The 57,671-nt window shown below is 30.4% G+C and carries 62 protein-coding genes (2 of these 62 cut by a window edge); 17 read left to right on the top strand and 45 right to left on the bottom strand.

Going from position 1 to position 57,671, the window contains the following annotated elements; translation table 11 throughout:
- The 5 genes from KGF41_RS15755 to KGF41_RS15735 all read right to left on the bottom strand — a co-directional run.
- Window positions 1-428 carry the 5' end (the start) of an ABC transporter permease gene (locus KGF41_RS15755; RefSeq protein WP_227829365.1) on the bottom strand. It extends 625 nt beyond the left edge of the window, so only the first 428 of its 1,053 coding nucleotides appear in the window; the start codon lies at window positions 426-428; its stop codon lies off the left edge, out of view.
- Window positions 428-1,168 carry an ABC transporter permease gene (locus tag KGF41_RS15750; protein ID WP_227856975.1) on the bottom strand — a complete coding sequence of 247 codons (741 nt, stop codon included), beginning with the start codon at window positions 1,166-1,168 and terminating at the stop codon, window positions 428-430. The genes KGF41_RS15755 and KGF41_RS15750 overlap by 1 nt, the downstream gene beginning before the upstream one ends.
- Before the next feature lie 3 nt (window positions 1,169-1,171).
- Complete coding sequence (locus KGF41_RS15745; RefSeq protein ID WP_227829363.1) at window positions 1,172-1,930, bottom strand: ABC transporter ATP-binding protein; 759 nt, start codon at window positions 1,928-1,930, stop codon at window positions 1,172-1,174.
- Between the two features lie 101 nt (window positions 1,931-2,031).
- On the bottom strand, window positions 2,032-2,742 hold the full coding sequence (locus tag KGF41_RS15740; protein ID WP_227829377.1) for a PadR family transcriptional regulator: 711 nt from the start codon (window positions 2,740-2,742) through the stop codon (window positions 2,032-2,034).
- A gap of 118 nt (window positions 2,743-2,860) precedes the next feature.
- Window positions 2,861-3,469, bottom strand: a complete 609-nt coding sequence (locus KGF41_RS15735; protein WP_227854810.1) for an MBL fold metallo-hydrolase — start codon at window positions 3,467-3,469, stop codon at window positions 2,861-2,863.
- Window positions 3,470-3,637: 168 nt separating this feature from the next.
- Here KGF41_RS15735 and KGF41_RS15730 point away from each other — a divergent pair, with 168 nt between their 5' ends.
- From KGF41_RS15730 to KGF41_RS15720, 3 genes are all read left to right on the top strand, one after another.
- Entirely contained in the window at window positions 3,638-4,276 is a 639-nt protein-coding gene (locus KGF41_RS15730) for a TetR/AcrR family transcriptional regulator (protein ID WP_227854811.1), read from the top strand.
- A 74-nt stretch (window positions 4,277-4,350) separates the two neighbouring features.
- Window positions 4,351-5,013, top strand: a complete 663-nt coding sequence (locus KGF41_RS15725) for a response regulator transcription factor (protein ID WP_227856974.1) — start codon at window positions 4,351-4,353, stop codon at window positions 5,011-5,013.
- Window positions 5,013-6,194, top strand: coding sequence for a sensor histidine kinase (locus KGF41_RS15720; protein WP_227829359.1), 1,182 nt, complete (start codon window positions 5,013-5,015; stop codon window positions 6,192-6,194). The genes KGF41_RS15725 and KGF41_RS15720 overlap by 1 nt, the downstream gene beginning before the upstream one ends.
- Before the next feature lie 132 nt (window positions 6,195-6,326).
- Here KGF41_RS15720 and KGF41_RS15715 read toward each other — a convergent pair whose 3' ends face one another.
- The 3 genes from KGF41_RS15715 to KGF41_RS15705 form a co-directional block, all read right to left on the bottom strand.
- The gene (locus tag KGF41_RS15715) at window positions 6,327-8,987 is read right to left on the bottom strand and encodes an ABC transporter permease (protein ID WP_227842916.1); all 2,661 of its coding nucleotides are present in this window, start codon (window positions 8,985-8,987) and stop codon (window positions 6,327-6,329) included.
- Window positions 8,984-9,667: an ABC transporter ATP-binding protein gene (locus tag KGF41_RS15710; RefSeq protein ID WP_227435330.1), complete on the bottom strand. Its 684-nt coding sequence runs from the start codon at window positions 9,665-9,667 to the stop codon at window positions 8,984-8,986. Before KGF41_RS15710 ends, KGF41_RS15715 begins: the two co-directional genes overlap by 4 nt.
- A 292-nt stretch (window positions 9,668-9,959) precedes the next feature.
- The gene (locus KGF41_RS15705) at window positions 9,960-10,895 is read right to left on the bottom strand and encodes a penicillin-binding transpeptidase domain-containing protein (protein ID WP_227856973.1); all 936 of its coding nucleotides are present in this window, start codon (window positions 10,893-10,895) and stop codon (window positions 9,960-9,962) included.
- A gap of 416 nt (window positions 10,896-11,311) precedes the next feature.
- Here KGF41_RS15705 and KGF41_RS21185 point away from each other — a divergent pair, with 416 nt between their 5' ends.
- Genes KGF41_RS21185 through KGF41_RS21175 form a run of 3 tightly spaced genes read left to right on the top strand, consistent with a single transcriptional unit; the run spans window position 11,312 to window position 12,945 of the window.
- The gene (locus tag KGF41_RS21185) at window positions 11,312-11,644 is read left to right on the top strand and encodes a hypothetical protein (protein WP_413841167.1); all 333 of its coding nucleotides are present in this window, start codon (window positions 11,312-11,314) and stop codon (window positions 11,642-11,644) included.
- Window positions 11,641-12,447, top strand: a complete 807-nt coding sequence (locus KGF41_RS21180) for a hypothetical protein (RefSeq protein WP_413841165.1) — start codon at window positions 11,641-11,643, stop codon at window positions 12,445-12,447. The genes KGF41_RS21185 and KGF41_RS21180 overlap by 4 nt, the downstream gene beginning before the upstream one ends.
- 27 nt (window positions 12,448-12,474) lie before the next feature.
- Window positions 12,475-12,945 (top strand): hypothetical protein, encoded by a 471-nt coding sequence (locus KGF41_RS21175; protein WP_413841164.1) that lies wholly within the window; start codon window positions 12,475-12,477, stop codon window positions 12,943-12,945.
- A 319-nt stretch (window positions 12,946-13,264) separates the two neighbouring features.
- Here KGF41_RS21175 and KGF41_RS15695 read toward each other — a convergent pair whose 3' ends face one another.
- The 3 genes from KGF41_RS15695 to KGF41_RS15685 all read right to left on the bottom strand — a co-directional run bounded on the left by KGF41_RS15695 (window position 13,265) and on the right by KGF41_RS15685 (window position 17,137).
- Window positions 13,265-15,382 carry a UvrD-helicase domain-containing protein gene (locus tag KGF41_RS15695; protein WP_227856972.1) on the bottom strand — a complete coding sequence of 706 codons (2,118 nt, stop codon included), beginning with the start codon at window positions 15,380-15,382 and terminating at the stop codon, window positions 13,265-13,267.
- Between the two features lie 110 nt (window positions 15,383-15,492).
- Window positions 15,493-16,347, bottom strand: a complete 855-nt coding sequence (locus KGF41_RS15690; RefSeq protein ID WP_227856971.1) for a helix-turn-helix domain-containing protein — start codon at window positions 16,345-16,347, stop codon at window positions 15,493-15,495.
- Window positions 16,348-16,684: 337 nt separating this feature from the next.
- Window positions 16,685-17,137 (bottom strand): hypothetical protein, encoded by a 453-nt coding sequence (locus KGF41_RS15685; RefSeq protein WP_227829353.1) that lies wholly within the window; start codon window positions 17,135-17,137, stop codon window positions 16,685-16,687.
- A 184-nt stretch (window positions 17,138-17,321) separates the two neighbouring features.
- Here KGF41_RS15685 and tnpA point away from each other — a divergent pair, with 184 nt between their 5' ends.
- From tnpA to KGF41_RS21170, 3 genes are all read left to right on the top strand, one after another.
- On the top strand, window positions 17,322-17,723 hold the full coding sequence (gene tnpA, locus KGF41_RS15680) for an IS200/IS605 family transposase (protein ID WP_227829352.1): 402 nt from the start codon (window positions 17,322-17,324) through the stop codon (window positions 17,721-17,723).
- Between the two features lie 17 nt (window positions 17,724-17,740).
- Complete coding sequence (locus KGF41_RS15675) at window positions 17,741-19,180, top strand: transposase (protein WP_227842913.1); 1,440 nt, start codon at window positions 17,741-17,743, stop codon at window positions 19,178-19,180.
- Window positions 19,181-19,296: 116 nt separating this feature from the next.
- Window positions 19,297-20,334 carry an MATE family efflux transporter gene (locus tag KGF41_RS21170; protein ID WP_413841172.1) on the top strand — a complete coding sequence of 346 codons (1,038 nt, stop codon included), beginning with the start codon at window positions 19,297-19,299 and terminating at the stop codon, window positions 20,332-20,334.
- A gap of 29 nt (window positions 20,335-20,363) precedes the next feature.
- Here KGF41_RS21170 and KGF41_RS15665 read toward each other — a convergent pair whose 3' ends face one another.
- The 5 genes from KGF41_RS15665 to KGF41_RS15645 all read right to left on the bottom strand — a co-directional run bounded on the left by KGF41_RS15665 (window position 20,364) and on the right by KGF41_RS15645 (window position 26,511).
- Window positions 20,364-21,071, bottom strand: coding sequence for an acyltransferase family protein (locus tag KGF41_RS15665; protein WP_413841160.1), 708 nt, complete (start codon window positions 21,069-21,071; stop codon window positions 20,364-20,366).
- 304 nt (window positions 21,072-21,375) lie between these two features.
- Window positions 21,376-21,855, bottom strand: a complete 480-nt coding sequence (locus KGF41_RS15660; protein WP_227856970.1) for a GyrI-like domain-containing protein — start codon at window positions 21,853-21,855, stop codon at window positions 21,376-21,378.
- 419 nt (window positions 21,856-22,274) lie between these two features.
- Window positions 22,275-23,123, bottom strand: coding sequence for a PRD domain-containing protein (locus KGF41_RS15655; protein WP_227856969.1), 849 nt, complete (start codon window positions 23,121-23,123; stop codon window positions 22,275-22,277).
- A 24-nt stretch (window positions 23,124-23,147) separates the two neighbouring features.
- Window positions 23,148-24,554 carry a glycoside hydrolase family 1 protein gene (locus tag KGF41_RS15650; RefSeq protein WP_227829348.1) on the bottom strand — a complete coding sequence of 469 codons (1,407 nt, stop codon included), beginning with the start codon at window positions 24,552-24,554 and terminating at the stop codon, window positions 23,148-23,150.
- A gap of 85 nt (window positions 24,555-24,639) precedes the next feature.
- Window positions 24,640-26,511, bottom strand: coding sequence for a beta-glucoside-specific PTS transporter subunit IIABC (locus tag KGF41_RS15645; protein WP_227842908.1), 1,872 nt, complete (start codon window positions 26,509-26,511; stop codon window positions 24,640-24,642).
- Window positions 26,512-26,852: 341 nt separating this feature from the next.
- Here KGF41_RS15645 and KGF41_RS15640 point away from each other — a divergent pair, with 341 nt between their 5' ends.
- Both KGF41_RS15640 and KGF41_RS15635 read left to right on the top strand, forming a co-directional pair.
- Window positions 26,853-28,040, top strand: a complete 1,188-nt coding sequence (locus tag KGF41_RS15640) for an MFS transporter (protein ID WP_227856968.1) — start codon at window positions 26,853-26,855, stop codon at window positions 28,038-28,040.
- 25 nt (window positions 28,041-28,065) lie between these two features.
- The gene (locus KGF41_RS15635) at window positions 28,066-28,758 is read left to right on the top strand and encodes an FCD domain-containing protein (protein WP_227856967.1); all 693 of its coding nucleotides are present in this window, start codon (window positions 28,066-28,068) and stop codon (window positions 28,756-28,758) included.
- Window positions 28,759-29,174: 416 nt separating this feature from the next.
- Here the strand turns inward: KGF41_RS15635 and KGF41_RS15630 are convergent, their stop codons facing one another.
- The 4 genes from KGF41_RS15630 to KGF41_RS15615 form a co-directional block, all read right to left on the bottom strand.
- Complete coding sequence (locus KGF41_RS15630) at window positions 29,175-29,639, bottom strand: VOC family protein (RefSeq protein ID WP_227829344.1); 465 nt, start codon at window positions 29,637-29,639, stop codon at window positions 29,175-29,177.
- A 163-nt stretch (window positions 29,640-29,802) separates the two neighbouring features.
- Window positions 29,803-30,066 carry a hypothetical protein gene (locus KGF41_RS15625; protein WP_227829343.1) on the bottom strand — a complete coding sequence of 88 codons (264 nt, stop codon included), beginning with the start codon at window positions 30,064-30,066 and terminating at the stop codon, window positions 29,803-29,805.
- An 18-nt stretch (window positions 30,067-30,084) separates the two neighbouring features.
- Complete coding sequence (locus KGF41_RS15620; protein ID WP_227829374.1) at window positions 30,085-30,537, bottom strand: SHOCT-like domain-containing protein; 453 nt, start codon at window positions 30,535-30,537, stop codon at window positions 30,085-30,087.
- Between the two features lie 70 nt (window positions 30,538-30,607).
- Window positions 30,608-31,021, bottom strand: coding sequence for a DUF2089 domain-containing protein (locus tag KGF41_RS15615; protein ID WP_413841157.1), 414 nt, complete (start codon window positions 31,019-31,021; stop codon window positions 30,608-30,610).
- Window positions 31,022-31,444: 423 nt separating this feature from the next.
- Here KGF41_RS15615 and KGF41_RS15610 point away from each other — a divergent pair, with 423 nt between their 5' ends.
- Both KGF41_RS15610 and KGF41_RS15605 read left to right on the top strand, forming a co-directional pair.
- On the top strand, window positions 31,445-31,795 hold the full coding sequence (locus KGF41_RS15610; RefSeq protein WP_227856966.1) for a DUF3796 domain-containing protein: 351 nt from the start codon (window positions 31,445-31,447) through the stop codon (window positions 31,793-31,795).
- Window position 31,796: 1 nt separating this feature from the next.
- Entirely contained in the window at window positions 31,797-31,997 is a 201-nt protein-coding gene (locus KGF41_RS15605; protein ID WP_227856965.1) for a helix-turn-helix transcriptional regulator, read from the top strand.
- Window positions 31,998-32,251: 254 nt separating this feature from the next.
- Here the strand turns inward: KGF41_RS15605 and KGF41_RS15600 are convergent, their stop codons facing one another.
- The 11 genes from KGF41_RS15600 to KGF41_RS15550 form a co-directional block, all read right to left on the bottom strand.
- Window positions 32,252-33,115 carry an alpha/beta fold hydrolase gene (locus tag KGF41_RS15600; protein WP_227856964.1) on the bottom strand — a complete coding sequence of 288 codons (864 nt, stop codon included), beginning with the start codon at window positions 33,113-33,115 and terminating at the stop codon, window positions 32,252-32,254.
- A gap of 2 nt (window positions 33,116-33,117) precedes the next feature.
- Window positions 33,118-33,657: a TetR/AcrR family transcriptional regulator gene (locus KGF41_RS15595; RefSeq protein ID WP_227856963.1), complete on the bottom strand. Its 540-nt coding sequence runs from the start codon at window positions 33,655-33,657 to the stop codon at window positions 33,118-33,120.
- Window positions 33,658-34,073: 416 nt separating this feature from the next.
- Window positions 34,074-35,735 carry a hypothetical protein gene (locus tag KGF41_RS15590; RefSeq protein ID WP_227856962.1) on the bottom strand — a complete coding sequence of 554 codons (1,662 nt, stop codon included), beginning with the start codon at window positions 35,733-35,735 and terminating at the stop codon, window positions 34,074-34,076.
- A gap of 33 nt (window positions 35,736-35,768) precedes the next feature.
- Window positions 35,769-36,200 carry a hypothetical protein gene (locus KGF41_RS15585; RefSeq protein WP_227856961.1) on the bottom strand — a complete coding sequence of 144 codons (432 nt, stop codon included), beginning with the start codon at window positions 36,198-36,200 and terminating at the stop codon, window positions 35,769-35,771.
- A gap of 28 nt (window positions 36,201-36,228) precedes the next feature.
- Window positions 36,229-36,441 (bottom strand): hypothetical protein, encoded by a 213-nt coding sequence (locus KGF41_RS15580; RefSeq protein WP_227856960.1) that lies wholly within the window; start codon window positions 36,439-36,441, stop codon window positions 36,229-36,231.
- Complete coding sequence (locus tag KGF41_RS15575; RefSeq protein ID WP_227856959.1) at window positions 36,408-37,241, bottom strand: hypothetical protein; 834 nt, start codon at window positions 37,239-37,241, stop codon at window positions 36,408-36,410. The genes KGF41_RS15580 and KGF41_RS15575 overlap by 34 nt, the downstream gene beginning before the upstream one ends.
- Before the next feature lie 168 nt (window positions 37,242-37,409).
- The gene (locus KGF41_RS15570) at window positions 37,410-38,342 is read right to left on the bottom strand and encodes a teneurin-3 (RefSeq protein WP_227856958.1); all 933 of its coding nucleotides are present in this window, start codon (window positions 38,340-38,342) and stop codon (window positions 37,410-37,412) included.
- A 4-nt stretch (window positions 38,343-38,346) separates the two neighbouring features.
- Window positions 38,347-38,772, bottom strand: a complete 426-nt coding sequence (locus KGF41_RS15565; RefSeq protein ID WP_227856957.1) for an SMI1/KNR4 family protein — start codon at window positions 38,770-38,772, stop codon at window positions 38,347-38,349.
- An 85-nt stretch (window positions 38,773-38,857) separates the two neighbouring features.
- A complete protein-coding gene (locus KGF41_RS15560) occupies window positions 38,858-38,974 on the bottom strand; it encodes an NUDIX domain-containing protein (protein WP_413906977.1) in 117 nt (38 codons plus the stop codon).
- Window positions 38,975-38,995: 21 nt separating this feature from the next.
- Window positions 38,996-39,754 (bottom strand): HNH endonuclease, encoded by a 759-nt coding sequence (locus KGF41_RS15555; protein ID WP_227856956.1) that lies wholly within the window; start codon window positions 39,752-39,754, stop codon window positions 38,996-38,998.
- Window positions 39,755-40,096: 342 nt separating this feature from the next.
- Window positions 40,097-40,606, bottom strand: coding sequence for a hypothetical protein (locus KGF41_RS15550; RefSeq protein ID WP_227856955.1), 510 nt, complete (start codon window positions 40,604-40,606; stop codon window positions 40,097-40,099).
- Window positions 40,607-40,751: 145 nt separating this feature from the next.
- Between KGF41_RS15550 and KGF41_RS15545 the strand changes: the two genes are divergently transcribed.
- On the top strand, window positions 40,752-40,979 hold the full coding sequence (locus tag KGF41_RS15545) for a hypothetical protein (protein ID WP_413906975.1): 228 nt from the start codon (window positions 40,752-40,754) through the stop codon (window positions 40,977-40,979).
- A gap of 201 nt (window positions 40,980-41,180) precedes the next feature.
- On the opposite strand, the gene KGF41_RS15540 is transcribed toward KGF41_RS15545, so the two are convergent.
- The 10 genes from KGF41_RS15540 to KGF41_RS15495 all read right to left on the bottom strand — a co-directional run bounded on the left by KGF41_RS15540 (window position 41,181) and on the right by KGF41_RS15495 (window position 51,906).
- A complete protein-coding gene (locus KGF41_RS15540; RefSeq protein WP_227856954.1) occupies window positions 41,181-44,288 on the bottom strand; it encodes a type I restriction endonuclease subunit R in 3,108 nt (1,035 codons plus the stop codon).
- Window positions 44,288-45,505, bottom strand: a complete 1,218-nt coding sequence (locus tag KGF41_RS15535; RefSeq protein WP_227856953.1) for an AAA family ATPase — start codon at window positions 45,503-45,505, stop codon at window positions 44,288-44,290. Before KGF41_RS15535 ends, KGF41_RS15540 begins: the two co-directional genes overlap by 1 nt.
- Window positions 45,506-45,507: 2 nt before the next feature.
- Window positions 45,508-46,716 carry a restriction endonuclease subunit S gene (locus KGF41_RS15530; RefSeq protein ID WP_227856952.1) on the bottom strand — a complete coding sequence of 403 codons (1,209 nt, stop codon included), beginning with the start codon at window positions 46,714-46,716 and terminating at the stop codon, window positions 45,508-45,510.
- Window positions 46,717-48,267: a type I restriction-modification system subunit M gene (locus tag KGF41_RS15525; protein WP_227856951.1), complete on the bottom strand. Its 1,551-nt coding sequence runs from the start codon at window positions 48,265-48,267 to the stop codon at window positions 46,717-46,719.
- 100 nt (window positions 48,268-48,367) lie between these two features.
- Complete coding sequence (locus KGF41_RS15520; RefSeq protein ID WP_227856950.1) at window positions 48,368-48,604, bottom strand: helix-turn-helix domain-containing protein; 237 nt, start codon at window positions 48,602-48,604, stop codon at window positions 48,368-48,370.
- Between the two features lie 33 nt (window positions 48,605-48,637).
- Window positions 48,638-48,868 carry a hypothetical protein gene (locus tag KGF41_RS15515; RefSeq protein WP_227856949.1) on the bottom strand — a complete coding sequence of 77 codons (231 nt, stop codon included), beginning with the start codon at window positions 48,866-48,868 and terminating at the stop codon, window positions 48,638-48,640.
- Complete coding sequence (locus KGF41_RS15510) at window positions 48,865-50,475, bottom strand: AAA family ATPase (RefSeq protein ID WP_227856948.1); 1,611 nt, start codon at window positions 50,473-50,475, stop codon at window positions 48,865-48,867. Before KGF41_RS15510 ends, KGF41_RS15515 begins: the two co-directional genes overlap by 4 nt.
- Entirely contained in the window at window positions 50,468-50,929 is a 462-nt protein-coding gene (locus KGF41_RS15505; protein ID WP_227856947.1) for an ABC-three component system middle component 2, read from the bottom strand. Before KGF41_RS15505 ends, KGF41_RS15510 begins: the two co-directional genes overlap by 8 nt.
- A 19-nt stretch (window positions 50,930-50,948) precedes the next feature.
- Window positions 50,949-51,548 (bottom strand): ABC-three component system protein, encoded by a 600-nt coding sequence (locus KGF41_RS15500; RefSeq protein ID WP_413906976.1) that lies wholly within the window; start codon window positions 51,546-51,548, stop codon window positions 50,949-50,951.
- Between the two features lie 154 nt (window positions 51,549-51,702).
- On the bottom strand, window positions 51,703-51,906 hold the full coding sequence (locus KGF41_RS15495) for a hypothetical protein (protein WP_227856945.1): 204 nt from the start codon (window positions 51,904-51,906) through the stop codon (window positions 51,703-51,705).
- A gap of 222 nt (window positions 51,907-52,128) precedes the next feature.
- Here KGF41_RS15495 and KGF41_RS15490 point away from each other — a divergent pair, with 222 nt between their 5' ends.
- Both KGF41_RS15490 and KGF41_RS15485 read left to right on the top strand, forming a co-directional pair.
- Window positions 52,129-52,320 carry a hypothetical protein gene (locus KGF41_RS15490; protein ID WP_227856944.1) on the top strand — a complete coding sequence of 64 codons (192 nt, stop codon included), beginning with the start codon at window positions 52,129-52,131 and terminating at the stop codon, window positions 52,318-52,320.
- A 292-nt stretch (window positions 52,321-52,612) separates the two neighbouring features.
- Entirely contained in the window at window positions 52,613-53,203 is a 591-nt protein-coding gene (locus KGF41_RS15485) for a hypothetical protein (RefSeq protein ID WP_227856943.1), read from the top strand.
- 58 nt (window positions 53,204-53,261) lie between these two features.
- On the opposite strand, the gene KGF41_RS15480 is transcribed toward KGF41_RS15485, so the two are convergent.
- The 4 genes from KGF41_RS15480 to KGF41_RS15465 form a co-directional block, all read right to left on the bottom strand.
- Window positions 53,262-53,927: a GIY-YIG nuclease family protein gene (locus KGF41_RS15480; RefSeq protein ID WP_227856942.1), complete on the bottom strand. Its 666-nt coding sequence runs from the start codon at window positions 53,925-53,927 to the stop codon at window positions 53,262-53,264.
- A gap of 192 nt (window positions 53,928-54,119) precedes the next feature.
- On the bottom strand, window positions 54,120-55,475 hold the full coding sequence (gene rlmD / locus KGF41_RS15475) for a 23S rRNA (uracil(1939)-C(5))-methyltransferase RlmD (RefSeq protein WP_227856941.1): 1,356 nt from the start codon (window positions 55,473-55,475) through the stop codon (window positions 54,120-54,122).
- A 32-nt stretch (window positions 55,476-55,507) separates the two neighbouring features.
- Entirely contained in the window at window positions 55,508-56,230 is a 723-nt protein-coding gene (locus KGF41_RS15470; RefSeq protein ID WP_227829330.1) for a pseudouridine synthase, read from the bottom strand.
- Entirely contained in the window at window positions 56,230-56,559 is a 330-nt protein-coding gene (locus tag KGF41_RS15465) for a DUF1904 domain-containing protein (RefSeq protein ID WP_227829329.1), read from the bottom strand. Before KGF41_RS15465 ends, KGF41_RS15470 begins: the two co-directional genes overlap by 1 nt.
- Before the next feature lie 207 nt (window positions 56,560-56,766).
- Here KGF41_RS15465 and fba point away from each other — a divergent pair, with 207 nt between their 5' ends.
- Window positions 56,767-57,671: the 5' portion of a class II fructose-1,6-bisphosphate aldolase gene (gene fba, locus KGF41_RS15460; protein WP_227829328.1), read on the top strand. Its footprint extends 22 nt past the window's final position; only the first 905 of its 927 coding nucleotides appear in the window; the start codon lies at window positions 56,767-56,769; its stop codon lies beyond the right edge, outside the window.

Below are 57,671 nucleotides of genomic sequence, written 5' to 3'. Positions count from 1 at the left end.
TTATTTATATTTATAGGTGTTGAATCTTCTTTATATGATTCTATTAAATACTCTAATATATTATTTGTATTTTTATCTTTTATCGAATACAGTTTGAAATTACCCTTATTGAAATATATAACAGCAGAATATTTTCCAGTTATAATATCAGTTTTGACTGTTTTAAAGTCTGCAATTTCAACATCAATTCCTTGAGTGCTTTTTAATGCCTTAACCATATCTGTATAAATCTTCTTTTCAGATTTATTTAAAACTTGTTCATTTTTATACTCACTCAAAATACCAATATTAAAAGATGGTTTACTTATGTAATTTGCTAGTACTCCAAGTATTACTATAATTATTGGAAATAAGAGTATAACTAAAAAACCCGATTTTTTATTTATATTTCTTTTAAAATTATTATTAAAAATACCTATTAAGTTCACTATATAAATGCCTCCCTTTTAAATAATTTGACTGTAAGTACTGTCATTAAAATACTTATCATTACAAATATAGATGATATATTAAAAAGGGGTTGTAAGCTATCATCATAAATACAAGTAACTATACTCCTATTGACCCAAGTTAATGGTGATATATTAATTGCTAATGAAACAACTGGATTTAATGAACTAACTGGAAAAAATACGCCTCCTAAGAAACCAAAAATCACTATTGGTATATTAATGATATTACGTAGTATATCTAAGTTTTTGCATGCAAGACCTAAAAACAAACCTATAGTTGATACTACAGTTGACTCACACACTAAAAGAAAAATAATAGCTAAAAAATTTCCACCAAAACTTATCTGAAAAACGCCTTTTATTATAACTAAAGTTATTAAATTACACAGTGAAAGTATAATTGTGCAAGAGAAAAGTTTTGAAAGTACTAACTCTTTTATGGAAATCGGAGAGATCATATAACGATAGGATGTATTAGAAATTTTCTCATCTTGTGCAGCATATGAAACACTAATGATTCCCATAAGAACACAAAATGGTATTGTGACAATAGTATAATAGTTATATGATGTAAATTCTGTTCCATAAGACTTTGATGTTAAATATCCTAATAACATTATGATTATTAATGGAAAAACAATATTATAAAATAAAATAAAAAAATCTTTACTTCTTCGCTTGATTCCTAATCTAAACAATGGCAAAAAATATCTCATATATTATTCCTCCAAATCTCTCAAATTTGTACCTGTAAGATATAAAAAAATATCCTCCAGTGTCTTGCAACCAAGTTTTAAATACTTATCTTTATATAAGTTCTTATCTAAATCTTCTAAAATTACTCCTTTATCAATTAAAACAATCCTATTACATAAAGCTTCTATTTCCTCCATATAGTGACTAGTATAAATAACTGTTGTACCATTCTTATTAATCGTTTTAATTGCTTCCATAATCTTATTTCTCGATTGAGGGTCAATTCCAACTGTTGGCTCATCCATAATGAGAATTTTAGGGCTATGTGCGATTGCACAAGCTATATTTAACCTACGTTTCATTCCTCCAGAAAATTTTGATGGTAGTTCTTTATGTCTACCCCAAAGTTCAACAAACTCCAAAGCCTCTTTAGTTCGAGATTTAAGTTCATTTCCTCTAAAACCATACAATGAACAAAAGAATTTAACATTATCATATGCACTTAGGTCTTCATATATTGCCAGCTCTTGTGGTACAACACCAAGAGCACTTTTAAAGATATTTTGCTGAGTTCTGATACTTTTACCCCTATAATATATATCTCCACTATCTGGAGATACAATTGTAGTAAACATATTAATAGATGTGCTTTTTCCTGCTCCATTTGGTCCAATAAAACCTAAAATATCTCCTTCTAGTATTTTAAAACTCTCTCCTGATACAACTTCCTTATTGTTATATCTTTTAGATAACTTTTCAATCTCTAATAGTACATTTTCCATTTATAAAACCTCCTAATATTTTAACCAATATTATATATCCAATGTTGTATATATTATTTTTTTAAAACACGAGTCTTTGACTCGTGCTATTATAAATAAACTTATTTTTTATTTTGTAATTTTAGTATTATTTTATCTATATTCTCGATAGCTTTGTCTGGATTATTAATTATTTCATCTCTAAGTTTTTGAACCTCTAATAGTTCACTTGTTGCCTCATTTTCAAATAAAAAATCGTCTTCTATATTTGAAAAATCTATAGATTTAATTACGTTCTGTGTTTCATAACCAACAGATATGTACTTATCAATATTATTGAGTATTTCCTCATGCCATAGTATTTGATAATTCAAATTATCTATTGTCATATCAAAGGCAATTCTTTCTGTTGGAAGACTTTTTTTATCAATATTTTTAATTTCTTTCCAGTTTTCCCAATACTTTTTCTGCTCTATCAGATGCTTTATATGCTTTTCAAGATTGATTTGTATAGTATCTCTTGGTAATACATCTAAAATATTATACAATAGGAATTTATTTGAACCTACTGGAACTATAGGCATCTGTAATTCTTTTTGTAGCTCTTCTTTTAACTCCACTTTACCACTTTGTGTAATCTCATAAATCTTACGAATTCTAGCACCAGTTTTTTCTTCTCTCAAAACTCTGACTGCCCCATCTTTTTCTAGCTTTGTCAATGCATAGTAAATCGAACCTGATTGTATTTTTGTCCATCTATCTGCACCAGAAACCTGTAAAAATTTTTGAATCTCATATCCATGTGTTGGCTTAATATTTAAATAATATAAAATTAAAGTACGTATCAGAAAAATTCACCACCTTATACTCTATCTTGGATATTATATTATCACCAACGTTGTATATAGTCAATAGTTGTTATTTAAATAAATATATCATGACTTACTATTTTTATTGTTTAGCACAAGGAATCCCATGAGACATACATATCCAATTGTATTTTAAATTTTCTATCTCACTTACAGATTTCATCATTTTTTCAGAATCCCAGTTCCACAGATTAGGATATGGGATTATATTTCCTTTCTTATTCTTAACTAAATCTCCTGCAAACAATACATCTTCAAAAAGCATACATACATGTCCTGGTGTATGTCCAGGAGTATGAATAATTTTTATATTCCCGACTTGCATATTATTTCCATAAGGCTCTACATCTTTAATAATTCTTTTTGAAATTGTCTTTCCAATAAATTTTTTAAATCCAGGTCTATCCTTCTTCCCTATAATAAAAGGTATATCTTCCATATGAGCCCACACTTTTGCTCCTGTATGTTCTTTCAATAACTTAATATTAGATATATGGTCAACATCATGATGAGTCAGTAAAATATGCTTAATATCAGTTAGTTGAATCCCAAGTGTTTTTAATTCTTTAATTATACTATTCCCCATAAAAGGAAGTCCTGTATCTATCAATGTAATCTCTTCATCAAACACAATAAAACAATTTGCACCACGAGTACTATCTAACAACAATACATTTTCTTTTATTTTCATAAATAAATCCCCCTTATTTTATATTTTACCTATATAATTAATTAGTAAAGTTATAATAAATTATAGTGCTTTACATTAACTTTATTTTTAAAAAGTATACTATCGTTATACAAGTATACCATCAGTATATATTCTTATCAATATAATCAGTAGAAAGGAGTATTTTATATGTCGGAATTATCAAGAAGAGATAAAGAAAAAATCCAAAGAGAAAATGAAATTATTGTTAAAGCAGAAAAATTATTTTGTCTTAATGGATTTGATAACACTTCTATGAATGAACTAGCAAAAGAAGTAGAATATACAAAACGTACTATATATAAGTATTTTTCATGCAAAGAAGATTTATTTTTTGCTGTTGTACTAAGAGGGTATAAAAGACTTTGGGATAGTGTTAAAATAGAAAGTTCAAAAGGTAAAACTGGATTTGAAAAATTAAAATTTTCATATTCTGCATTTCATAAATTTTATTGTAAGGAGCCTTCTTTACTAGCTTTAATGGGAATGATTGGACTTTTACAATCTAAAAATTCAGACTTAGAGATACCTTTTAAAGAAAAGTTTTTTTCTTTCAATAAGTTTATGTTTGAAGAAATACAAGAACTATTTGAAATGGGAAAAGTTGATGGAAGTATTAGGTCAGATATTGAGATACCTACTCTTATGTATTCATCAATATTTACACTTACAGGATTTTTTAATTTATTATCTATAACAGGAAAATCGTATATCAACAATTTTAATATAGAAGAGAAAAAATTTATTGAAACCACACTTGGTCTTTTAATAGATTCACTTAAAGCGTAGTTTTAATTTATAAGTTTTTGACAGGGATTTTATTTTACACTATAAATTTTTTTAAATGAAAGGACTGAAAATAAATGGCAAAAATACTTCTTTTAGAAGATGATGATACAATTGCATTTGGAATAAAAACTTCCCTAGAAAAGAAAAAACATGTAGTTTGTTGTTATAGTACAATTACTGAAGCTAAGAAAAAATTTGACAAAGATATCGATTTAATTCTACTTGATTTAAATTTACCTGATGGGATTGGATATGAATTTTGTAAATATGTTAAAAATATAAGAGATACTCCAGTGATATTTTTGACAGTGCATGATGATGAAAAAGATATTGTACAAGGTCTGGATATGGGCGCAGACGACTATGTGGTTAAGCCATTCTTGCTTTCAGTACTTCAATCTAGAATTAATGCTGTACTTAGGCGTACTCATTCTAACACTACTAGCACTCTTACATGTGAAAATATAAAATTGAATAAAGATGAAGTTAAAGTATATTTGGATAATATTGAAATCCCTTTGACAGCAGGAGAATACAAACTACTCCTAAGCTTAATGGAAAATAAAAATAAAGCACTTACTCGTGCAAAACTATTAGAAATGCTCTGGGATATAGATGGCAACTTTGTAAATGATAATACTCTTACTGTTACAATAAAGCGACTTAGAGAAAAACTAAAAAATCCATCCTGCATAAAAACCTTGAGAGGTATAGGATATAGAATGGAGGACAGCTAGTGAAAACTCCAAGAAATATCAATAATACTGTTGTTTTTATAGTATTCTGCTTAGCTATCACTATTTTGTTAAGTATAATTCTAACAACTATAACTTCTTCTGAAGAATATAATATGATATCTAAAACCATTGGTACATCATATCAACTTAACCCTAAATCTACAGAACATATTTTAGAATCACTAAAAAATTCAAGTTCTCATGACTTTAATGTAGGAAATGAGATTTTATTAAAACATGGTTATACTAAAAATACATTTTGGTATAAAAACTTTTTTTATTTCATTATAGTATCCTTTGTTATAGTGTCAACAATGGCTATAGTTGTGTTCATAATTCAGTATAGAAAAAAAAGACATAATATGATTAGAATCAATACTCTTACTCACTATTTGGAAGAAGTCAATTTAGGGAAAGAATCCATACTTTTACGATGTGAAGATGAGTTTTCACATCTTGAAGACGAGATATATAAAACTGTGGGAGAACTTCGTTGCTCAAAAGAATTTGCTTTAAAAGAAAGACAAACTCTTTCAGATAATCTTGCAGATATTGCACATCAACTTAAAACTCCAATTACTTCTATGTCGCTTATGGCACAATTACTTGCAGAAAGTTGTCCAGATGAAGAAATAGATTACCTTAATAGACTTACAAACCAAATATTAAGATTAGAAAGATTGGTGTCATCTTTACTTACTTTGTCAAAATTAGATGCAAGTACTTTAATATTTGAAAATAAACTTATAGATGTCCATTCTCTTCTTACTAATGCTGTTGAACCTATAGAAGGAATTTTAAAAGAAAAAAATCAGACATTTATTATTAAAGACTCTTCGTTCGTAGAATTTGAGATTGATATTAACTGGACTTTGGAAGCTCTTTTAAATATTCTTAAAAACTGTAGTGAACATGTAGAAGATGGTGGACAGATTGTTGCTTATTATAGTAAAAACCCTCTATACATTGAAATTATTATAGAGGATAATGGGAAAGGTTTTGCTCAAGAAGACCTACCATATATTTTTAATCGATTTTATCGTGGTAAAAATGCTAGTAAAGACAGCATTGGTATAGGTCTTGCTCTATCAAAGTCTATTATAGAAGGTCAAAATGGTACTATACATGCAGAAAATTGTCATCATGGTGGTGCACGATTCATAATTAAGTTTTATACATAAAAGACTGGATTATAGGAGAACACCTATAATCCAGTTACATTATATCCTATTTATCTATCATTTACACATTATCTATCACTTACACACAATATTCTTTAAAGTTGCTTTTAAAAAATATTCAATAAATCTTGTTTATATTGTCTCATTTTTTATAGATTCTACTATGTTTTCACTCTTTAATTGTTTACATCCCATAGTATACGACGCTATTACTACAATAAGTATCAATATGGTAAAGCTCGTCACTATGGATATTGGTGCAAATAATAAGTACTCCATAAAACTTATTTCATTTATATGGATGAAAGCATACAGTATAGCTATTTGCACAGGAATACTGAGTAATAATGGTGTAAGACCAAAAAATAATCCTTCTAGGATAAGCATCTTTTTCATACCCTTTGGAGACAATCCTGCAGAACGTAACATAGCAAATTCTTGTCGTCTACTTCTAAGATTCCCTGAAACAGTCGCCCATACATTTGATAAACCAATTGCAGCTAATAATGCTGTAATAAATCCTACTATCAAATTCATAGTTATTTGTCCACTCTCACTTAATTCTTCATTTTCTACAACATCATTAATACTATAATCACCTGACCCATAATATTTATTGCAAATAGATTCAAACTCTTTTCTTACTTTAGAAATATTATCATGATTATCTATTTTAAATAACCCTGTTATTCTATTTGATTTTAATCTACGGTTTTCATGATAGTTTTTGGACACATCCTGTACTATAGACATTGGTACTATTTGAATTAAGGTGTATCTACCAAGATTTTCTGCTATTTGTGGAAGTGTATCTGTAATAGTTCCTACTTTCATATTAAAAGTATAATTTCCCTCATCTTCATCATATACCTTTTCATTTAATGTAATGTTATCTCCTACAGAAAGATTTAAATAATCTATATATACTTTATCCCTACGTGTACTACGCTCAACATCTTCCTCACGATTATATACAATCGAAATCGGATTTTTTGTATCATAATATGGTTTTGGGTCTATAGAAAGTTGTTTACAATATTTTGCAAAACTCTCATCATCAAGTCCAATCATAGTTGAAGTAATACGAAACTTACCATCACGTTCTATAGGAGCATATTTTTTAGCTGAGACTATCTTTTTAAATCCTCCACTCTTTGCAAGCTCTTTTGAAGCGTCTTTTTCAGTTAACCAAGTGATTGCAGACATTTTTAGATAATATAATGAACTCTCTACACCTTGTGTACTGTTTAATTGTTCTAAAAACTGTTTTTCTGCAGGTTCACTATTTTCCAGATGCAATGATATATCCCTTTGATTAGCATAAATATCACTACCATAAACACGCTCTGCACCTCTTTGACATGCAATTATATTTAGAAAGCTCGTCAACAATAAAAAAGAAAGTGTTAAAGATATTGTTGCGGTACGATAAGATTTTTTACGGGAACGAAGCGCATTTACTGCAAGCTCTCCTTCTATACCAAATAAGTTTGTTAGTGAATATTTATGTGACTTTTTGATTTTAATACTATCACCTTGTCTAATTGCTTCTATAGGTGATATTTTTGATACTTTACGTGCTGGGATAAGTGCAGAAATCCATACTGTTATTATTGTAAGTAAAACAGCTGGCAAGAAAGCAATAACACCATAAGTAAAGATTACCTGTTGATTATTATTAACAGTATCGACTGAATTAATATAACTTACAAGACCCTTACACAATGCCCATCCTAAAAATAAGCCTATAGGCAAAGGAATAATTGTCAATAAAAACCCTTCAAAAACCACAGACTTTTTAATCTGCTTTGGTGATGCTCCAATACTAGCTAGTATACCCAATTGAGTAAGTCTAGCATTTGCTGATAGTGCAAAAGCATTATAAATCACCAGTACAAATACGGCTACTGTAAAGATTGCTATTGTTAGATACATAATAGGTGTTGAAAATTTTTCTATACTGTTCATAGATGCTTTCTGCTCTGGAGAAAAAACTAACATTTTTAAAAGATAATTACTATTATACTTAAGATTGTATTTTCCATATTCATTCATTTTCCATCCTAATGATTTAGCAAGCTTTGGAAGCTCTTTATATGTATCTCTAATATTTTTAAATCGTAAATATACAGTAATATTATCACTAGGCTTTATACTTGCTCTATCAAGATAACCAAGAGCTGTATATGCAGGTACAACTGATGAAGTAGTAACATCTATTTTCCCTACTATTGTCAACGTAGTCTCTGAAATCTTCTTAAAACTTTCACCTTTAGATTTTGGAGCTACGGGTTCAAGAAGATTTCCATTTAAAACCCTATCTCCTATTGGTATAGTAATCTTATCACCAATTTTTACATTTGGATTACTCTCAAAATATTGTTTTGATAGTGCAATTTCATTAGCATTATTTGGTCGATGACCCTCTAGTATAGTGTCTTTCTCTGGCATAGAATTCCAATATTCTGAGGTAGCATTTCTATAAATTATGTAATCCCTTTTATCATCGTCAATTTTACCTACATACCACTGTCCTTTAATCATCACATCATCAACTGAAGAGAAATTTTCAATTAATGATAAGTCACTTCCATGAGTTTCATCAAATAACTCTCCATGCCAATTACCTTCTTTCTCAATTGAAAGCCTTATAAAATCACTCCACATTGTATATAATAGTCCACACAAAGAAGACATCATAGTTGTAGTAAGTAATATAGCTAACATTATAGCCATACTACTGCGCTTATTACGACGTACAAAATCTAAGGTGTATTCTTGAAGAATATTCATTTCTTCACCACCTTTTCAGAAACTATCATACCATCTTCCATAGTTATAATACGATTTGCTTCTAATGCTATTTTTTCATCATGAGTAATAAGAAGTATTGTTTGATTAAATCGTTTATTTGATAAGTTTAGTAAATCTACAATTTCTTCAGAATTTTTTCTATCAAGATTACCTGTTGGTTCATCTGCTAATAAAATAGCTGGTCTATATATTAAACTTCTAGCTATAGCTACTCTTTGCTGTTGTCCACCTGAAAGTTGACCTGGAAGATGTTTAAGCCTATCAGTTAATCCAAGTGTAGATACAATTTCAGAAAACCTATCTTCATCCACTTTCCTTTTATCAAGTAACATTGGTAATAATATATTTTTTCTAACATCAAGAGTAGGTATAAGATTATAAAATTGATATATAAGCCCTACTTTTCTACGTCGAAAAATTGCCAATGCTTCCTCTTTTAAGCTTGCTATTTCAGTATCTTCAATATAAATTTTTCCAGATGTAGGTCTATCTACTCCTCCAAGCATATGAAGTAATGTAGATTTTCCAGAACCAGAGGCTCCTACTATAGATACAAAATCACCTTTTTGAACTGATAAATTCAAATTATTAAGAGCTGTCACCATGGTTTGATTTGAGCCATATGTCTTTGTTAAATTTTCACATTTTAGTATTTCCATATACAATCATCTCCTTTATAGTTAAAGTTTAGCAATCCAAAATGACATTATAGTGACACACCAAACTAAATGTTGACACTCTTTTAAAATACTCTTTTCAATTAAATATGATACTTTACATAAACACCTTATAATTTTTAACCAATATAAGATTATTTTTTATTAAATTTTGTTCATATCTTTTTACATCTACTTAAGATAATATAAATAAAATAAAAACTATGCAATATATTTATCAATTCATTGCATAGTTCCTTAAATTTACCTATATTTTAGTATAAAGTTATGTCTATTATATAGCACTATAATATTTCTTAATTATATCAATTGCAATCTCTTTTACTTTTGGTCCTCCAATTTCTTTATTAGAATCATCTGATTTAATAGCAAAGTAATATGTATCATCTTCATTTTCTACCATACCAACAAACCATGCATCAACACATTGCTTCTTTTCATCAAATCCTGTTCCAGTTTTACCATATACATTCATTTTCTTATCATTTATATCTATTTTCATAATGTCCTTCAAGAGATTAATATTCTCTTTTTTAAAGCTTGTATCACCCTCAAAAATTTTAGCTAATACTTGTGTTTGCTCTTTAGGAGATATTTTTAATGAAGATTCTAACCAGAACCCATTTAAATCTTTACTTCCATTTTTTGAATTTCCTTCCCACTCACTAATGTCACAATTTCCATATTTTAGATTATCTAGTGTGTTTTGAACAAATTTAGCATCAACTTGATTCATCAGTTTTCTATGATACCAAACACAAGATGCTTTAAATGCTTCTTCTAGATTAAGATTTCTATTCCAATCTTCAATCTCATAAATTGTGCCATTATACCCCATAACTGATTCTTTTGAGTTTACTATTCCCTTTTCTAGACCAATTAATGTTGAAATTATTTTGAAAGTAGAACAAGGTGAAGCCCTTGTTTCAATTAATTCTTTATTGTATATGTTATATTCTTTATTTTTACTACTGTAAAAAATAGCTCCTCCACTAATATCTTTAAAACAATCACTATAATCAACTACATTAACTTTATCTTTTTTCTCCTGTGTACTATCTTTAGCCTCCAATTCATTTGATTTAAAATTTGTATTGTTACTCTTAATATTTTGTTCTTTATTATTTTGATTACTTCCCATTAGATATTTTGCTATAAGCACAATGACTAATAGAATAATTATTAAAATAAAACTTGTTTTTCTTTTCATACCTTACTACTTCCTAATATGTATATCTATAATCCTCCTCTAATATTATAAAAACCACTATTATAACTATCAGTAACATTATTCTCTCCTTTCAATCAGTAAAATTATATCTGAATACACACCTAAAACTTACTATTGTAGTATTTAAAATATTACAATAGTAAGTTTTAAAAGTCAAGTTATTTAAATCTTTTAAACTCGCTCATTTTTACTAAATTTTAAATAAGTTCTATGATAGGATTTTTGTTTTTTATATGTAACATCACTAATTAATACTGTTTACAATGTAAACAAATTTAAAAATAATATCTGTAATATAGCAGAATATATCAGGAAAATAGGTTTTAATCTTATTATAATATAACTACATAATATAATTACGCTACTCAAATATATAAAGAAAGGACTTAGTATTTATGTCATATATCATAATAAAAGGACTTACACATAATAATTTAAAAAACATATCACTTAAACTTCCCAAAAACAAAATCATTGTCTTTACTGGAGTTTCTGGCTCTGGAAAATCAAGTATTGTATTTGACACAATTGCAGCAGAATCACAAAGACAAATGAATGAAACATATTCAGCATTTATTAGAGGTCGACTTCCAAAATACAAAAAACCTCATGTAGAACTGATTGATAATTTAACTGCTTCTGTAATCGTGGACCAGTCTCCTCTTGGTGGCAATGCACGTTCTACAGTAGGAACTATAAGCGATTTGTATTCTTCACTAACAATATGAGCAAACACACCAAAGAAAAGTCGGAAAGACTTATAACTGATGAGGAATGTCCTCAATGTCATGGAAAAAGATTAAATAAAGATGCACTTAACTGCACTATTTTAGGGTATTCTATAGCAGATATGGGTAATATGGAATTTACTGAACTTTATAATTTACTCTCTCAAATAAATGATAAAAAAGTTGAAACAGTTGTCAACGCTCTTACTGATGGCTTAAAAAGAATGATTGATATTGGACTTCCTTATTTACATCTAAATAGGGAATCAACTTCTCTATCTGGAGGAGAAGCCCAGAGATTAAAACTTGTACGCTATATGGGAAGTAGTCTCACAGGTCTAACTTATATTTTTGATGAACCCAGCACTGGAATGCACCCAAGAGATGTATATTGTATGAATCAATTATTAAAAAAACTTAGAGACAGAGGAAATACAGTTTTGGTAGTAGAGCATGATAAAGATGTCATATCTATAGCCGATGAGATTATAGATATTGGCCCAAATGCTGGTAAACATGGGGGAAATATTATATTTCAAGGTACCTATAATGAATTACTTCTAGCAAATACACTTACTTCAAAAGCTATGAATTTATCATTATCTCTAAAATCTAATACTCGTAAAGCAAAAAGCTTTCTTCCCATTAGAGGAGCTTGTTTGCATAATCTAAAAAATGTTGATATAGATATAGCAGTTGGAATCATGACAGTTGTTACTGGAGTTGCTGGTTCTGGTAAAAGTACTTTGATTTCTCGTATTTTTGCAAAAAAATATGAAAAAGATGTTATTAAAATTGACTAAAACCCTATCACAACTACAAATCGCTCTATGCCAGCTACATTTCTTGGTTTTTTTGATGAAATAAGAAAACTTTTTGCTAAGGAAAATACTGTTGGCGAAAGTTTATTCAGCTTTAATTCTAAAGGGGCTTGTCCTATTTGTAATGGAAAAGGAGTACTTGTTACAGAACTGGTATTTATGGACCCTGTTGTTAACACATGTGAAGCTTGTAAAGGTACTCGATATAATGAAGAAGTCCTGTCTAAATTGTACAAGGGTAAAAATATAGTTGAAGTTCTTTCTATGACAGTGGATGAATCTCTTGAATTCTTTACAGAAAAGAAACTTTGCAAAATACTACAAACTATGAAAGATGTAGGATTATCTTATATGACTTTAGGGCAGCCACTTAGTACACTGTCTGGTGGAGAATGTCAAAGAATTAAACTAGCAAAAAATCTTAATAAAAAAGGTAATACTATAACATCAGACTTTCTTAGAAAATCAATAAAAAAATAAGAATAATGGTGTAAATAAAACTACAGAATAAATGCTTTTTCATTTTAAAAAAAATATATTAAAGTATGAAATAAGAATATGCATAATTATATATTTTATTTATGGCTTGTACAGTTCTAATTACCTCAAATAGTACTGCTGATATTTTGTTAATTCTATAGAAGATACTTTAATCTATAGAATTAACAAAATGATTAACAAAATAATTGGTAAAATAAAAAAATTTCAACAAATACAATTATATACACAAACGTTAAACTTGTATAATTGAATAATTTATAGAGTAATCTTAGGTAAGCTTATATAAACTATATATATCTCAATTAAGTTCTATCAACTGCGTTAAATTTCCAGTGTATGTAAGCTTAAGTCTATGCATAGCCCGTGTACAAGCAATATATAATAAACTACGGTCGTAATCATTGTAATATGTTTTATTATTTACTGAAGGAATAACAACTTCATCAAACTCCAACCCTTTTGACATTTTAATAGAAGTAATTGATACGCCTTTTACAAAACTAGAACTTTCAGGAGATATTAAATTAACATCATATTCTTGCTTAATAACATCATAGATTGCTTTAGCCTCACTGTTGGTTTTTAGTATAATACCAAGGGTAGCATTGTTGCTTTCCTCAAACTGCTCAATCTCCATTTTTATCTTATCTATCTCATCTTGTTCATTGATGCATTTAATTAAAACTGGCTCCTCACCATGTCTTTCAATAACTTCCAGTGAAATTATATTTTGAATTTTCTTGGCAAAATTAATAATCTCAAAAGTAGAACGATAACTCTTATTTAACATTACTAGCTCTCCACCATCATAAATCTGCACCATATCATCTAACGTATGTAGATGATTAGGGTTGATTAGTTGTCCAAAATCTCCAAGGATAGTCTTTTTACATTTGAAAAGCAAGTTTATTACAGCATATTGAATAGGAGTATAATCTTGCATTTCATCAATAACAATGTGTCTTATCACTTTGTCTTCTTGTAATCCTTCATAGGCAGCATGAAGATATATAAATGGATACACATCTGCCCACTCCAGAGTCTTCTTTGATGGCATTACAAACATATCTTGAATATTCATCTGTTTGAAGAAGTCCTTATACAGTACCAGAGTATTTTTTATTGTTAGCATTCCATTTAGACTTTTCAGTATATTTTTTACTTTTGGTAAGTCTTCTTCCATAATATTATCTGATTCAAATCTATAATGAATATCTTCTGCTACCATCTCCAGTCTTTGCTTAACTGGATATTTGTTATATGCATCAAATCTTCTTCGTATCCAGTCACTTGTAGCTGTAAAACTTCCAAAAGTATAATCTTTAGGAATAAAGACCATATTTGGCATTTGCTTTATGTATTTGTCCATAAGCTTTAAAAAATCAAGTGTAGACTTGAAACGTACTCTTTCATCCCATTGTACATCATTTATTTCCAGAGAATCTTTTTCTCCTTCAAAATCAATAATTCGTTCTAATTGAACTTCGGCTATATCTTCAAAACTTAATTCACATAGGGGTTCTTCTCCTAGCTCAGGAAGTACATTAGAAATATAGTCACCAAAGACTTTATTAGGTGATAGAATAATTACATTATTTGCTGATATCTTATCTTTAAATCGATAAAGAAGAAAAGCAATTCGATGTAATGCTATAGATGTTTTTCCAGAACCAGCTACTCCTTGAATAATGAGAGTGTCAGCCTTGTCATTTCTAATAATTTGATTTTGCTCTTTTTGTATTGTTGAAATGATGGATTTCATCTTTTCATCTGAAGTATTACTAAGTTCCTGTTGAAGAATATCATCTTGTATATTCATAGAACTTTCAAGTACATATTCCAGTGTTCCATTTTTAATTTTAAACTGTCGTTTACGTGTTATTTCTCCATCTATCCATCCTAGTGGTGCATTATACCCTGCTGGCCCTATCTCACAATCATAAAACATACTGGCCATTGGAGAACGCCAATCGAGTATTAGAAGTTCATTTTCATAATCAAATGCAAATCGACCAATATAATACTTTGAATCTTCATCTTCATCTTTTAGTTTAAAATCTATCCTAGCAAAATATGGCGAATCTTTCATTTTAGCAATCTTATCTCGAACTTTTACCATAAAAGCCCCATAACTATCTATTTGCTTTAGTGCCAGTTCATTCTGAAACATTTCATGTGGGTCTATCTCTCCACGATTCTTTACCATATATAATTTAGCATCCATGTAATCTTTATCAAGTTTATCAACTGAATTTTCTGCTTTCTCCAAAGCATTATCCAACTTGTTATTTATATCTATAAGATATGAAATCTCATCTGGAAAAGATGTTTTTAACTCTATCTTTTGTTCAGATATATTATGTTTAGAAACAGATGTGATAGAATTACAACTTTCTAATTGCTGATTTTTAGACATTTGAACCCTCCTTGTCAACTGAGTATTATCTTAAATCATTATACTGAATTGAACTTTAAATTTTTTAATCATTCTTGCTCTTTGGTTCAAATTTAGTTAGCTCATTAGTACTATTCATTGTCTTTATCATTTTCAGAAGACAGAACAAATTTTTGAGTAGGATACCCAAATTCAGTCAGTAATTCAGCTTCTGCAAAACCTAACTTCTTTATCATATTCCGATGTCCTGTATCAGCTTTATCTCCTTCTCTAAAAGTTGTGATTGAGATAGATGTATCTATCAAAAAATTCTCAATAACCTTTTTCAGAAACACCTGTGCAATATCTGAATTACGATATTGAGGGTGTATTCCAAAAAAGTCAATACTTCCAGTTTCTTTATTAAATATCATATTTGCAATAGTAATGTTATTAAATTTTAATATCAAGGCTCTTTCTTCCAAAATATATTGTTTTAATTGAGAGATATACTCTTCCTCCTGTAAATTTGGAAAGCCATCTATAACCAATCTGACTAAATTCATCCATAATGGTATATCAGATATCTTAGCAAGTGTAATATCTTTTTCTAATTCCAATATATTTTTTGAAAATAAATTATCTTTTTTCAAAACAAATCTTAGCTGCAAAGGATAAAATTCTTGTTCTTTTCGATATTTATTTGGAGATTTTTTATACATATCTTTAAATACAGAAGTAAATGCTTGTTGACTTTCATAGCCAGCTATCAATGCAATTTCAATAATCGATTTTTTAGAAAATACTAATAGTTTTGCTGCCTCTGTGAGTTTTCTTCGTTTTATATAATCATGCATTGTCAAACCAACAGAAGTTGTGAAAGTTCTATGTAGATGATATTTTGAATAATGAACAGCATTAGCAACTATATCTAAATCCAGCTTTTCTGATAAATGTTCCTCTATATAATCAATAGCAGTTATAACATTATTTACTTTATAAAACATTGCAGCTCTCCTCCTTTTATCCATGAGACATTATATCAGTTACTTCTTAGTCATATTTAATAAATCTTGCTCTTTTTTATAATGTAAAAATTATTGTTTATACGTCTATCTCATCCTATAACCTATTTTCAAATTTTCTTACATATTCCTAACTTAATAATATCCACTTCTTCATATAATATAATCATAAAAAAGTAAAGTAGAGTATTTCATTTGAGATTCTTAATATTCTCTTGAAATACTCTTCTTTATATAGATACTTCTTTATTTTTAAATATACACTTAATTTATTTAGCTTAAAATAAAATTTCAACTTTTAAATTTACTATCTTTTCTTCTATTCTTTAATTAAAGACTCCAATCCTTTAATTTGCAATAGATTTTCGTTTAATAAAGCTAAAAATTTGTCTATTGTTTCCTGTTTATTAGATTCTTTAACTAAGTAGTAAATAAATCTATCTGGTGGTGCATCCTTTATATAATGTACTTCAATATTAGATATTTCCTTAAGATGATATGCTACTGACACTGGCACAATTGCCCATACATTTTCTTGTCTCATAAAATATTCTAAAAGAGACATCTGGTCTAAAAATACTTTAGGTTGAAGAGTTGAGCGAAACCAAAAATTATGCCACAAATCATATTCAGGATTCCATGGAAGTCTTATTTCATCCGCAACATCTAAAACAGATGGGTGCAATTCCCCATTGTATTTTGAGCCATAACTTGTTACCAGTAACATGGCTTCTTTAAATATTGGTATTGTTTCTATGTTATTAAAAAACATATCATCTGAAATAAGGGCTATATCAACTTCACCCTTGGAAACATAATCGTATGCTTCATAAGAATGATAGTTGTAAAAGTTTACAACTTAGTGCGGAAAGCCCACTCCTTTAGGCGTGGGATGGATAGCATAAATAATGTATAAAAAGCATTAACACATACACATAAAATGTTAATATAAGTATATGGAGAATAAATATAGAAAAACTCAAACAACTGTTAGTTTAATTAATTATCATTTTGTATTCTGTCCTAGATACAGAAGAAAAATATTTAATATAGAAGGCTTAGAGGATAGATTTAAAACATTGGTTAAAAATAAGTGTAAAGAGATTGATATTGAAATTATTGCAATCGAATGTGATAAAGACCATACACACATGTTTTTAAATAGCCTTCCAACTTTAAGTCCTTCTGATATAATGCAAAATATAAAAGGTTATACAAGTAAAATATTAAGAGAAGAATTTATTGAATTATCAAAAATGCCTAGTTTATGGACTAGAAGCTATTTTGTATCTACAGAAGAAAATGTATGTAGTGAAACTATTAAAAAATATGTAGAAAATCAGAAAACAAGATATTAGAAAGTGAGGTGAACACTATGTCAAATTATATATTAACATTGCAATTAAAAACAGAAAAGTTTCAAGAAGATATTATATGTAATATTTTTGATAAGTATAGAAAAGTATATAATTCATGTTTATCAGAGCTATTTAAAAGATATAACCACATGATAGAATCTAAGGAGTATCAAGCAAATTGCAAATATAAGGGCAAAGATAGAAATAGAATATTTAGTGATATTAATAAAAAATATAATTTAACAGAGTATTCACTTCATAATTTTGTTAAACCTATTTGTAAATATTATAAACTACATTCTGCCATATCTCAGAAGATAGCTACAAGATGTTTTAATGCTTTTAGTAAGTACATATATCATCAAGCTAAACGGGTTAATTATATTAGATATAATGAATTAACGTCAATAGAAGGGAAACAAAATTCAACTGGTATTAGCTACAAAGATGGTATTATTAAATTTAATAAAATGACTATTCCAGTAATAATAAAGAACAATGACAACTATGCTCAAAGGGCAATTCAAGATAAAATAAAATATTGTAGAATACTTAAAAAAGAAATTAAAGGTAGGACTAAATGGTATGTACAATTAGCTTTACAAGGAGTTCCACCTAAAAAAACAACCAATCAAGGAAAAATAAAAGGGCAAATTGGTTTAAGTAATGTAGGTATAGATATTGGAACTCAAACTATAGCTATATCTAGTAAATGCGATGTTAAGTTATTGGAGTTAGCCCCTAATGTTAATAATATATATAGGCAATTAAAATTAATTCAACGAAAAATGGATAGAAGTAAACGTGCAACTAATCCTAATAAATTCAATGATAATGGTACTATAAAACAAGGAAATAGAGATAAGTGGATATTTAGTAATCACTATATTAAATTAAAAACACTAAGAAAAGAGTTATATAGAAAGCAGGCTGAAATAAGAAAGCAAGACCATTATGTGTTAATTAACAAATTACTAAATTTAGGTGATAAGTTTTATGTTGAAACGATGAGTTATAAAAGACTTCAAACTAGAGCAAAGGATACTACTATTAATGAAAAGACTGGTAGAATCAATAAGAAGAAACGTTTTGGAAAATCATTAGCAAATAAAGCACCATCAATGTTTTTGAATATGTTAGATAACAAGTTAAAATGGAGTGGAGAAAAATTATATAAGATAGATACTGCTAAATGTAGGGCTAGTCAATATAATCACTTTTCAGATGAGTACAATAAGAAGGAATTAAAAGATAGATGGAATAATGGTATGGATATTCAAAGAGATTGCTATTCTGCATTTTTAATAATGAATGTTAATGAAGATTTAAAATCAATCAACAGAGAATTGTGTATTAACACATATGATAACTTTAAAATACTACATGACAAAGAAATAAATAGATTAAAAAAGATAAAATCAAATGGTTATAAATTAATATCTAGTATGGGGATATAAAAACTATACAGGTTGAGAAATGAACCTAATGTTAACGTTAATGGTATCAACAGATACTTTGTTAATAAAAGTTTTAGGGAATATGATTAGTGATAATATGTTGTAGGTCATGATTCATTATAACTGAGAGTATTGTAGAAATTCATATAGTACCTAAGAACCCTACACCTTTAGGTGTAGGAGTTTCAGTAAATCTAATTCATACACCACAAGAAGTTTCAAGTATTGCGATATCATACCTAAATATTATTTTTTGTGGATTTATCACAACATATTTTTATAATTTATTATCAGTAGCCTTGAGAGCTGTTGGAAATACTAAAGCTGCTCTAATTATCTTAATGTTTTCAATGATAATAAATACTATCTTAGATATAATTTTTGTTGCAGTATGTGATTTTGGAATTCAAGGAGCAGCTTTTGCAACTGTACTTTCACAGACTCTTGTATCCATTCTTTGCTTTACTTATATAAGAAAAAACATTTCATTTCTTTTGTTTGGAAGGGAAGATATGAAGTTTGAATGGAAATTACTAAAATTAACTATATCCTATAGTCTAATTTCAGCTCTTCATCAATCCAGTTTATATATTGGAAAATTACTAGTACAGGGAGCTGTAAATCTAATGGGGACAGACATGATTACAGCATATACTGCTACTACAAGAATTGAAGGCTTTGCTAATTCTTTTGGTGATAGTGGTGCTGAGGCTATTTCTATATTTGTCGCACAAAATACTGGAAATGAAAATAGAAAAAGAGCAAAACAAGGATTTTATACAGGATTGATTATCCTAGTGTGTCTAGGAATTGGATTATCTTTGATAATGTATTTCTTTGCAAAGACTACTATTGAATTTATGATGAATAATGCTAATAATAAAATTATGATAAATGGCATAGAGTACATGAAAACTATCGCTATTTTGTATGTTTTGTGTTTTATAGGGAGTTCATTTGTTGGATGGTATAGAGGAAGTGGAAAAGTAAATATTCCTGTGATTGGAACTATCTTACATATATCAATTCGCGTTATTCTTTCTTATTTGTTTATTCAACAATTTGGTTTAAAGACGATTGCATTTGCTACTGGCATAGGGTGGGTTTCTGTTGTAACATTTCAGTATATTATTTTTTATAGGTCAAAAAAATAGAAAGGTGGACTCTATCAAAAGTTCACCTTTTATGTAAATAACTTTTTATTTTTTTTAAGACATATTAATGGATGTAGAATATAAATGATTAATGATGATGTTCGCAATAACCTAGCTCGAGGACCTTTCAAAAATGTTAAAGCTGTAAATAAGAAATACATACATGGCAATAACATAATATACATACTGTCATGACGTTGTACCCCTAGTTTATGTAAAAGAATTCCTTCACAAAACATAAGTAAGAATGATATAAGAAATCCAATCAAGCTATTTTTAGGTGACATGTAATTATATTTATTAGCTACTATCCCTCCAAGTATGAAAAATACAGGGGCAAAAAACACACCATTTCGTGTATAATCTGATACTTCAAAAACATACTCATATAAATTCTTTAATAATGGTAATTTTTCTGAAAAGCCATAATAACTATCACCAAATATAGCAATTACGTAAAGAATAATAGTAATTACAAATGAGTACTTTAAACCTAATTTTTTTACAAGAAAATATGCAATACTTGCTCCAATAATTGATGCAGGAAGATACCATAAATGATATAAAGTCCCATCAAATACTATGTCCTTAATAATATTAGGCAATAAATTATTCATTGAAAAATATCCATTATAAATATTTAAAGGAATATAAATTACAATAGCTATCTCATAGATAAATAATGCATTTTTTAGAAAAGATTTCAATTTATCATAATTATAGTTTGGTAAAATCAAATGTTAGATAATCACAAATAGCTTGGTAACTAATTTTTATAGAAAATAATACTATATTTAATTATCCATCATCTATAATAATCCCCCTAACAAGTCCTTGTTATCGCATAACAGGTAGTAACTTTCAATAAAAACGTCTATCAGTCACTCATTAAATAACAATTTAACCTGTAATATCATAAACAATCCATATAAAAAACAAGTTAACGACCATTCATAGTAAAATGGTCGTTAACTTGTTTTTTATTACAGTTAAACCTATGCATCCACAGACATTCCTAAAATTTTCATGCTGTTTTATTATTTATATAACAGGTAACATCATTTTAGTGAGATACTCACTTTCAGGACGATTTAAATCATTCAAGTACTGATAATAGATATCTCCATGAAGTTCATATCCCCTATCCTTCGCCCACAAAAATAATTCTTCAAGTATAGGGTCTTGCAGTTCATATGGTCCTAAATCAATTGCAGTTATTATTTTCTGTGTTGGAACAATCTTTTGCAAAATTTCATTTTCTGTATCCATATGATTAAATACAGAATGATTAGTTACAGGAAAACCTACTTCAACATCTAATTTTTCCAAGTCCATGTTATGAAAACATACAATTGGTGCTCCTGCAGACAATATTCCCTTTTCTTCTAGATAGTTGGAAATTTTTCGAAAACTTTGCTGTGAAAACTCTGAAAATTCTACCATAAAGTCAATAGTTTTTCGTATTGCTAAAATGCAATACTCAGGCTGTTCAGCCATCGTTATATTAGATATTCTAGCCATTTCATATCCTCCATTATTTTATTTTTATTTCTTAGCCTCTGTTTTGTAGTTTTTGTTCTTAGTTGCATTTTTTATATTAATAGTATAACAAAACCAATATTATGATGCTTGTCACACAGTGCTCTTATTTTAAGTAGATATATACAAAATAATGGATAATTCAAATAAAAAATAGTTCTACTTGTTAAATAGCTAGTATTTATCATTTAAAGTCATAAAGAAAAGTAAAATTGACTTTGTAGTTCTTCTAATATATTAATAACATTAAGATTAAACATATTTGTTAAATTGCTTCTTTTATAGGTACCTTCTGCATAAAATTAAGAGATAGTTTGACAACTATCTCTTAAAATAATTCCATTATTTAAATTTAATTAATTCTTATTTTTATTATCAAGTTACTAATATACTAAAACATTCTAACAGTTTTCATCTAATTCACCTAGAATCTTATGAATATGAATCATTAAATATAATTCCTCCTGCCTAGGCAATTCTCTAGAATATTCCTTGTATATATAAGCTCCTATTTTTTTTACACATTCATATTCTTCTTTACAATTTTTGCGTACTTGATTATATATAAAATCTATCTTTTCTTTTGATGGTTCATTAGACAGAAATCTTTGAGAAAAGGCCTTTAGATGCATTACAAATCTCATATAATAAAAGGATTCTTTACTATATACAATAGAAAAGTGATAATGAATTATTTGTAAAATGGCATTTACAATTTTAGCACTTCTCTTATTTCTATCACTATAAGGATTGTCTTGTTGTGCATTTATAAAATGGCCTGCTATATTACCAATTTCCTCTTCTGGTAGTTCTAAACCAAGAACCTCCTTAAAAACAGTAATCGCATATTTTCCTATATCATATTCTTTTGGATTAAATTCTTTAATTTCAAACAAATAGTAATTCTCAATCATTATACCTTCTTTAAATCGTCTCACTGCAAAGGCGATGTGGTCAGTTAAAGCCAAGTATATATGGTTCATAAGTTTTAAGTTATACTTTTCTATTCCATATGAGATTATCATTTGAGCTATACCAAAGTATTCTGCATCTATTTCTGATGCAAGTTGTATAATACTCTTTTTTATATTTTCATCATGAAGAACGAAAGTTTTTTCTATATCTTCTTTATTTAACTCAGACCCAATCTTATAATTATGACCAATTCCTTTTCCCATCAATATTATTTCTTCGTCATTATCATCCTTTGCAAGTAGCAACGAATTATTTAATACCTTTGTAATGTACATACTAAAAACCTCAATATATTATATTTATTTTGTTATTCCATTACTCTCTATGACTTCTTTATACCAATAAAAACTATCTTTCTTTATTCTTTTTAAATCTAAAGTTTCGTGGTCTGTTCTGTTTATATAAACAAGCCCATAACGTTTATTGAAACCTTGTGAAGAACTTAAAAGGTCTGTAAATGACCATAGACAATATCCCATCATCTCTACACCATCTTCAATAGCTAATTTGCATGCATTTATGTGACTGTTTAAATAATCTATACGATAGTCATCATGAATTTTACCATCTTCAAGGACATCTTTAGCTCCAAGCCCATTCTCCGTTATTATAACAGGTAAGTGATACCTTTGCCAATATTCATTTAATGCAACTCTAAGACCTGATGAATCTATTGATGCACCATACTCTGAAGCCTTTAGATTAGGATTTAGCGACATTTTAAATAATCCATACATACTAAAGTCAACTGTTCCTTCTCTTAACCCAAATGGATGTTGTGAATCCTCAGGTAAAGCCTCTGCACAGTTTGTTCTATAATAATTTACAGCTATAAAATCCATTTTAGCTTTTTTAAGTACTTCTTTATCTTCATCTTCCATATGAGGAACTATATTTCTTTTCTCAAGATAATTCATATAATACCCAGGATATTCTCCATAATAATGCATATCAAGCATGTAGTACACTTTAAAGTTATCATTCATTCTTGCAGCATATACATCTTCTGGTTTAGATGTAAGAGGATATGTTACAGATGATGATACTGCTGCTCCAATCTTGCTTCCTTCTATCATTTCATGGCATGCATTAACAGCCAATGCATGGGCTAAACAAAGATTATAATCCATTTGAGCACGCATTTTATCTATCTTCCATGGGTCTGTTTCATTGTATATATTAATTCTCTCTTCTACTCTAACTATTAAATTCTGTTCATTATGAGGTTGCCAATATTTCACTCTATCTCCAAAGTGCTCAAAGCATACTTTGGCAAATCTTTCAAAAGCATAAACAGTCTCTCTACTTTCCCAACCATTATACTTCTCCACTAGTGTAAATGGCAGGTCAAAGTGATATAAAGTTACGAATGGTTCAATGTCACACTCTATTAATTTATCTATTACTTTATTATAAAAATCTAGCCCTTTTTGGTTTATTTCTCCTTCACCATCTGGAATTATTCTTGCCCATGAAATTGAGAAACGATAAGTTTTCATTCCTAATTCTTTCATCAATTCAATATCTTCTTCATAATTATGATAAAAATCTGATGCTACTTTAGTGTCTGCTTGCAAGTGAGACTTTTTAAAAGAATTGTAATCAGCCACTGTTTTTCCTTTATTGTCTTTATCCCAAGCTCCTTCCACTTGAAATGCTGAAGATGATGCTCCCCATAAAAAATTTTTTGGAAATCCTGTATTCATAAATGTCACTCCCTTTATATTAATTTTTTAATCGTTTTATTTATTAATTTATTACGCTGAGTTAATCTTTATAGTTCTAATCAACTTAATTATTAACTAATGAAATTATTTTATCATTTGTAGATACATGACTAGATTTACAAGAAATCACTTGCGCAAAATCAAACGTATTATTTACTATAACTGGTGTAGTTACATCATATCCAGCTTTTTTTATTTCATCTATATCAAAGGTTATCAGTTTAGCACCTTTTTTAACTAAATCGCCCTGATTAACATGTTTTACAAAGTGTTTTCCATTTAACTCTACTGTATTAATTCCAACATGTATTAACATTTCTGCTCCATTATCTAGCTTTAATCCTATTGCATGTAATGTTGGAAATAAAGAAGCTACTTCACAATCAGTAGGAGCTATTATTACTCCTTTTGTAGGTAATACAGCTATACCTTCTCCCATAGCTTTTGATGCAAATACATCATCTTTCACTTCTGATAATTCTATACAATCTCCTTCCACAGGTGAAGTTATATCAATAACGCCATCTTTTGTTTCTACTTTTATAGTAGAGCTATTTCCTTTAGAAGATTCTTCTAAGTCCTCAAACCCAACCAAATAAGTTAAAATTGCTGAACCAAAAAATGCTATAGCACAGCCTCCTAGATAACTTAAAAAACCTAACGCTCCTGCTTCAGCATATACAGGTATAGTTAAAACACCTTGGTTTGCAAATGCGTTACCATAAGAGCCACCCATTCCCATTATGCCACCTCCGATTGCACCACATATTACAGCACATACCATTGGTTTTTTTAACCTAAGATTAGCACCATATATTGCAGGCTCAGTTATACCAAATAGTGCCGTTATAGTTGCAGACATAGAGATTGTCTTTAATCCTTGATTTTTAGTTTTAAAGAATACCCCTAGAGTAGCTCCTGCTTGCGAGAAGTTTGCAGCTCCTGCAAAAGCCAATAAATTCTGTCTTCCTGTTTGAGCAACATCACTTATACCTATTGGTAGTAGTGCTCTATGTGCACCAAATATAACCAATACACACCATAATCCACCTATGAATGCTCCACACAATGCAGGACTTAGTTCATAAATATACTTGTAAACAAAGTTTATAACATTTCCTACGTATATCCCAATTGGTCCAAATAAGAATAATGTTGCAGGTAACATTATAACTAATGATAAAGTTGGAACCATTATTATTTTAATTACTTCAGGTATATACTTTTCCAGTATTTTCTCAACATATGAAAGAGCCCATATAGCAATAATTATTGGAATAACAGATGATGTATATGTGGCCTTTGTTACTGCCAAGCCTAAAAATCTAACTGTTTCTTCTCCTGCCATCAAAGCTGTAAAAGTTGGATAACAAAGTGTTGCCCCTAATACCATAGATATTATTTTATTTGCATTAAACACTTTAGCCGCAGTATACCCTAGTATGATAGGCATAAAATAGAATATAGAATCAGCCATAGCATTTAGAATAATATAACTTTGAGTCTCTTTTATATCTACACCATTTTTATTCATATAATACATAGCAAGAACTGATAAAATACCTTTAATCATACCAACCCCTGCTATAGCAGGTATTGTAGGTGTAAATATTCCAGCTACAGCAGATAATATAGAGTTCATGATACCTTGTTTTTCTTCATTTCCACTTTTCTTATCTATTTCACTTGATTGAGGTACCATTTTTACAACCTCATCATACACCTTTTTTACTTTATTACCAATTACAACTTGTATCTGACCCATACTCTCTACAACAGTTATTACTCCTTCAGTTCTGGATAACTCATCCTTATTAACCTTAGAAGTACTTTTAACTTTGAATCTAAGTCTTGTCATACAGTGAGTAACTTCATTTATATTCTCTTTTCCACCTACATTTTGTAGAATTTCTTGAGCTACTTTTTTATACTCCATATATAAATCCTCCATCTTCAATTATAGGCTCTTTGTTTTTATGGCCAATTAAACAAAAAAATCGAACCAAATAAATAGATTATACCCATAGTACTATATAGGTAACCTATAAAAATTGATTCGATCTTGCCTGCATCACCAGTAACACGTCTACTGTAATATTCAAATTTGTTAACTTTATAGTAACATAAGCTTTTTCTTAATTCAACTATAAAATATAATTTTTCAACAAATAATTCTTATTGTTATATTGAAATTTATTTTTTAAATTTTAAAATACTTGATTTAATAAACAAAATGGTATATTATTTCCATTATAAATATACCACTTGGAGGATAATATGAAAAAAATATTTAATCAAAAATTACTTTTACTTTCTATTGTTGTATTTTTCTGGTTTTCACAATACGTATACATACCTTTTCAAAATCCATATTTAAGTATATGTAACGTATCTACAAACATGATTGGTATAATAATAGGCTCATATGGAATCTCACAATGCTTACTAAGACTTCCTGTTGGAGTTTTTGCAGATTCCGTAAATAAGCATAAACTATTTATACTATCAGGAATTTTATTCGCTGGTTTAGCATCTCTGATAAGAGTTATTTCTCCTAGAGGAGAAGGATTTCTTATAGCTAATATCTTATCTGGAATAGCATCATCGACTTGGATTTCTTACATGGTTCACTACACTGATTTTTTTTCCATAGAACATCAACAAAAAGCTACAAGTACGATAATATTGGTAAACAACCTAGGAATGTTAATTGGATTTGTCATGAGTACCTTATTTTATGAAAAATTAGGAATGGTAAATTTGTGTATTATGAGCGTAATATCTTCAATCATTGGTACTCTTCTAGCCTTAAATGTAAAAAATCATCACTCAAGAAAAACAACCGAAAAAATACCATTTAAGAATTATTTATCTATATGCAAAGATAAAAGACTTGTATTTTTTTCTTTTATGGCATTGATTCAACAAGGCATCCAAATGTCTACAACAATGTCATTTACTACTCAAATTCTTAAAGAACTAGGCTCTAGCTCCACCATTATAGGCTTATCTTCTATATTTTATATGGTATGTGCTGTTGTATCTTCTGGATTTGCTTCTACTAAATTTTGTACAAAACATGGACCAAAATTTTGGATTCCCTCAGTGTTTTTTTTGATTTCAGTTTATTGCTTTCTAGTTCCAACAGTAAAAAGTATTAATATAATATTTATGCTACAATCGTTACCAGGAATATCTACGGGCATACTTCTTTCTTACCTTACTAGCGAATCTATGAAAAATGTACCAAAGTATCAAAAATCTACTGCAATGGGGTTTTTTCAAGCAGTTTATGCTATAGGAATGTCTATATTTCCAATGCTAGTGGGTAAAATATCAGATTATATTTCAATACAATATGGTTATTTTATTTTAGCTTTTATTGCTGTAATTGCTTCCATATTGTCTTATACATACTATAAAAAATTAAATTTAACTCTTAACTATGATATAATACAATCATAAAAAAATTATATGTTTAGGAGTTTTTATGATAAATTTAAATGCCACTGAACAAATTATTGATTATATTAAAGAAAATATTCTAAATGGAACTTTTAAAGTTAATAGTAAATTGCCAAGCGAGAGAAAGATTGCTGAATTATTTAATATAAGTAGAATTCCTGTAAGGAATGCTATAGACAAACTTTGTAAAGAAGGAATACTTAGGTCTATTCCCTATTCAAGTCCCATAGTTGAAGGATTTAAAAAAGTTGACCTTTTTTCTGATAACGAAGTTTATAAAAATCATAATATACAAGAATTTTATGTTGAATCTTTAAGAGCAAGACAACTTATAGAAAGTGAAGCCACTAAGTTAGCCATCTTAAATGCTACCTCTGAAGAACTTCAAAGAATAAGATATGCTTACTTGAAATCTGTAGAAGAACTAGACAAAGTTTCTCAAGGCTTAATAGAAGAATGTTATGATGCTGACCTGCAATTTCACAAAGAAATAATTTTAGCTTCTCACAATCCAATTTTTATAAAGTATTATGAACTAATACCTAAAACTGTGTCTTCTAACCAATACTTTGGTTTTAAATATAGAAACTCACTTCAAGATATGATTAGTCATCATCATGAGATAATGATGGCTTTTGATAGTAAAGATGCTAATTTAGGTTATACATCAATGTATAACCATTTAGAGGGAGTTATTCAGTTATTTCAGCGTGATTAAACTTCTATTTATAGGTCTGATAGTTAAACTCGTGAAAATTATAGGTCTGATAGTTCATACTTATGAGAACTAAATATTTTAATATGTACCACAAAGAGCTTGTTTTAACATACTACTAAACATAGTGTCCAAATAAGCTCTGTTTTACTATTCACAGATTATTTTATTAAGTATTATAATTAATATTAGATTATATATAATCGTTACTTAAAAATAAAATTGACTATAATATAAACAATTATAAAGCATTCTTTTGTAGATTTCTTTTTTCCTAGTTTAGTGTATTTTTAATGATTATCATATCATTTCTTTAATTATGCATATAAAAAACAGCAAATCATGAGAATTTACTGTTTTATATTTTGATATTCAGACTTACTTAATTTGATATTCAGATTTACTTAATCAGCCATAATTTAGCCTTGTAAAATTTGATTAACATCATCAATAGTTATATCCATTCTTGTAGCTATTTCAGTAAGATTCATACCTTGTTCTTGGAATCTATTAACTACTGATTTCATGGACTCACCTATTTCAATTAAATGGTTATCCAAGTCATAAATTCGAACTACCTTTTGCCCCCATGGTGCTTCTTCTACACCATGAAGTAAAGTAACATCATTTCTTTTATTTAGTTTTAATATAAACTCTTCAAAATGTTCTGCTTCAAAAAATATTTCACAGTTATTCTCTTTGCTCTTCATATCTTCTTTTGAAATTCCTGTCAACCAATCAAAGTCTTCTTGTAATGCTAACCCACCCTCAAATACAATGTTTTTTCCATAGTCAACAATAACTTTTAAATCAAATAATTCTTCATAGAATTTACGGGCAATTTTAATATCTTTTACTGCAAATAAACAACCTGCATATTTCATAAGTTACCTCCATTAAAATTAGTACATAGATTATAACATTGTACCAGAAAAAAATATTGTAAAAAACGGACATGCTTTTTGTATTTTTTAAGTCAACAAATGTGAGTGCTCTAAATAAATGTAAGTTCTCTAAATAATAGTAATATACAAAATAAACACTACTTTATAAGCGAATGGATACAAAAGTGCCATCCTGAGTTTCCACATGAACAATCTCAAGTCCCTTGTACTGTTTAAGAACAGACTGACACTCTCGAACGAGTTCCTGTAGAAATTTTTTGGTAATGACTTCCTGATATGGCTCTGGAAGTGATTTTTTAATCTCTGCAATAACCGATTCTGGCAACAAAAGAACTGCAGTATTTGCTAAGAACAGTGGTATGGGTAACCACAAATTTGTTTCTTTTGAGCGGACAATAATGCGCATAAATCTATTCTCCTAGTATTATTTTATAAAAACTTTAACTGTAGTACCATCAGCCGAATCAACCTCTACGATATTTCCAAGTGTTTCATTATCCAGACATTCAAGAATAGAGGTAGTAAGAGCATCTAGGTCTATACCTTGCAAATCTTCATTCTTAATTGGCAACTTACCTGTCATTTTCAATATTTGACGTATAATCTTTACAGGAAGTTGCACATTTACTTTATCACCCTCTGGAGTATCCACAATAATCTTCAACATCTTATTTTCATATGAAGTACTGCTTTGTTTGGTAAAAGCTTGACTATCAAAGTCTTCTGAATAATTCGTAAACTCCTCTTGAGGTGTAGTTTCTTCTAATGCATCAATCAAATCAATTGCCTCTTTGGCAGAGAGCTTTCCCTCCTCTACCATTGTTAAAATTCTCATTTTTTCATCCATATTATTTTCCTCATTTCTGCTCTTCTGCATCCATTCCAACAGAAATAGCCTCGTATTTTGGTGACTACTTCTGGCTATTATCAGGGATAGAGATAGAGCTTCATTTATTTTCTTTCATTTGCTCTAATGCCTCTGCTGGAGAGATTTCTCCTTTTTCCAGTGCATCTAAAATCTCTTTTTTATGTGAATCAGAAGATGATGTTACATTAGGTTTACCATCTAGCTTTTGGATAATATCATCTAACCTAGAACGAACAGTTGGATAAGAAATCTTTAATTCTTTTTCCACTTCTTTTATATTGCCACGACATTTTAAAAATGTTTCTGCAAAGAATAAATCATCTACAGATAGATAGTCAAATGCACTGAGGCAGAAATCATTTTCAATCACTGTATCACAGTTTTCACATTGTAGCTTGACAACTTTAAGTTTTCTTCCACAGACAGGACAGCGGCTGATAACTTGATACATCATATCACCTTCTTTCCATCTAATATCTATAATATAAATCAAAAAATTAATAAAGTCAATATATATATTAAAATAATTAATATTAATATTAAAATAATTAATGTATAGATAAAATATTAATCAATTTATACTTATAATATTGATTATATAAATACTAGACTTTATATTTTTATTTAAAATTCCTTTTTGTTTACAAAATAATATAGGCAAAATATATAAGAACATTAAGATATATTAAGATTAGTAGTATATATTGAACATTAAAAGGATGTAACTGTATCTAGTTATTACCTTCTACATCTAGTTACTATCTTCTATTCTATCTATCAATTAAACAAAGTCTTTAAATTCGTCATTTAAACACATTTCCAATGGTTTTTACCATTGACAAAAAATGGTATTAGAGATATATTTGTATCATAAAGTGATAAATATATCTCTTAAAAAATATTAAGGAGGAAAAAAATGATTAAGAAAAAATTTTTCATGGGATTTTGTGGTTTTCTTGGATTCTTAAGTTTTAGATATTTTTCATCTGGCAATTTTTCTGACCTTATGTATATTGGTTTTTTTGCTTTTTTCGCCAACTTTATTATAGCGAAAATAAATGGTGATCAGGCAGATGAAAGATATATAGAAGATGAAAAATCGGCCATGGCATTTACAGGACAATTTGCTATTATAGAGTTATTTATTTTATGGTGTATTACTATTATATCTAGAAATGTTGAATTAATGTGTGTTTTGTTATCCATTGCATATGCAGTTACATTAAATGTTTATGCGATAAAACTTTATATGTTAGAGGAAAAATAATATGGCGAAATTTATTTGTAATCTTAAAAAATATAGACAATTAAAAGAATTAACTCAAGAACAATTAGCAGAAAAAGTTGGGGTTAGAAGAGAAACTATTATGCGTTTAGAAACAGGAAAATATAATCCTTCTCTAAAATTGGCAATAGATATATCAAGAATAGTGGATGCACCAATTGAGGAACTATTCATTTTCGATTAATTTTTGTATTATTGATAATATGTTTTAAATATACATTTAAAGAGGTAACTTATTGAACAGAGAACTATAAATACTTGGATTTTATCACTAAAATTACTTACTTATCTACTATGATATCTGGATAAAAATACGGTGGTATTGAAACGGCTATTCTTAAACCACCGTATTACCTGTATTTCTATTTGGAACATACCATTAACTACCTATCAATCAACATTTTTTATCTGTTAGATAACTTACTTTATAACATTGAACTAATCTACATGACTTATAAAATCAGTAATACACTGAATATATTTATCCATTTTTAACAGCAAAGCAAGATGCCCACCTCGAATATCAGTAATCACTGGTGGATTTGGCATAATATTAATGAGTGTTTGTTTAACACTGTCATTAAAAATATCATCATCGTCTGAAAGTATCAACAAAACTTTTCCTTTAAAACGAGTAAAATTGTTAGCTTTCATATTACAATACTTTAGCAAATCTTTTAACAATAAAGTCATGTGGATTTCATAGTCTTTTGTGAGGGTTTTCACCATTTCGTCGCATAACTCTTCCATCAATACCTGCTCTTTAGGTGATAGCTGTTGACCAGTTTTTTTCATCACAGATTTTTTAATATTTTTCTTCATAAAATTAAATGGCATCATCTTAATTAAGATTAAAGACTTGTCTATTCTCTTCATCATGTCATAAAAGCATTTTGACCCTTCGTCATCTAAATCAACAGATAATATACCAGTGTTTGACAATATCAAACCTTCAACAACTTTTGGATATTGTTGTGCGAGCATTTGAGCAATAAAACCACCTAACGATTGACCCACTAAAAATGCCTTTATATTAAGCTTCCCTAATAATTTAGCTATGGCGTCAACCAATTCTTGATTTGTTGAGTAAGCTATAGGGTAGTCAAACGATAATACGGAATATGACTTGGTAAATTCATCAAAATGGAATAGCATCAAATCGGATAGCCCAATCCCACCAGTTAATAGAACAATGGTTTTGTCTGCATTTTCATTTTTGTAATATCTGTAAGGGAAAAGACTTCCATTAATCATCATTTCTTCTTTTGGATATTTACTTTTGATTTGGTTATATGTATTCATGATTAATTCCCCTCCTCAAAAATATAACTAGCCAATGACTTTGCTAAAAATCTAATTGTATCTTCACGGCTTCCTACATACAATGACTCTTTATCTGCTGAATAAGACCCCATAATATTCATAATATTTACTACCACTTCGTTATTTATTTCTGTATTTATACTTTCAATATGTGAAAATAATTCTGTAGCGAAATTTGTACTATCAATATTAGTTATTGATAGCTGTTCAGGCATTTTTCTGAATATGATGTTCAATTCATCAGTTGTAAAATAGTGATATATATTCTTACTAATCGCATATCGTCTGAACAAAAAATCCTCAAAACTTTCTTTGTTCAAATTGGCTTTATCAGATATAAGCTCAAAAAACTCTTGTCTATTCTTATCTCGCATTAAAAGCATTATTTCAAAAAAAAAACTTTCTTTTGATTGGAAGAAATTGTAGAAAGTACCTTTAGCAATTCCTGCTTGGCGTGCAATAGCTTCTATAGAAGCTGCTTTATACCCACCATTTTCTAATGCTTCCAAACCTAATTTCATAAGGTTTTCTTTTATAATAGTCTTATTATTTTCATCAAATATTTTAGGCGTTTGTTACACTCCCTTCGAAACTAAATGACTTTATTAGTTCGAAAAGTCATTATATCTCAATAAAAAAATTTAGTCAACATAACTAGCATCTTTTTACTCAAACAGTAGATATTTTCGAAAGTATTGTAAATAAATTTACCACCGACTTTCCACAGAAAATAATTACAGTGGCAAATCCACCTTTATAAAATCATATAAATAGCTGAAGTCCTGTTATTCTCTAATAAGTTTAACTACAGTCTCACAATGGCTCGAGAGGATAGCAAGTACATCTAGGTACGAACACTTTATCCACTAAGCCAAATTCACATTTTTTTCTAACAAGAGTACGAACAACTGGTCCAATATCTAAAGAATACTATCCACTAACTAAATAGTAAAGATTTCATTTTGTCACTTGCATCTTTATAATATTTTTTCATGAATTTTGTCATTCCAATATCAGAATACTTATCTTGAATATACGTGCTAAACGGTTTTAGTTTAGAACTATCAAAGTATTCTTTAAGTAATGAAAAAATGTCATTCCCGCACTCCATCAAATACAGCAACATCTCATATTCTTCTATATTCAAATTATAAAAGTATTTTACAGCAGCACATTTTTTATTCTCACTAATTTCATTGTGTATCGAATTGTAGTAATTTGGAACAGCATTAATATTGTCCATTGTCACCGAAACTATATATGCTGTTTCGACATCTTCAAACTCTGTTTTCTTATCTAATACTGAAGTAAGACTAGCATCTGCTTGTAGAATTGGATCAACAAATAACTTCTTATTGTTATCATCAACTCTTTCATTTTTTATCATACAATCAAGTAAAACCGAAAAGCCTTTTGCTTCTACAACTAGTAATTCATTTTCCTTTTTGATATATACATCTGAAGATTTTTTAGCATTTCCATTTTCAGTATAAGAAAATTCATCTATATATTCGTATTCACCTATCACCGCATTCTCTGTTACATCTTGTATATATTTCTCGTACAGTCTACCAAAAAACGCCATAGCTCTGCTATCCTGTTTAGGATAGCAATCTCTAATTAGCCAGAATATTTTCTCGAAAAATGCATTTCTCAAGGTTATGTCACTAATTGAAACAATGTTATTTTCTTCATCTTGAATAACCGGAAATGAAAAAAACTCACTGAAATCCCACTCCAAATCTAAACTTTGCTTTGACCAATCTTCATAATCTTTTATTGGTTTACAAAGCGTAGATATAACTTTATTTGCTAAATCAGTTAAGGGTGAATTGCCATAGCTTTCATTTATGTTTGTCCATATTGAATTATATGTTAGCCCATTTATACCAGAATAGTATTGTGCCAACTGCCAAAATAATATGGAGCTATACTCAGTTGGAGTAAACATATATTTACTAGCAAAGTCATTATAATAATACCTAAACTCATTTTGTATATCTTCTGCAAAATTATTCTTATCTTGACTAATAACTTCTAGCATATAGTACATTCTCAAAAGTTCGTTTGCAACATTTCTTTGATAGTTTAAGTGATAGGTTGAATAAAGGAAATGATCTGTATCAATTCCTTCTTCGTGCTTATCACTTACTATTTCTGCAACGATCAATTGCAATTTAATAATCATTTGATAATCTTCTTTAGAAATGCGATAGTCTATATCTTTCATAGACTCAAAGTCTCCATATGCAAAAATATATTTTAACAGTATCAGCATCATCTGCACTGAAATAATATGTACATTTTTCCTAAGCAATTTATTTGATTTCAATTCTTCTGGTGAAGTAGGAACTATATCACACATTTCATTTTTTAGTACCATTTCTAAAGGAATACTAAATTCAACGAAGTCAGTTTTTACAGGTTCTTTATATGCATCTCTCACTCTAATAAGCTCACTAATGATAGACAATGCTTTGTGCATATTTATTTTTTTGATTTCCTCAATTAAATTTGGTTTATCTCCCTCAAACACTTCAGAATAAGTCAATAGTATTTGTGCATCTGTAGCATCTATAGTATACAATTTCCAGTTCACGCCTTCTTTACCTTCATTATCCTTATTAGAAAACTATTCTTTACCTTCATAATCATCTGATGTCAAAAGAACCGCTGGAGTATACTCCGTTTCAGGGATCAATTGTTTTATCACTTTAAACAAGTCTTCGAAATAATCACCCAGTACCCAATAAATCTTTTTGAACTTCGATTTATCAAAGTATGTAATATCAAACTCGATTCCGCCAATATCCGTACTGAACTCAGTAACTTCTCGTTCAATTACTCCAGGTATTATATCTGCTATTTTACAATATATCATCTTAAATAGCGGGCTGTCCGTTTTATAACTCCATGTTCTTCTAGGATTTATTTGTGTCTCCATATAAGGGGTATATTCATATGTAATAGACATTGATGTGATTGTCACTTTATCCTTGAAAGCTTCATCGACACAGCAATATCCTGACGAACCTTTAATCACAATTCTTACTATTTCTAACATGTTACACGCCCCCCATTTATATTTATTTCTAACTCCAGCACTTATCTTTTAGAAACTCCGCAACTATCTCAACACCTGGAATTTCATCAGTTCCTAAAAGCTGTGACAAATCAAATATTCTAGTTCCCATAGATCCGCCTGGAGTTATCTTTTTAAAGTCAGTTTCATAGAACTTCTCCACAAAAAAATATCTATGTTCAATAGTTCTTAAATCGTATCCATGAGAATCACCATCAGCCATCGCCTTGCAATCAGCTGCTTACGTTCTTCTGTCAATTCACCATATTCAGGTGTGTATTTAACACCAGTTTTTGTTTCAACTGCAGTAATACGAGCGCATACTTTTCCAATAGCTCTTAGACTCTTCTGCTTGTATAATCCAAGATAATCATGAGCTCTAAACCCACGTTCAGTATTATCATAATAAACATTATTAGCAGTATTAAAATCCAGTGTTGTTCCAGCAAGCTGCATACGTAGATACTTCCAAGAATCAGACACTGGGATCAAACCATCTCTATAACAATAATTTAAATAATCATCCAGTACTTCTTGCATCTCATAATCACGATCATCGATGACTTCTCTTATGGCATTGGCCATCGTCTCAAATGTAGTATTGATATGAATTACCGGATGAACCTGAGTAGCATTATACTCTTTCAGCTGTTTCTCAAAGTCTGCAAGTTTTGCTTCTGCCATTGGCTCAGAAGCAAGTGTAATCATTACCTTGTTTTTTTCGTCACCGAATGACTTCATGTGTCTCATTAACTGATCAGAATAAAACCAGTCTGTCAGCTTTGTCTCTACAACAATTTTAAATCCTTCTTGAGTAATCGTTGCATCAGGAATACTATCCACACTCTTTTCCTGTAATGTAAATACAATTTCTGGCTCAAATGAATCAGCAAAGTACTCAGATTTCAAAAATCGAAAGAACTTGTCTGATGAATATGAATACAAACGTGATAAAAGAAGCATGGTATTGGCTGTAGCCACATTTTCTTTCTCATGGTATCTCTGGAAATAGTGTATTTTCATGTTTATGCCTCCTTCTTTTTACCGTAGCTTTTCGGAAAGTATTCTTTTCCCAACTGCCTTATGTATTTATCAATACCTTTAAGGTTATAATCGCTCAATCCATAGGACAAATGAACATCAATGTACTGATAGGTAAGTTTATTTTAAAATTATCATTGTATCAGCCATTTATTTTTTGCCCCCACGTGGGTATGCTGCCTTTTCTTTCAATACACCATTATATCTCTGGCTATGTGGACCAACCATATGCATACCTGGAGAGTTTCGTTCATGTAGTACATCTTCAACTTGTGTAATAACTCCACTCGCCTTTTCTAATGTATTACTCTTTATACTACTACCTGGCTTCTGGTTTGTCGGTACTTTTAGTTGAGTTTCCCCACTATTACTTCTTCCTCTTTTGGATGTAACATTCGCAACTACTTCAATAACTATCGTAACTCCGACATTTTTTATTATACTTGTAGCAACAGGGTGTCGTTCTGAAAACTCTAACACGGCCTCTGCTGCGCGCAGGAATTTATCTCTAAAACCTGATTTTTTCTTAAATTCTACTTTGCTTTTAGGAGTAATTGGCTTTGCACTATTTTTAGTTAATATTTGATTATCAGTTTCATCAGCCTTATCTTTACTGTCTTTGATTACACTCTCTTCAACTTTTTCTTCATCAGATACAACTTTCTTATCAGATATTGTTTCCGATGGTAGAACACTAATATTGATAATAGGATTGCTCAATTCAATAACAATACACGGCTCTAAATTACCATTTTCAAATAATCTTGTTTCCCCAGTAATATAATCAAAATATCCAAGAGTAGTGTTCTGATAATTTCCATCATGCGCTTGTAAGTGCTCCGTCCTTGATAAAAACTCAATGTTTTGAGGATTGCCTTGGTGTTCTGGAAATTTCTCTACATTCAGCATATGATGGCCTTCAAATGCTTTTCCTTTTTCATCATAAGCTTTTCCTTTTTCAAGGATATCCTTCTGCTGTTCAGGAGTCCAGTCTCTAGTACCTTTTCCTTCTTGGACTAATTGTTGCTCAGCATTCCATGCTTTGCAAATAGCTTTATTGGCTTCAGAGGTTCTTCTAGACATAGAATCAGCCTCCTATACCTAACAAATCATATAAATCCTTCAGGAACGTAAAAAAGTCAGTATATACTTCTTCATCCTCTATTCTGCCAGCCTCGTGGTTGTAGATAACTATTTTTTCGGTTCCTTTTTCAAAAAGGATAGGATCTCCAGATGCTAAGGCTCCAAGTACAATGTAATTGTCACTCGGTCTGTCGTTATCATTAATATCAATTATTGGCTTATGATCTACCCCGTATAACTGAAGTCCAGCAGGTAAGAAGAATTCTCCACCATCCGAAAAACATAACCACTTTTTATACTGAAGCGGCAGCGTAACGTTATTTTTATTTTCAAAGCCAGATATCTTATCGTCTGTAGTTTCTGGGAGGAATACCATTTTCCCTTGTTCATTGAATTTATCGACTATTTTCTTTAATTCATCTGATATCATATAATTCACCTTCCTTACACGATTTTTTCTTTCATGGTTTTATTAAACTAGTAGGGATACCATTTACGAGATATGATCCTATTAACTAATGGTTAATTTCACATATAAGGGCTTGCTGTGGAGTTTCTCCTTCCCCAATCTTACCACCAGGGAATTCCCACTGACCCTTGAACTCACCATAGCCCCTGGCCGTTGCAAATATTTTATCTTCATATCAACCTCATCAAATAAATTCTAACAGTTTCTTTTCCATGCAGAATTCATATCCCATCTTTTTTACTCCTGCATTATCAAAGGTTGCATCAATTGATGTACCACTTATTCCAGTAATAGTTCCAATTCCAAAAGCCTTATGTTTGATTTTCTTTCTGATAATATCTGGTGGAATTACTACTGCTGGCTTGAGTTCTGATTTAGGCACAACTGGAATGACAACCGATTGCACTTTTCCGCCACTCTTTTTCTTGGAAGTTACCATCTTTGCAAACTCTGCATCTACGTCCTTACCGCGTGTCTTGTAATCTTTCATATCCGTAAAAACAAACATTTGAGGCTTTCTAACATCATTGTCCGGAATTGGACGAATAGGGAACATCCATACTTTTCTATCATGACCATCTTCGCCAGGCTGGGTTTCTGTATATGGCTTACCCGCTAATTCGATTCTTCCGCAATAAATATATTCACCTGCATCTATTACCTCAAACAGATGAGCATCAACTCCATTGTGACTACAATTTGCTAATGTGGCATTTTGTGCCCAATAAAGATCCTGGTCACCTGACTTACCCATACCAGTGTAATGAAGAACACCGGTGATCCATTTGTCATGATAAATGCCCTTTATATAGTCAGATACAATCACAAGCGTATTCGTTGTTTTTGATAGTCTCATGCCCCCCATATTACCGCATTTAAATGTATCAACAATATCTGCATTTTTAAGTGTTTGTCCTATTGTTAGTCCAGGATTAAATACCATGTTGTGCCCCCATTAATAATTTTATCTATTCTTGTACCATATAAAATGATCAAATTTTCTTTTTCTGTTTTCTACTGTAATGCCAAGTTCATCAAGTTTTCTTGTTATGTAATCGTTATATTCATTGTACTTGTAACCGTCTTGCCACTTCTGGATCTGATTTTTTGTAACATCATCAAAATAACGTGGTAGATATTCTTTTAGTACTGTGTCTAGAATAGAGTAGTCATCTCTTCCATAAAGATTTCTATTATGATAACAACAATACTTCGACGCAAATGAAAACAGATTGATTTTACCGTTGCTTCTAGCTATTTCATTTACTACTTCTGGATCCCCCGCTTAAATCCTTGAATCAATATTGGAAATCGAAGCAATAACCTCTGCTAATTCGACCATGCTAATTCTGCTTTTATGCTGTGATAGGTGAGTGGAGTTTGTTATATCAATCAACCCTACTTTCATCGCAACCAAATCTGGCTCAGTATTCTCCGGAAATTTTCTAAGGCATCTTGTAATCAACTCATTTTCTGGCCCGTAGTTATCTGTGTTTTGTACTAATGCTGCTGTAGCTTCAATTGTATCATTTGTTATTAAATCACCAGAAACATCTCTATATCCCTTTTTGCTTTGAACGGGCTTACTTGGAATAACAGTTTCAACATCTGATAGATAATAATATGATGGATTACTTCCTGTGCGTATAATAATTTCTTTATTCACAAGTCCTGTTAATGACGCATAAATATTAGGACTATGATTTTTATCTCCATACATCGATTCTGCTAGAGCGCCTTGTGTCATTGCACCATTTACTTTTAGTAAATTGATTATTTCATCCTTCTGGTCCATACCAACACCTACTTCTTTTCTTTTATGTACTTTCCACTTTTTATTCTCTGATCATCAGGCTTGTCCGCTTCAGACGGAATAGCCCAATGAAGGTGTTGGGGGCACTAAGAAATGGGAACGCTTAGAAAGTTATGGGCCGAAGTTTGTGGAGAACATTGTACAAGCTGTAAGTCGCGATATACTTATGAACGCTATAAGAATACTTTCTCATTGCTTCATAGTAGGACATGTTCACGATGAACTTATTATTGAATGCAGTAAAGATATTAATCTAGAGACTATTTGCGACCAGATGGGGACAAGCCCTGAATGGTTATCAAATATTTTACTTAGGACCGATGGATATGAAACAGAATTTTATAAAAAAGACTAAGAAAAAAGTCAATAGTATGATACCACACTATTGACTTTTTTCTTATAAAGTGATTTGTGCATTCCCACGTTGTCAACATGGAATTTAGGCCTCTCATCCCTGATAACGGTCAAAAGATCAAGCATAAAAATTAATTTGCAATTTTCAATACCGATAATTTTTCACCTTGATGTCTTTTTCCATAGAATTATTCCCCTAATTTTAAATGCTTCCACCGACGCCTTTAAACTTCTCTACAAAAGCAGATATTTTTTGAAATGCTGTTTGTTTTTTTGTCAGATATTTAGGGTTAAGTGGACTCATCTTTGGTAGAACTTCATTAAGCTCTGTTCCATTTTCACTTGCATATTCTCTTTTTAAAGAAGTAAGAATATAGCGCTTTGCAGCCTCTGTATTTAGTTCCTCTTCACTAATCAGTTCTTCAGCTTCTCTTTTTTGTTCTTTTTGAGCAAATGTAAAGAATGCATCAATAATACTTGCCTTATCTTTGATTTCATCTAAATCAGTTTGATTCATGAAATCTACAACCAAACTTTCTTTTGCACGGTTTCCAGTACTAGAACGAATGATACGACGCACTTCTTCAACTAAGGTTTCTTTATCTTTTACTGCTTTATTTTTCTCAAAAATCAATTCCAGAATATAATCAAGATTAATTTCTTGAGATTTTAATAAATCAATTTCAAAGACAATATCATCCCAATCAATGCTTGAATCCTCTTTGTCTTTTCCAGCCTTTTCACGACGTAGCCAATCACGAATATCATTATATGTAGAACGATAATCTTGAATAGCTCTTTCTTCCGGAATTTGAATATCCTGCATGGCTTTGATCTCTTCATCGCTTACATAATGTGTAGCTTTAAATTCTTCCAACGCTTCTGGATCTTGTATATCAATAGACTGTAACGCTTTTAAATTAGTAAACTCATCATAGTTTTGTAGCACATTTTCAATACGTAAATACTCACCAAATAGCTTAGCAAACTCTTTTTTATCCTTTTCAGTAACTATCTTTTCAATATCAGGGAATCTTGAGTTTAACTCTTTCACTACATCTACATAACCACGACGTGCTTCTCCTGTAGATATATCAGTGAAGCCTTCCATATATTCTCTATAACTTTTTTCAAGTACAACGTTTTTAGTATTCTTGTCTCCAAAAAGCGTAATCGCATCTATTGTTGCTTGTTCCAGATTTCTGAAAGTCACAATATTACCAAAAGTCTTTGTTGAATCATAAATACGATTTGTTCTGGAGAATGCCTGCATTAAACCATGGAAACGAAGATTTTTATCGACAAATAGTGTGTTTAGGGTTGGAGCATCAAATCCTGTTAAGAACATACCAACTACAATCAATAGATCAACTTCCTGTTTTTTTACACGGTTAGCAAGATCTCGATAGTAATTTTGAAATTCTTTACTATCCACACCAAAGTTGGTTTTAAACATTTTATTATAATTATTAATAGCCAGCATTAAAAATTCTTTTGCACTGCTATCCATTGCTGTAGGCTCGAATGTTTCATCGAGAATTTCTCCAATTGCACTTTGCTCTTCATTGGCAGCAAAAGAAAATATGGTTGCTATCTTTAAAGGTTTATCACTGTCTTTTTGTAAGTTGCTTAGGCATTCATAATATAGTTTTGCTGCATCAACACTGCTAACAGCAAACATTGCATTAAATCCCTTCGCTCCAATATGTGAACGATGAGTTTTTAACCTAAAATTATTTAAAATATACTGAGATACTTCCTTTATTCTTTCAGGATGAAGCAGTGCTTCTTTTGTTTCTGCAGCCGATAATTTTTTCTCATCTTGTTCCATCTCAATAGATTTAAATTTAGGTCGAACATCATTGTAATCAACTTTGAACTTTAGAACTTTCTCATCTCTAATCGCATCAGTAATAACATAGGAATGTAGCTCACTACCAAATACTGAAGCTGTTGTTTCAGCACCTAGCGCATTTTCTGGAAATATTGGTGTACCGGTAAACCCAAATTGATAATACTTTTTAAACTTCTTATTAATGTTTTTTTGTGCTTCACCAAACTGTGAACGATGTGCTTCGTCAAAAATAAAGACCACTTGTTTATTGTAAATAGGCAAGTCTGCTTCACCTTTTATAAGATTGTTTAATTTTTGTATTGTAGTAACAATAATTTTATTATCATCTTTTTCAATATTACGCTTCAAGCCCGCTGTATTTTCTGAACCATTAACACTATCTGGGGAAAAACGTTGGTATTCTTTCATTGTTTGGTAATCTAAATCTTTTCTGTCTACTACAAAAAATACTTTATCAATGAAATCAAGATCAGTAGCTAAACGTGCAGCCTTAAAACTAGTTAAGGTTTTGCCTGATCCTGTTGTATGCCAAATATAACCACCACTTTCAGTCGTTTTCCATTTCTTTGTGTTATATGAGCTTTTTATTTTCCACAAGATTCTTTCGGCTGCTGCAATTTGATAAGGACGCATAATCAACAAATTGTCACTTGAATCAAAAACTGAATAATGCAAAAGTACCTTTAAAATTGTATTCTTTTGAAAGAATGTAGCTGTAAAATCTTTAAGATCTTTAATCAATGAATTATCAGATTTTGCCCAGTTCATCGTGAAATCAAAGCTGTTTTTATCTCTCTTGGTTGTATTTGCAAAATATCGACTATCGGTACCATTAGAAATTACACAAATTTGTAAATATTTATATAACGAATTATCGCTGTTAAAGCTCTCTTTGCTGTATCTGTTTACTTGATTGAAGGCTTCTCTAATGGCAATACCACGTTTTTTTAATTCTACTTGAACAAGCGGAAGCCCATTCACCAAAATAGTAACATCATAGCGATTGGCTTGAGAGCCTGTTATCTCAAACTGTGAAATAACCTGCATTTTATTTTTTGCTATATCTTCTTTGTTTACAAGATAAATATTTTTTATATGGCCATCGTCAAACACAAAATCATAAATATAGTCATTATGGATTTTACGAGTTTTATCTGTATGATTATCACTTGACTTATCTAAGTATTCTTCACAAAACCTTGCCCATTCTGCATCACTAAATACCACATTATTAAGTATTTGTAGCTGTACACGAACATTTTTAAGCATTGCTGCTGGCGTTGTTAACTCGGGTAAATGCTCGTAGCCTTGATTTTCTAAATCTTGTATAAATTCTTTTTCAAGAGATGCCTCTGTTTGATAAGCTGCGGCTGCTTCACGTACAAGTGAATATTTTTCATATTTATCAAGAACTATAAAGTTCTTTGTTTCTGCAATGGGATTATATTCGTACATTAACTTTCCTCCTCTACAATTGCTAATTCTTCATTCTTAAATCTATATATTCTATAAATTTCAGTAATTAACCTCTTTAAAACAATTTTATCATTATTAGTTATTATTACAATTTCTTCTGCTGAGTGCTTCGAATGACTCGAAAAATTTAGTATTCTTTTCACATAAGATTTTGAACTACCTTCAATTGGCAACAGTAAATCATACCACGTAGAATAACCTAAAAAGGTAGCTGTTTTCTCTAAAACATTTCTTAAGAAACTAAAATGATACTTGCAAATTTGATCATTATCGACAGCTCTTTTTATTTCGTCTAGTAAAAACAGATGATAAGAAAATGGTGAATCATTAGTTTTATTCAATTCATAATTATCATTTTCCTTGTTTAATACATGCTTTAAAAAATGTTTATTACTCTTATATCCAGTCTCTTTATTTGGATTATTAAAGTCATTACTTAATACATTATAGAAGATCGGATTGTGAGTGGTTATTACAAACTTAAGTTGATCCGACACACTAGATTTAATTAAACCCGCTAATTGCACAGCTAATTCAATCAAATGATTGTCATCCAAGGAACTAACAGGATCATCAATAAACACATATTCTAAATTATCAAACTGGTTTGTTTCTCTTTCTTGGTCAATGCTATCTTCATCTATATTTAAAACTTCTATGACTTGTTCAAGTAACGAATAAAAAACACCCCAAATAAAACAGCTTTCTTCACCTTTTGAAATTTTAACATTATCAGATTTCTCATCATTTCCACGTTCATAAGTAAAAGTAACCTCGGAAAAAGCAGGTACTGTTATATCTTTATCGTCTACTTTGGTAATATATTGAGCATTAAAGTGTGGCGTCAACTTCTCGTCAGTATAGTGTTGAAAAATATCAGTCACATTGCCATCTTGTCCTTGGTCTTCAAATACCCATTTTGTAAAAGCATTAGGTCGTATTATCAATTTTCTATCTGTGTCATTCTCTAAATCATTATCCCAGTAAAATAAATCTTCTGTGAACGCATTATAATAAAGAATTTTCTTGCTAGCCAAACCGGTCTCATCACCTTCATTGTCATCTTTAGGTGAAACTAAGTTTTTAAATTCTCTTGATAGACGTGTTTTTCCGGTACCATTAAAAGCATAGATTAATTGAACTTTTTTATTATTATTTTTTAGTTCCTCAGCAACCTCATTTAAACTTTTCCCCATATCTATACCTCATCGTCTATATTCTTGAACGTCAAAAGCTTATCCCTGTAGTATTCATATTGTTTTTGTCTTTCATCTATTTCAGCAGGTAAACTTTTTGAGATATCATTGCACAAAGTATCAAAGCGATCTAGCATACTTACAATACGTTTTTGTTCTGGCAATGATGGTACTGGTATTTTAATACCATTCAGGTTTTTTTGATTCAATTTTGGTTGCGCCGCACCAGTAATGTAAGGCGTTAAATCTATAGAATTCAAATACATTTCAACATATCTTCTAGTTTCATATTCTTTAAACTTTAGTACGTGTGCATGATTATTTACCCATGTTTTTCCTGATATTGAAAACGCAATAGGAGTTGTACGTGCTAAAAGATTAGCCCCGTCTTCAGATATCAAAAGATAATCGCCATCAAAAATATAGTCTTTAACATAATCTACAATTCCAGATGCACCATAGTATGGAATATCCCCACTCTCTCTATTTCCACTTGTAACAGGCTTTCTTAGTGAGTCACAATTTTCGGCGATAACATCTAAAGTCATCAATTCAATATCTTGTGCACTCCTAAATAATTGTGTTTTATAATACTCATACTGTTTTTTTCTATCTGTAAGCTCTGCTGTAAGCTCTGCTGTAAGCTCTGCTGTAAGCTCCGTGAAATTGTCCAGTATACGGACAATTTCACGCTGGATTTCAATATGTGGGAGCGGGATCGAAGTATGCAGAACGTCATTCATATTTGGATGTTGTATACCTGAACCTCGATATGTTTTATCAATATAATCACTTTTGCTTTGCATGCAATAATATAAATACTTATTTGATAATACTTCAGTGTCTGAAGATGTCGCGATTCGGTTATCAGCAGTAACAAATTTACCTTTATAATATTTCATAACTTCCTTCACAGGTCTTGATTTACCCCACGGAATTGTTACTACCTCACCTTCACATAAATTAGAACCTGCAGTTGCTTCATCTGTCCAGCCTGTTTTTTCACCAGTCGAAAGTAAAAAAACTGTTCCATTTTCAACTTCTAAATTGAATAATTCTGCTGCAAGTAAATAAGGATAACTAATAACCTTAGACTGCTTGCTTCTATCAACACTATTAAATTTTTTATCCCATGTTGTTAATTCCCATATCGCTCTATACTCCACACCATCAGGGCAAAGTTCTTCTATAAGCTGTTCTAATTTACTCATTTATTGCACCTCGATTTCTGCGACAATTTCATCTATCTCAGCACGAAGTCTGTCTATGTTTGCCACTGTTTTTTTGATTTTAGCATTTAGTTCATCTATATTGATAACTTCTCTTGTATCCTTAGCTTCAACATAAGAACTTACTGAAAGATTATAGTTTTCAGCTGCTATTTTATCGTTATCTACAGATATTGCAACATGGTCTACATCTTCTTTATTGGCAAATAACGCTAGTATAGCATCGATATGAGCTGGAGTTAAAACATTGTTGTTTGTTTCTTTTTTGAAATAATCTTCACCACTTGCATCTATGAACTGAGTTTTAGTATCAGTTTTGTGTTTTGAAAGCACCAATATATTAACGGCAATTGATGTTCCAAAAAATAGATTAGGTGCAAGAGATATAACAGTTTCAACAAAATTATTATCAATTAAATACTTTCTAATTTTTTGCTCAGCTCCACCACGATAGAAGATACCTGGGAAGCAAACAATCGCTGCGCGCCCTTTGCTTGAAAGATAGCTTAATGTATGAAGTACAAAAGCAAAATCGGCTTTTGATTTTGGTGCAAGTACTCCTGCTGGTGCGAAACGTTCATCATTAATAAGCGTTGGATCATCACTACCAATCCATGGGATTGAATATGGTGGATTTGATACAATTGCATCAAAAGGTTTGTCATCACTAAAACGTGGATCTAACAGGGTATTACCTAGCGCCATATTAAATTTATCGTAGTTTACGTTATGCAAAAACATGTTCATTCGAGCAAGGTTATAGGTCGTGTGATTAATTTCTTGCCCGAAGAAACCATCTTCAATAATATGCTCATCAAATTGCTTCTTTGCTTGTAATAACAGAGACCCTGAACCTGCTGCTGGATCGTAAATTTTATTTATTGTAGTTTGACCATGTATTGCAAGTTTTGCAATCAGTTTAGATACACTTTGTGGTGTAAAGAATTCTCCTCCTGACTTTCCTGCATTAGCAGCATAGTTAGAGATTAAAAATTCATAAGCATCACCAAACAAGTCAATTTGATTTTCTTCGAATTTACCAAAGCTAAGCCCCTCAACACCTTTGATTACAGCTGCTAATCGGCTATTTTTATCTTTAACTGTATTTCCTAGTCTATTACTTGTTGTATCAAAGTCAGCAAATAGTCCTTTAATATCGAATTCAGAAGGATAGCCATTTGCAGAACTCTCAATTGCTGAAAATATATCTGCTAAATCCGTATTTAAGCTATCGTTTATATTTGCATCTTTTGCTATATTAGAAAATAACTGGCTCGGATATATAAAATATCCTTTTGTTTTGATTGCATCTTCCTTGATCTCTTTTGTAATAATACTATCATCTAATTCTGCATAGTTAACACTATCGTCCCCACCTTCAATATAGTTAGAAAAGTTCTCACTAATAAAACGATAAAAAAGTGTTCCCAAAACATATTGTTTAAAGTCCCATCCATCAACCGATCCGCGAACTTCGTTTGCTATTTTCCAAATCTGTGATTGTAATTCTGCTCTTTGTGCTGCACTTGACATTTCAATTCCTCCATATAGTTATACTAAGCTCTTTTAACCTCCAAAGGGTTACTAGCTCTTTTATTAAATTCTATCAATTTTATTGTCCCATAATACGGACTTATTCCTTTGAATCTATTCCTACTTCATCAATTTTCACAATTTCCATAATATCTTCGATATTACAGTCTAATGCATTACATATTTTTAGCAAGACAGTGGTCGTAATATTCTCACCTTTACCCAGTTTTGCAATAGAAGCGGTACTTATACCACTAAGCTTCTTTAAATCTTGTTTATTCATATCTTTGTCTATCAAAAGCTTCCAAAGTTTATTATAACTTATTGTTGTAGCCATTATATCTCTCCTTTTTTACAGTAATAGCTATAATTAATCATTAACCTCATCTCTATATGTTTTCAAAAAACCATATCTACCATTGTTATCATCAAGAGTAAATTCAATCATATTTACACTGCTGTAATCTACAACGGATACATTAGGTATCTCATTTTCTGCAATGATGATTTGATTATTTCCACAGTTACTAATGATATGTTTAAACAAGGACTCTTTCATCCCTGAAGTTGCATGCTCACTAGCTTCTATTTTTTCCTTCAATGATATAAGATTGGAGAATCTAAAATTAGCATCGCCGGTTTATAACTGCCATTCTCCTCAAGAAATTTCATTAATGAAAACAGGATTACAGTGTTTAAAAATGCTCGATAACCTTTACCTTCATTTTTCTTATGCTTTCCATTCACTACTGCATCCATTGTGGCAGAATCTATGTATGCAGATAAAGCGTTGGGATATCCACAATCTTTTACTACCGCATCAAATATCAGATTCCACTTTTTCCATACCTCTGAATCAATTCTTGTTCTTGGATCAAACTTTTTTTGTTCTTCATCATCATTTAAGCTTCTATCAAAAGCATCCACACCCAAATCTGATGCAACTTTTTCTATTACTAATAATTCCTTTTTTGCCTCAACTGCTCTCTTAAATCTGTACAATTCGTTTTTCAATCTCGACACTTTAGGCTTTAATTCTTGATTTATAATAGATATAACTTCATCGTTTTTTGTATCTAATTGCTTCTTCTCTGTTTCTAAACTTGAAATTTTATAGTTAATATCCTGTTCAACCTCTATAATATCTTTAAGTTGAAGTTTTATTCTTGATAACTCAGCTTCAGAAGCTTCAATATATTCTCTCTGCAGGTTGTCATCATTTGGCATGTATCCATCACAAAATGGACAATGTACAGGTTTCCTATTCATTGATTTTTTAGTATCTCCGTCAATAATAAATTGAAATCTTTTTATATCTGATATGTATTGTGAGTGAAGCCCATTATAGCGGTCCTTTAAAAATGATACTTCTTCTAACTGTGAAGATACCCTATAAACTTCTTTCAAAATATCTTTACTTGTTTCACTTGCATTAATAATACTTGTTTCAATAAAAGATATTTCTTCCATAATATTACTAATCTCATTATCTATATCGATTTGGTTATATTCAATTAAGGAATCTTTTAATTCTCCACTTTGATCTTTCAATTGCTGTATTTTATTGCTTATATACAATACAACTGCATTATTTTTTTCGATTCTAAGCTTACGTTCTTCTTTACTCTCTTCTGGTACTAATTCATTCATATCGTCGCCATCAATTAAAAATTTCATCGAGCTAATACTGGCTGTAATTTTTGAATGTTTAGGCTGATCTATAGGTGTGGTTTTTCTAAAAATATTATCTTCATCAATAAAAAACATTTGCAAAAAAGATATAGTCGTCAAATCTTGTGTAGAAATAATACTGTGTCTCTCTTCTATCCCCATTAACATTAGTAACAAATCACTATATTCAAGTTTAGAAATGTTATACTCCCCACTTCTAATACCCTTTAAATTAGTCATTACTTCTACATTCCCAGCCCCAGTATCTCCATTTTTACCGTCTACAATTTTTCTTGTAACTGAAACAGACACTTCATCTGTGGATTCAAATATAATACCAATCTTATCATATCCCGTTGCACTTCTTTCAAACGGAATATCTCCACCGAACATGAAATTAATACAATTTATTACATAAGATTTTCCGGAGTTCGATGGCCCGTATAAAATGTTAACACCATCTTTAAATATTATAGTAGAAACTTCTTTATCCATTCCTGATGCTGAAATTAGTTTTATATAAAAACGTCTATTCATTTAACGTCCTCCTCTCCAGACTTTCTTTTGAAAGTTTATGTATTTCCGCGATAATATATCTTTCCGACTTTGAACCATACCGTTCAATTGTAAGTTCAACTAATTGTCGATAGTCATTTGCATATTCACTGCTTAGCTCTGATACAAATGCCTTTCCATCTCCAGTCAATGCATATATTATTCTGACTGATGAGTTACACGGCTTAACATAGCCTTCTAAAACCATATTTTTTAAAACCAAACGTATTATCTTTTTTCGAGTTGCAAATTCACTAAACATAAACGGATTTTCCCCATGAAGATTCTTATCAGAGATATTAAACGCTACACCATATTGGGCAATAAAATCTATTGCATACAACATATCTTCAGTTTGAGATCCTTTAAAAGTATCTATTAAAATAGTTAGGCGTAATACATTTTCAAAAGTTGAATTAAATATCGTTGTCATCATCCCTAACCTATCCTTCCAATCATTTTTCGTTAGTCAAAAAATGGCACACTCCTTTTTTCTGTGGATTACCAATCCAATCAGTATCTCTACTTAACCAACATTTATCAACTCTTGTGTTTGGAGCTTGTGTTAAGACCTTTCTTAATCTGACTAAACCATTTTTGTATTGTTCTTCCCAAACTTCTTTTACGCCTTCATAAGTTTCATCTTTTAAAATTTGGAATTGACTTTCTTCACAATAAATATCTCGTGTACCTCTTCTAACTGCTTCGGCTGCAAAATAATATGATCTTTGATCATTGTAATGTTTTTGATGCTTCGGATATCTGGCTAACAATTCATTTGAAAATTCAGGAATCCCCTCTGCCTGTCTATAAATTTCATACAGAGCTTTTATATATTGATGCTCATATTGCTGCTTTGTTTCTGGTATTTCAATCTCAACTAGAGGATTACGTTTATACTCTTCCAAATCAACAATAACTGCTTTAGGTCCATCAATAACATTATTTCTTTTTAAGGAAAATAAGTATGCATTCGCTAAAAATTTAGCGAATGTATTTTTTTGTGCAAGAACTGTAAGTTGTTTTTTTGTCTTCTGGGGAAATTGTGGCATCATTTTCAATTATTACTTTAAGCCTAAAAATGAGATCGTCCTCAATACCAGGGGTAAGCCTCTTAACAATATTCTTTTCAAAATACAAATCTATTGTATCTAAAACTATTTGAACTGTTGAATGGTCTTTTATGATTTTTAAAGGGTTTCCACTTTTTTATCGGTTAACGATTTTACTTGCAGTTCCCTTTGAAACAGTAATTACTTCGCCTTCTTTATTCACAAGTTTAGCAGGCGCAGCAATAGCATCATAAAGCAATTCAATCAAATCTGGAGCGGCTATGGTTGAATCTTTCCATGATGTTTTTAATTCTCTAATTACAGTTGCAAAAACTAGTTCATTCAAATTGTCCACCCCCATAGTGGAAACTTGTTTATAACTTCCTGGTAACTTCATAGGAACGTTTTTTCCACTAATAAATTCTATAATTTAAATATAAACACAAAAAACTCTATGAAATAATATATAGATTTATTTTATCAAATATTATCGCGGAAATCAATGTATTATTTGCGAACACAAATATTATTTTCACATTTTATTAGTGATGTATTTCAATCATTTAGAAAGGACAAGCACTATATGACCAAACAAGAAAAAGATATGTGGATTATCAATATTGAAAATGCAGCAGGCATTGTGTACAAAAAATACGGAAGCGATGTAGCTAAATCAATATTTCAAAGATACGGTGTAAATGGAATTTATAACTTAAGTCCTTGCTATTACTCAGAAGTCTTTGGCGACTTAGAGCTAATGGCAAATGACAACTAGTACTATTAATAATTTGTAAATCAATCACCCAGCAGTCATGTACAAGCACTTCTAACCTAGGTGATGAACTCGTCCGGAGGCCGACGTTAAAGGCGCCCTTCATTCAAGCCTAACACTCCCTGATCAAGAGTGGTCCTATTTAGTCTTGATGAAACAACTAAATAATCAAACCAGCCTAATAGGACAGCTGGCCAAGAACCAATAGGAGGAAACTCACTATGGCTATGGCCAACTATTTTCAGGCAAGTTGTCATCTGGTTTCCTCCAGGTCAATCACAGGAGGAAATAAAATATGGCAACAAAAAATGAATTTTACAAAGACTTTAGTAATCGCACTTCTTACAATGATATACCATGCAAAGATGATGAAGTGTTAGTCCCATTTGTAACAACTTATGATGAGGCACGCTATTATCGCTTCAACATGGACAACCTTGAAACATGGAAATTCTATGGAAAAAGGGTGCTTGTAGGATTTACACCAGTAAGATCCTCAGCAAAAGATTCGTCAATGAAACTATTTAATAGCGACGTACACGAGTATTTAAACAGATTCTCAAACATATCTGATGATCTTTCTTTGGACCAAATGATGGATGATATTAATGATCCAGATAAAAACGCTAAGGACCCAACCAGTACAACCGCGACTGAGGACCTAGAACTTTTCTACATGGCGTTGGACATGCTTATTGAATTCTATGACAAATGTCAGCAACCACGCAAATCAAGTTGCATCAGAATGCTAAGTGAGGGTTACAGTAAACAAGAAATAGCGGAACAAGTTACACCAGAACTTAAAAAGTCTCGGGCATATGAATTTATTCAACAAACCCAGAAAGATGGCTTAAAACTCTTTCTCGAAAACTTTCATATAAAATAACATCAAAAAGGCACCATGGTTTACCCTGGTGCCTTTTAACCTATATCATCTTATACTCTTAGAAACAACCATCGTTCTTAGCTTCCATTCTATTTCTACGCTCTGTTAGCTTCTCGCCTTCATATGTAAAGTATGCTGTTCCTTGAACTTGATACTCATATTCTAGCAAATCCTGAGCCAATGCAGAAGTTGATGTTGTAACTCCTTTATATGAAATGTGTCTATCATCAACTACAATTGCTTCTATACTTGGATCATTAACATACTTAATGATTGAGCCAATCGGAATATCATATTTGCTAAATCTAAATGGTCCTCTTTTCGCTTCTTTTGCTACTTCTGCAGCTGTTTCTTCATCAAGAATTTCATGACCTTCAGCTGACATTTTCATCAAACGCTCTTCCGTCCCACTTATCTTAGCTATACATTCGAATAGGCTGTATGCATATTCTGGTTTCATTGCATAAAACTCACGCTTGCGTTCTTTGCCATCAAAATTTTCTATAGATCGTAAATCGGGATTTAATCGATCAATCAAATCATGCAATACTAAATCGGTTAAATTTGAACCTACTTCATATACAGCGTAAGCACGGAATGCAAACGGAATAGTTTCACTTCTATTTAATTGGCTCATTCTTTTTTCTAGATCTTTTGCATACCCGATTTTCACATAATCAGGAAAAGAAGGATTCGTTAAAATATAGATTACTCCTTTACTCATTTGCCTCCCCCCCTTATCTCACTAAACTGTATACTTCTTATCAACTCAACTAACACAATGTATAACCTGTCAACACAACACTAACTATCAAGTTGACAGGTTTGATAAAAATTTTCACTTCTATTTCAAATAATAATATTATATCATATTTAATACAAACGCCATATTTAAAGGATTTTATAGCATTTTTGATTATTTCCTTGTCATCAATACTACAGTCTCGCAATGAGGTGTATTAGGGAACATATCCATACACTTAACCAACTTAATCTCATAACCATAACTCTTAAAATCAACCAAATCAACAACCAAAGACTTAGGATTACAAGAAATATAAACAATCTCCTCCGCACCAAATCCACAAATATCTCTAATAGCATCCTTGTGAATCCCTGGTCTAGGAGGATCAACAATGATTAAATCAGGCTTATCCTTTAAATCCTTAACAACCTTAGCTACATCGCCAGCAATAAACTCACAATTAGTAAGTCCATTTAACTTTGCATTCTCATTAGCCGCAACAACAGCTTCCTCAACTATTTCAATACCATACACCTTCTTAGCTGCACCAGCCATAACCTGTCCAATAGACCCAGTCCCACTATATAAATCAAATACAACCTTATCATTGTAATTTCCAATAAAATCTCTAGCAATACTATAAAGAACCTCAGCTCCTTTAGTATTAGTTTGGAAAAATGAGAATGGAGAAATCTTAAATTTAAGCCCTAAAATCTCCTCTTGTATATAATCTCTTCCATATAAAACTCTCAACTCATCACATTGAACAGCATCTGCCAGACCATCATTAATAGTGTGAAGTACACCTACCAACTCAGCTTTTAAATTAAGTCCTAAAAGCATGTCTTTAAATTCATTCATATTAAAATCTTCCTGAGAAGAAGTAACTATATTAACCATAATCTCATTAGTATGAATCCCTTTTCTAACTACAAGATGTCTTAAATATCCCTTGTGATTCATTGTTCTATAATAAGGAAGATTTTTTTCATTGAAAAATTCCACACTAGATACTAATACTTTTGAGAAGTCTTCATCAACCAACATACATTCTTCAACAGTTTGTATATCTATATGCTTTCCTTTTTTATGAAGTCCTAATGTTAAAGGTCCATTTTTTACTTCATCCCCAAAAGTATACTCCATTTTATTTCTATAGTACTTGTTTTCAGGACTTCCTTCTATTCCTAAAAATTGAAATCCAAATAAGTCTTGCTTTAAAAATAAATCCATAACTTGTTTTTCTTTTATTTCTAATTGCTTTTCATATGGCACTGATAGTAATGTACATCCTCCACATTCTCTAAAGTGCTTACAAGGTATTTCAGTTTCAAGTGGTGAATGTTCAAGCAACTCCATCATCTTAACTTCTGCTTTTTTGCTTCTAACTTTTTTAACAGCAGCTTTTACCTTTTGACCACTTATCCCGCCCTTCATATGAATAACTCTATCTCCAACTTGGCTTAAAGATGTACCTCCAAACTCCATTTTATCTACTTCAAATTCTATAATATCCTTTTTCTTCACAAATTCTCCTCCAATTTACTATAGTGTCTTTATTATCTTTCTTCAATCAATTTTACTTCTTCATCTGTCAACTCTCTATATTCGCCTAACTCTAAACTCTCATCCAACTTTAAATTACCCATAGACAATCTTTTTAAGTATACTACTTTTTTATCTACGCTTTCAAACATTCTTTTAACTTGGTGAAATTTACCTTCATGTATTGTAAGTTCTATCTCTGATTCCTCATCACTCTTTAATATTTTTAACTGAGATGCCATAGTTTTGTACCCATCATCAAGTACTACTCCTTCTGCAAAAGCTTCTACATCTTTTTCAGTCACTATCCCATCAATTTTTGCATAATAAGTCTTAGGCACATGCTTCTTAGGCGATAAAACTCTGTGAGAAAGCTTCCCATCATTAGTTAAAACTAATAATCCTTCTGTGTCTTTGTCTAATCTTCCAACAGGAAATGGTTCAAATGCTAAGTATGATACATCAATCAAATCTAAAACTGTTGGGTCGTATTTATCTGTAGTCGCTGATATATATCCATCTGGTTTATTCATCATTAAATATATATATTCTCTATAGACAACTTCTTCTCCATTGAATAATATTTCATCATTTTCAGTATCTACTTGAGTACCTGGGTTTGAAACTTCACTTCCATTTACTACTACAGACCCTTGCTTACAATATTTCTTTATCTCACTTCTGCTTCCATAACCTAAGTTTGAAAGAATTTTATCTATACGTTGCTTCTTAGCCATTAAAAATGTTCTCCATTCTCATAATATTTTTCTTTTTCAAATAATGTAAATGCTAAATCCATACTTTCAACATCTAAATTATTTCTTATGCTATCAGTTATTATTCTTGCTACTATGTCTTGTACTTCTTGTCCTCTATCAAACCATGCTATCTCAACAAAAGGATATACTTCTACTATTTTACCATCTCTTATTGCAACTGATTTTATACATTCTATCTCAAAGTAATCTCTTGGACATTTTACAGCTTCAACTAAATCATCTATCATTTTTTCACTTATTTTACATATATCATTTTCATGAATTCCTCTTATCTTTATCTGTGGCATATTGACTCTCCTTTATTTTAAACCCTTCTTTATTTTAATTCTTCCTAAATCGTTTCTATTCTTTATTATTCTACCTAATCCTATTATCTTCTATTTAACATTATACTTGTAATTTATAGTTATTACAATTTACTATATACTTTTTTTGATTTAACGTTATAATATAAGTGATGGGTAAATTTTAAAAGTTAATAGGAGGAGTTTAAAATGGCATTAATTACTACAAAAGAAATGTTTAAAAAAGCTTACGAAGGTGGATTTGCTGTAGGTGCATTTAACATAAGTGACTTAGAACAATTACAAGGTGTTTTAAAGGCTGCTAAAGCTAAAAATTCTTATGTTATGATACAAGCTTCTATGTCAGCTGTTAAATATGCTGGACCTCATACTTTAGTTGAGATGGTTAAAGCTGCTTCTGATGAAATAGGTGTAGATGTAGCTCTTCACTTAGATCATGGTCCAAATATGGATGCTATTAAAACTTGTATTGATGCTGGTTTCTCTTCAGTTATGATAGATGGATCTCATTTTGACTTTGAAGAAAATGTTAAAATAACTAAAGAAGCTGTTGAATATGCACACTCTAAAGGTGTTGTTGTTGAAGCAGAACTTGGTGTTTTAGCTGGAACAGAAGATGATGTTACTTCTGATGTTCATAAATATACTCAACCTGCTGAAGCAGTTGAATTTGTTGAAAGAACAGGAGTTGATTCATTAGCAATAGCTATAGGAACTTCTCATGGTGCTTTCAAATTCAAAGGAGAAGCTAAATTAAGATTCGACATACTAGAAGAAATCCAAAGTAAATTACCAGGTTTCCCAATAGTTCTTCATGGTGCATCTGCTGTTGACCAAAACGCTGTTGCTACATGTAATGAATTTGGTGGAAATATAGCTGGAGCTAAAGGTGTACCTGTAGACATGTTAAGAAAAGCATCTTCTATGGCTGTTTGTAAAATAAACATGGATACTGACTTAAGACTAGCTATGACTGCTGCTGTTAGAAAATTCTTAGCTGAAAATCCAAAAGAATTTGACCCAAGAAAATACATTGGTGCTGGTAGAGATGCTATACAAGCTGTAGTTGAAAGTAAAATAGATGATGTTTTAGG

The sequence above is a fragment of the Clostridioides sp. ZZV14-6150 genome (assembly GCF_020657875.1).
GTDB lineage: Bacteria > Bacillota > Clostridia > Peptostreptococcales > Peptostreptococcaceae > Clostridioides.
The sequence above is the reverse complement of the archived record's forward strand: the minus strand, read 5'-3'. Positions and strand labels throughout refer to the sequence as shown.

Bases quoted from the DNA above. Each gene is read 5' to 3' on its own strand.
- KGF41_RS15500 (WP_413906976.1), bottom strand. From the start codon at position 51,548: ATGATGCCACAATTTCCCCAGAAGACAAAAAAACAACTTACAGTTCTT.
- KGF41_RS15535 (WP_227856953.1), bottom strand. From the start codon at position 45,505: ATGGGGAAAAGTTTAAATGAGGTTGCTGAGGAACTAAAAAATAATAAT.
- KGF41_RS15715 (WP_227842916.1), bottom strand. From the start codon at position 8,987: ATGAATATTCTTCAAGAATACACCTTAGATTTTGTACGTCGTAATAAG.
- KGF41_RS15595 (WP_227856963.1), bottom strand. From the start codon at position 33,657: ATGAAATTAGGTTTGGAAGCATTAGAAAATGGTGGGTATAAAGCAGCT.
- KGF41_RS15685 (WP_227829353.1), bottom strand. From the start codon at position 17,137: ATGTTTTTTAATAACATAGAAACAATACCAATATTTAAAGAAGCCATG.
- KGF41_RS15540 (WP_227856954.1), bottom strand. From the start codon at position 44,288: ATGTACGAATATAATCCCATTGCAGAAACAAAGAACTTTATAGTTCTT.
- KGF41_RS15655 (WP_227856969.1), bottom strand. From the start codon at position 23,123: ATGTACATTACAAAGGTATTAAATAATTCGTTGCTACTTGCAAAGGAT.
- KGF41_RS21180 (WP_413841165.1), top strand. From the start codon at position 11,641: ATGAGCAAACACACCAAAGAAAAGTCGGAAAGACTTATAACTGATGAG.
- KGF41_RS15570 (WP_227856958.1), bottom strand. From the start codon at position 38,342: ATGTCTAGAAGAACCTCTGAAGCCAATAAAGCTATTTGCAAAGCATGG.
- KGF41_RS21185 (WP_413841167.1), top strand. From the start codon at position 11,312: ATGTCATATATCATAATAAAAGGACTTACACATAATAATTTAAAAAAC.
- KGF41_RS15525 (WP_227856951.1), bottom strand. From the start codon at position 48,267: ATGTCAAGTGCAGCACAAAGAGCAGAATTACAATCACAGATTTGGAAA.
- KGF41_RS15520 (WP_227856950.1), bottom strand. From the start codon at position 48,604: ATGGCTACAACAATAAGTTATAATAAACTTTGGAAGCTTTTGATAGAC.
- KGF41_RS15580 (WP_227856960.1), bottom strand. From the start codon at position 36,441: ATGGCTGATGGTGATTCTCATGGATACGATTTAAGAACTATTGAACAT.
- KGF41_RS15710 (WP_227435330.1), bottom strand. From the start codon at position 9,667: ATGGAAATACTAAAATGTGAAAATTTAACAAAGACATATGGCTCAAAT.
- KGF41_RS15625 (WP_227829343.1), bottom strand. From the start codon at position 30,066: ATGCGCATTATTGTCCGCTCAAAAGAAACAAATTTGTGGTTACCCATA.
- KGF41_RS15465 (WP_227829329.1), bottom strand. From the start codon at position 56,559: ATGCCACAGATAAAGATAAGAGGAATTCATGAAAATGATATATGTAAA.
- KGF41_RS15675 (WP_227842913.1), top strand. From the start codon at position 17,741: ATGTCAAATTATATATTAACATTGCAATTAAAAACAGAAAAGTTTCAA.
- KGF41_RS15630 (WP_227829344.1), bottom strand. From the start codon at position 29,639: ATGAAATATGCAGGTTGTTTATTTGCAGTAAAAGATATTAAAATTGCC.
- KGF41_RS15585 (WP_227856961.1), bottom strand. From the start codon at position 36,200: ATGTTAGAAATAGTAAGAATTGTGATTAAAGGTTCGTCAGGATATTGC.
- KGF41_RS15610 (WP_227856966.1), top strand. From the start codon at position 31,445: ATGATTAAGAAAAAATTTTTCATGGGATTTTGTGGTTTTCTTGGATTC.
- KGF41_RS15705 (WP_227856973.1), bottom strand. From the start codon at position 10,895: ATGAAAAGAAAAACAAGTTTTATTTTAATAATTATTCTATTAGTCATT.
- KGF41_RS15745 (WP_227829363.1), bottom strand. From the start codon at position 1,930: ATGGAAAATGTACTATTAGAGATTGAAAAGTTATCTAAAAGATATAAC.
- KGF41_RS15730 (WP_227854811.1), top strand. From the start codon at position 3,638: ATGTCGGAATTATCAAGAAGAGATAAAGAAAAAATCCAAAGAGAAAAT.
- KGF41_RS15660 (WP_227856970.1), bottom strand. From the start codon at position 21,855: ATGGCTAGAATATCTAATATAACGATGGCTGAACAGCCTGAGTATTGC.
- KGF41_RS15650 (WP_227829348.1), bottom strand. From the start codon at position 24,554: ATGAATACAGGATTTCCAAAAAATTTTTTATGGGGAGCATCATCTTCA.
- KGF41_RS15480 (WP_227856942.1), bottom strand. From the start codon at position 53,927: ATGAGTAAAGGAGTAATCTATATTTTAACGAATCCTTCTTTTCCTGAT.
- KGF41_RS15505 (WP_227856947.1), bottom strand. From the start codon at position 50,929: ATGATGACAACGATATTTAATTCAACTTTTGAAAATGTATTACGCCTA.
- KGF41_RS15635 (WP_227856967.1), top strand. From the start codon at position 28,066: ATGATAAATTTAAATGCCACTGAACAAATTATTGATTATATTAAAGAA.
- KGF41_RS15620 (WP_227829374.1), bottom strand. From the start codon at position 30,537: ATGCAGAAGAGCAGAAATGAGGAAAATAATATGGATGAAAAAATGAGA.
- tnpA (WP_227829352.1), top strand. From the start codon at position 17,322: ATGGAGAATAAATATAGAAAAACTCAAACAACTGTTAGTTTAATTAAT.
- KGF41_RS15645 (WP_227842908.1), bottom strand. From the start codon at position 26,511: ATGGAGTATAAAAAAGTAGCTCAAGAAATTCTACAAAATGTAGGTGGA.
- KGF41_RS15470 (WP_227829330.1), bottom strand. From the start codon at position 56,230: ATGGCTAAGAAGCAACGTATAGATAAAATTCTTTCAAACTTAGGTTAT.
- KGF41_RS15555 (WP_227856956.1), bottom strand. From the start codon at position 39,754: ATGGTATTTAATCCTGGACTAACAATAGGACAAACACTTAAAAATGCA.
- KGF41_RS15605 (WP_227856965.1), top strand. From the start codon at position 31,797: ATGGCGAAATTTATTTGTAATCTTAAAAAATATAGACAATTAAAAGAA.
- KGF41_RS15490 (WP_227856944.1), top strand. From the start codon at position 52,129: ATGACCAAACAAGAAAAAGATATGTGGATTATCAATATTGAAAATGCA.
- KGF41_RS15495 (WP_227856945.1), bottom strand. From the start codon at position 51,906: ATGGGGGTGGACAATTTGAATGAACTAGTTTTTGCAACTGTAATTAGA.
- KGF41_RS15600 (WP_227856964.1), bottom strand. From the start codon at position 33,115: ATGAATACATATAACCAAATCAAAAGTAAATATCCAAAAGAAGAAATG.
- KGF41_RS15735 (WP_227854810.1), bottom strand. From the start codon at position 3,469: ATGAAAATAAAAGAAAATGTATTGTTGTTAGATAGTACTCGTGGTGCA.
- KGF41_RS15550 (WP_227856955.1), bottom strand. From the start codon at position 40,606: ATGGACCAGAAGGATGAAATAATCAATTTACTAAAAGTAAATGGTGCA.
- KGF41_RS15750 (WP_227856975.1), bottom strand. From the start codon at position 1,168: ATGAGATATTTTTTGCCATTGTTTAGATTAGGAATCAAGCGAAGAAGT.
- KGF41_RS15530 (WP_227856952.1), bottom strand. From the start codon at position 46,716: ATGAGTAAATTAGAACAGCTTATAGAAGAACTTTGCCCTGATGGTGTG.
- KGF41_RS15695 (WP_227856972.1), bottom strand. From the start codon at position 15,382: ATGTCTAAAAATCAGCAATTAGAAAGTTGTAATTCTATCACATCTGTT.
- KGF41_RS15485 (WP_227856943.1), top strand. From the start codon at position 52,613: ATGGCAACAAAAAATGAATTTTACAAAGACTTTAGTAATCGCACTTCT.
- KGF41_RS15565 (WP_227856957.1), bottom strand. From the start codon at position 38,772: ATGATATCAGATGAATTAAAGAAAATAGTCGATAAATTCAATGAACAA.
- KGF41_RS15575 (WP_227856959.1), bottom strand. From the start codon at position 37,241: ATGAAAATACACTATTTCCAGAGATACCATGAGAAAGAAAATGTGGCT.
- KGF41_RS21175 (WP_413841164.1), top strand. From the start codon at position 12,475: ATGCCAGCTACATTTCTTGGTTTTTTTGATGAAATAAGAAAACTTTTT.
- KGF41_RS15690 (WP_227856971.1), bottom strand. From the start codon at position 16,347: ATGTTTTATAAAGTAAATAATGTTATAACTGCTATTGATTATATAGAG.
- KGF41_RS15510 (WP_227856948.1), bottom strand. From the start codon at position 50,475: ATGAATAGACGTTTTTATATAAAACTAATTTCAGCATCAGGAATGGAT.
- KGF41_RS15640 (WP_227856968.1), top strand. From the start codon at position 26,853: ATGAAAAAAATATTTAATCAAAAATTACTTTTACTTTCTATTGTTGTA.
- KGF41_RS15725 (WP_227856974.1), top strand. From the start codon at position 4,351: ATGGCAAAAATACTTCTTTTAGAAGATGATGATACAATTGCATTTGGA.